Raw genomic sequence first — 57671 nt, forward strand, 5'->3', positions numbered from 1 at the left:
TGATGGTGAAGTGCAGTCCCGTGCTGAGCGCCATGCTAAGTGCCATGCTCCCTCCTGGAATCATCAACTGTTAATGAGAAACAGTGATAATAACGAGCCAGGAGCCAAGCACAACCCCTTGGAGGCACGTGTCAGCGATGTCTTACAACAATGTAAGCGATATCGTACAAAATTTTAAGAAATGGCTTACAGGAAGAGGGGTTGCACATATAGCGGAAATGATATGGGCGCGAAGAACATGGCTTGTGTTGCCATTTCAGGGGTGTCGATAGAAGTTTCTCCTCTCTCCATGCATGATGGCTGTAGCTCATGAAGCAAGAGGACTATCAACGTTTCGGCATGGTCGCCACAAAACCCCATGGCATCAGACTCTGCATACGTGATTCATCTGGCTTCCAGCCCTAACCACCGGGCTGACGCCCCACGGTGAGTTTGGTAAGGTTACCGCCTTGAATGGACACAACAAAGGTTTCCACTATGGCCCACGCTGCCCATTGGGTACCACTCAACCGTGAATGCCATGGCGGTTTGATGTGGCAGCGTTTTACTGCCTATCACTTTGCCCGGCACACCAGTTACGCTGCCTTGGCAGATGCCGAAATGCGCCATGCGGCGGCCTGTTTTCCTATTGCTTTTATACCAGCCCTCGAAGGTTGGCAGGCTGTTGCGCTACTGGGGTTAAGTGACGCCCATAACCTGATAGTGGATAGCCAGGGGCGCTGGCGGGCCGCCTATGTGCCCTCGGCGTTACGCAGTCATCCATTCGGCCTGCACCGTGAACACCCCGGCAAATTGTGTATTGATCAGCATTCACCCTGTGTTGTTGAGCGCCTGGATGCCGAACCTTTCTTCAATCAAAACGGTGAGTTGGCTAGTTTCCCTCGCCAGGTACTGCTTTTTTTGCAGCAGCGGGAAAGCGGCTGCCAGCGGGTCGCTCAACAACTGGATGCCCTGGTCAACGCCAAGCTGCTCACCCCCTGGCATCCAGAGGTTTATCAGGGCAGTACACCACTGTATCAAATCGACGAACGCGCCTGGAAGATGCTATCCGCCAAACAAGTGGGGCTTTTCTGGCAATTGGGTGCCGTTCCTTTGGTGTACGCTCAGCTGCAATCTCAACAGCAGCTTGGTGTTCTTCATGCTTATCAACAGCGGCAAGCGGCACCACCGGCGCCATCCGAGACAACTTCCAGCCCTCTTGCAGAGTGGCAGGAAGCCTTGAGCAGTGAAGAGCGCTATCAGTGGCCGGATCCCTCTTAATTGGGTGCCAAGCACCAACGTTATTCAGGAAAGTGAATGTTTTTTAAAGTTGATACGTTGCCCCGCAAACGGTTGGTGCTATGTAGCGTAGGTGCTGCACTTTTACTGATAAGCCCGCTATTGGCGGCACAACAGCCATCGGTAGACCCTTTTACAGTGGCAACACCGCTGCCACCTTCCTCCCTGGAAGGTCCTGCTTTCTCGGCTGACCTCAAGCAGCTACTTGATACCTTCCGCTGGCAATCTGGTCAGGTAATGGGGGAAACGCAGGCGTTAACCACGCTACGCGATAAAATCCAGCATGCACTGGCGCAACAGCCACGTATCCTGGCCCAGCGCTCACGCGAGCGTGAGTCCGTGCTGCAAATAGACGAAGTACGTGCCGTACGCCGCCCCCAGGTGAATGCGGGGTTTGAGTATCGCAATGACTTGCAGCGCACCGAGGCGCTACCCGACCGTGGGTCACGCGTGGATGCCGTGGTCACCCTTAGCCAGTTGCTGATGGATTTTGGCGCCAGCGGTGAGCGGGTACGTGCCGCCGACCTAAGTGCCGAGGCGGCGTTTTGGCAGTCCCAGTCCAGTATCGAAGACGAAGTACTTTACGCTCTGAATGCCTACCTGGATGTCGCCCGCCTGACCGCCCAGCGTCAGTTGGCCGAACACAACCTACAGCAGCACCAGCGCATTTTTGAAGATGTTAGCCTGCGCCGTGAAGCAGGCGCTGGCTCCAGGGCCGATGTACTGCGCGCCCAAAGCCGGCTCAGCGATGCCGAATCCCGGCTGGTTTCTCTTGAAGGTGAGCTTGCCCGCGCTATTAATATCTACCAGGAAGCGTTTTTCACCACCCCCGATACACTCGCCCTGCCCCAGGGAGGCACACTGTTAAGCGAGACCAGTGCCGACCAGTTGCTGCATGACGCCCTGGCCAGAAACACCGCTCTACGCAGCCAGACTCTGGTAAGCCAGGCCAGCGAAGCCGAAGCCCAGGCCACACGCAATGCCCGCTTACCCCGCTTGAGTGTTGCCGTGGAAGGCCGCCAATACGATGTTAATGACTTCAACGAGTCGGACAACGATGTCGCGCTGCTGTTTAACATGGATTACACCCCCTATAGCGGTGGTGCGACCTCGGCGCGTATCTCCCAGGCGGTCGAGCGCCAGCAGCAGAGTCTGTTTGAACAGCAGGCTCTACGCCGGGAGCTGGAGCGGGAAGTACGCTCTGCCTACACCGACACCCGCACTCGCCGGGCAGAGCTGGAAGCGCAGACAGCAACACTCGCGGCAGAGGAAGAAGCACTACTGGCCTATCGTGATCAGTTCGCCATTGGCAGAAGCAGCATTAACGATCTGCTGGACGCCCAGCGAGACCTGTTCCAGGCTGCTCTGGAGCTGGTCAACCGCCGCGTGCGCTGGGAGCAGTCCAGCTTTCAGCAGCTTGCGGTAACCGGGCAGTTGCTGGATGTGATGGAGATTCACCTTGAACGCCACTAACTCCAGTACTAACTCCAGTACAAACTCCAGTACAAACGCCAGCACTAACTCCCGCGCAGACGCCCTTGAGCAGTGCTTAACCTTTGTGGCCGCCCAACTGGAACTGCCGGTATCCGCAGCGGCGGTACGTGCCCACCGGGTAGGTACAGATACCCCGCTCACCCCTGACGGCTTTATGGATGCCGCCGAACGCCATGGCATGGTGGCCGCTTTGGGCGAGCATGAGCTGGCTACACTGGGAAACTCTCTGCTGCCCGCCGTTGCCTTGCTTAAAAACGGCCGTGCCGTGGTGATCATTGAACGCATTAATGAGGAGCGCTTTGCACTGTTTGACCCGGCACTCGGCAAACAACCGGTGGAAACCCCGCTAAGTGCTCTGGAGCCAGAGTACATTGGCCACCTGATAGCCGTGCGTGCTCGCTACCGCCCGGTAACACTCAACAGTGAACCGGCCATTCAGGGCGGACACTGGTTCTGGAGCGCGCTCTCCTCAAACCGTTGGGTATATACCCAAGTGGTCATAGCTGCCGCGCTCACCAACTTTCTGGGTCTGGCTACCTCGCTGTTTATTATGGTGGTCTACGACCGGGTATTACCTAATGAGGCGATTGAATCGCTGGTGGCACTCACCATTGGCGTCAGTATCGCCCTACTGTTCGATTTTGCGGTCAAAACCCTGCGCCAGCTGTTTATTGAACGGGCAGGCCAGAAAGCCGACCTGCGCATGGGAAGGCATATTTTCGACCATGTGCTCAATCTGCAAATGAGCGCCAAACGCGGCAGCACCGGTGGATTTGCCAACACCCTGCGGGAGTTCGAGTCGTTACGCGATTTCTTTGCCTCGGCGTCGCTGGTAGCCATCGTCGACCTGCCCTTTATCCTGCTGTTTATCGGCGTGATCTATCTGATTGGCGGGCCACTGTTTATAGTGCCGTTGATTGCTGTGCCGCTGGTATTGGTGATGGGTATTGCCGTACAGCCGTTTCTTAAGCGCCTTTCCGGCCAGGCCTTCGAAGAGAGCCGCTCCAAACAGGGGGTGCTGATTGAGGCGGTGGCGGGGCTTGAAACCATCAAAGCCAGTGGTGCCGCGCCAATGATACGCCAGCGCTGGGAAGAGAGCGTGCAGCAGCAGTCCAACGTGGGCCGCAAAGGGCGTGCCATTCAGCAGTTTGCCCTTAATGCCACGGCGTTCGCCCAGCAGGCTGCCCAGGTCAGTATTGTGGTGTACGGAGTGTTTCTGGTGGGCGATGGCATCATTTCCATGGGTGCCATGATTGCTTGCGTCATTCTTACCGGGCGGGCGCTCGCACCGTTGGCGCAGTTGGCCCAAACCATGACCCGCATTAACCAGGCACGCACCTCCTACCGTGCCCTCGACCAACTGATGAATATGCCTTCGGAACGGCCTGCGGGCCGCCACTACCTAAGCCGCCCTACACTGGATGGCAAAATTCGCTTGCAGGGGGTCGCTTTCCGCTACCCGGAACAAACATCAGCGGCGCTGGACAATATCAACCTGACCATCGAATCCGGTGAAAAGGTTGCTTTGCTGGGCCGCGTAGGCTCTGGCAAAAGCACCCTGGCGCGGCTGCTGCTGGGCATTTACCCTCCCGAAAAGGGTGCCGTATTGGTGGATGACACCGATATTCGCCAAATTGATCCGGCAGATTTACGCCATAACATCGGCAGCGTGTTGCAGGAAGCCTGGCTGTTTTCCGGCACCGTGCGCCAGAACATTGCGATTGGTGCCCACCACCCTACTGATGAGCAGGTTCTACAGGCGGCCAGGCTGGCGGGCGCCCATGACTTCATTGCACGCCACCCTAAAGGCTACGACATGCCTATTGGTGAGCGCGGCGAAGGGCTTTCCGGAGGCCAGCGCCAGCTCATCTGTCTGGCCCGTGCATTACTGGGCACACCGCCCATTCTGCTGATGGATGAACCCACCAGTGCGATGGACATCCAAACCGAAAAGGAAGTGATTGCACGGCTAAAAGCGGCCAGCCAATCGCAAACCCTGGTAGTGGTGACCCACCGCACCAGCCTGCTGGAGCTGGTCGACCGGGTGGTGATTCTCGACCAGGGCAGGATTATTGCCGATGGCCCCAAAACCCAGGTGATGCGTCCTGTTGAGGCAGCTCCCCATCGTACGCGTGAAGGATCAACACCGTGAGCCGCCCTGATACCCAGTTGGATTTTGAACACTTCGTTCGCCATGGCCGCGCCAAGCGCCCGATTGCCAGCAGTTTGCTGCTCTTCACTATTATTGGCTTTCTGCTGATTGGCTTTATTTGGGCCTACCTGACGGAAGTGGATGAAGTGACCCGCGGCCAAGGGAAAGTGGTTCCCTCGCGCAGCTTACAGGTAGTGGAAAGCCTTGAAGGTGGCGTGGTCACTGAAATCAACGTGCGCCGGGGGGATATGGTGGAACAAGGCGATACGTTGATGGTACTCAGCGGCGGCACACTGGAAGGCGATTACGAAGAGAGCCTGCAACGCCTGCGCTCTTTGCAATTGCGCTTACAGCGCCTGGAGGCGGAGATCAACCAGACACCACTGGAGCTGGACGAAGCACTCAGCCAGGGCGCTCCCACTGTCGCCACCAGCGAAACCCGCCTGTTCCACGGGCGCCAAATGGAGCTTAACGCCGAGCTACAGGTGTTGGAACAGCAGGGTTACCAGCGCCACCAGGAAAAAGCTGAACTGGAAGCCGCGCTGAATACCGCCCGTGCGGGTGTGCGGTTGGCGGAGCGGGAACTGGCGATCATTCAGCCACTGGCGCAGCGCGGCATTGAACCGGAAACCTCGCTTTTGCGGGTACGCCAATCGCTCAATGAGCTGCGCGGTGAAGTGGCCCGCCAGCAAAGCGCGGTGGCCCGAGCCGAATCATCCATTGCGGAAATAGAAGACCGCAAGATTGCTGCCCGCAATGCCTTCGAAGCCGATGCACTGGCCCAGCTTGCGGAAGCCACCTCCCAAGTGGCCGAGTTGGAGAAAACCCTGCCGGGCCGGGCTGATCAGGTGGCACGTACCACCATTCGCTCGCCAGTGACGGGCGTGGTCAATCAGGTACATATCAGTACCGTCGGCGGTGTCGCAGGCTCTGGCGAGCCATTGGTGGAAGTGGTACCCGCAGACGACGCGCTGCTGGTGGAAGCGCATATTCGCCCTTCGGATATCGCCTTTCTCTACCCAGGTCAGCCGGTGAAGGTAAAACTCACTGCCTATGATTTTGCCCGCTACGGCGGCCTGGACGGCGAACTGGTCACTATTGCGGCGGATGCCGTACAAATGCCGGAAAGCGGCGAACTGATGTACCCCGTGGAGGTGCGCACCGAAGGCTATCTCTATGATGCTGACAATCAACCATTAACGATTATCCCCGGCATGGTGGCCGAGATCGATATTCTCAGCGGCAAGCGCAGTGTGCTGGACTACCTGCTGGAGCCGGTTGTGAAAGTACGCGACCGTGCCCTGCGGGATTAAAACCCCGCAGGGATTCACCAACGGCCCCTGACGCCAGCGGGTCGTTCGCGCTATACTTGGCACCATTTTTCTGCAAGCCGTGAGCCGACTCCCCCATGGAAAAGACCTACCAACCCGAACAGATCGAAACCCGCTGGTACGAGCGCTGGGAAGCCGACAACCGCTTCGCCCCCACTGGCCGCGGCAAGCCGTTTTCGATCATGATTCCGCCCCCCAATGTGACCGGCAGCCTGCACATGGGTCACGCGTTCCAGGACACCATTATGGATACCCTGACGCGCTGGAAGCGGATGCAGGGTAACAACACCCTGTGGCAGGTAGGCACCGACCACGCCGGTATCGCCACCCAAATGCTGGTAGAGCGTAAAATTGCCGCAGAAGAGGGCAAAACCCGCCACGACCTCGGCCGTGATGCGTTTATCGACAAAGTATGGGAGTGGAAGGAAGAGTCCGGCGGCCACATTACCCGCCAGTTGCGGCGCATGGGTGCCAGTGTGGATTGGAGTCGCGAACGCTTCACCATGGACGAGGGCTTCTACAAAGCGGTTCAGGAAGTGTTCGTACGCCTGCATGAAGAGAAACTGATTTATCGTGGCAAGCGTCTGGTGAACTGGGACCCCACCCTGCATACCGCCATTTCCGACCTGGAAGTGGAAAACAGAGAGCAGCAGGGTAGCTTCTGGCACTTCCGCTACCCGCTGGCGGATGGTGTTAAAACTGCCGATGGCAAAGATTACGTGGTTGTGGCCACCACCCGTCCAGAAACCCTGTTGGGCGATACCGGTGTCGCGGTAAACCCGGAAGATGGGCGTTACGCGTCACTGGTCGGTAAATTTATTGAGCTACCACTGGTGGGCCGCCGCATTCCTATCGTGGCCGACGAGCATGCCGATATGGAGAAAGGCTCCGGTTGTGTGAAGATCACCCCGGCCCACGACTTTAACGATTACGAAGTCGGCAAGCGCCACAACCATCTGCTGATCAACGTATTCACCAAGGATGCCACCATCCTGGAACGCGCCGAAATCTTCGACCTGAAAGGCCAGCCGCAGCCCGACGAAGACACCACCCTGCCCACCAAGTACGCAGGGCTGGACCGTTTCGAAGCACGCAAGCAAATCGTTGCTGACATGGACGCGCTGGGCCTGCTTGAGCAGGAGGAGAGCGTCAACAATACCCTGCCCTATGGCGACCGCTCCGGTGATGTGATTGAGCCGCTGCTGACCGACCAGTGGTTCGTGGCGGTAGAAACCCTGGCAAAACCTGCGATTGAAGCAGTAGCAAACGGCAGTATCCAGTTCGTACCCAGGAATTACGAAAATATGTACTTCGCCTGGATGCGCGACCTGCAGGACTGGTGTATTTCCCGCCAGCTATGGTGGGGCCATCGTATTCCCGCCTGGTACGACGTGGAAGGCAATGTATACGTGGCCCGCAGCGAAGAGGAAGCCCGCGAGAATCATGGCCTGGGTGCTGACGTGGCGCTAACCCAGGATGAAGACGTGCTGGATACCTGGTTCAGCTCGGGCCTATGGACCTTTGGCACCCTGGGCTGGCCGGAGCAAACCCCAGAGCTGGAAACCTTCCACCCCTCCAGTGTGCTGGTAACCGGCTTTGATATCATCTTCTTCTGGGTCGCCCGGATGATCATGATGACCCTCAAGTTCACCGGCGAAGTACCGTTCAAAACCGTCTATGTGCATGGGCTGGTACGCGATGGACAGGGCCAGAAAATGTCCAAATCCAAGGGCAACGTGCTGGACCCCATCGACCTGATCGACGGTATCAGCCTGGAGGCACTACTGGAAAAACGCACCGGCAACATGATGCAGCCGCAAAAAGCCAAAGCCATTGCCAAGGCCACCCGCGACGAATTCAAGGACGGTATAGAAGCCCACGGTACTGATGCACTGCGTTTCACCTTCCTCTCCCAGGCCACCACCGGGCGCGATATCAAGTTCGACATGAACCGCCTGGATGGCTACCGCAACTTCTGCAACAAGCTGTGGAACGCCTCCCGCTATGTGCTGATGAACGCCGAAGGCGAAGATTGCGGCACCGGTGGTGAAGAGGTTGAACTCTCGCTGGCCGACCGCTGGATTATTTCCCAACTGCAGAAAACCGAAGCCCAGATCACCAGAGCGATGGACGAATACCGCTTCGATCACGCCTCCCAGGCGCTGTACGAGTTCGTATGGAACGAGTACTGCGACTGGTACCTGGAGCTATCCAAGCCTGTGCTATGGGACGTGCATGCCACTCTGGAGGCAAAGCGTGGCACCCGCCGCACCCTGGTGCGTGTACTGGAAGCCATTCTGCGTCTGGCCCACCCGATGATGCCCTATATATCGGAAGAGATTTGGCAACGGGTTTCCCCTCTGGCAGGTACCTATATGGGCGAAGGCGCCTCCATCATGCATCAGGCATGGCCAGAAGCCGACGAAAGCAAAATCGACGAGCAGGCCACCCGGGATATCGAATGGCTGAAAGGTGTGATTATCGCAGTGCGTAACATCCGTGCCGAGATGAATATTGCCCCCGGTAAACCGTTGGACGTACTACTCACCAAAGGCCAGCCGGAAGACGCTGAGCGCCTGGAGAGCAACCGCCGCTTCCTGGCCAAGCTGGCCAAGCTGGAGAGCGCGACATGGCTTGCCAATCCAGACGATGCACCTCTCTCGGCCACGCAGCTTGTCGGCGATATGGAAGTGCTGGTACCCATGGCCGACCTGATTGACAAGGACGCTGAACTTGCCCGCCTGGCAAAAGAGATCGAGAAGCAGGATAAGCTCATCGGCGGCATTGAGAAGAAGCTCGGCAACGACGGTTTTATCGCCAAAGCCCCGGTCGCTGTGGTGGAAAAAGAGCGCAGTAAACTGGCGGAATTCCAAGCCGCCAAACAGCTTCTGGAAGAGCAACAGGCGAAGATTGCAGCGTTATAAGGCTTAACTAAAGTAACTGAAACAAAAACGGCGCCCCGCGGTGCCGTTTTTGGTTTTGGGCCAACCAACTGGTATCGACTGGCTCAACGTCGGCCGATACCGCATAATTAAAGCGCCTTTTTGAACGGGAGGTTCATATGCATACACTGATGATGCTTACTGCTGGCCTGACTCTTTTTGCCATTCTGGCCTTTGCAGCCAGGCTCATACCCGCTTTCCGCCCACACTACTTCGCCGCCTTTGTTGCACTCTGGCTACTCGCTTCTGGTATTAACATGTGGGTTGGCGTGGTTCATGCGGGTTACTCCTTCATGTTTGAATTGCCGTTCTTTTTGATTGTTTTCCTGGTTCCCGTCATCATTGCGCGCCTGATCAAGATCAAGTGCCTCTGATCACCAACAGGCCTTGCCCAGGTGCAGAGCGCCTAAACCTGATGGTACCTCCCCAATCTCATAACTGATCAGCCACCTCTACGCGTTTTTGCTCCCGCGGCTCTCTCACATGCGAAAGAGTGCCCGCAAGCCCAGGCAGGTACAGGCATTATTGAAGCGCCACTTTAATTATTCCAGGGGACAAGTCGCTGCCAGGGTACCTCATGAAGGCGTTAATTTATTTTGTGGTGCCATCCACCGAGGGATAGGCTTTCGCAAACGTCTCCATCACTTCACGCACCACTTTCCGTTGAGCTGCTGGTAAGCTGCGATATAACGAAAGTACCTGACGCTCCTCGCTAGTGGCAGAAACATCCCAAGCGGCTGTTGGCTCACTGACACTATAAATAGCGGCCCCTCCATAACGTAAATAATGGGGGTCAACAGACAGCCACCGTGCCAACACCTGCAACTTATCCTGGTTTGGGATCGAATCACCACGCAACCAGCGCCTTACGGCCTGGAAGGTAATCGGCTTTCCCCAGTAGCGCAGATTGAACTCGCGTTCCAGCACTGATGGTCGTACATCGTATCCTGCCGCTTGCATGGCAGCCTTTAATCGCTCGGCGAACATGATTTTTTCATTCATGCCACCAATGTGAATAGATTGTTCAATAATAGTTGAATAACGGTTCACCTTTTGTTTGAATCATTAATTCAATTTCGAGTTTTCGCACTGCACCAGTCCCTGACAGTGATGGTGCGAGCGAAGACACTGCGCTTGAGGAGTCATTCAGGATGAGTGGCACAGTTGCTTCACCGATCCAGGATCTAGACAACCTTTATCACGCACTGGCGGTGTTGTGTGCCGCGACAACGCCTGTCAGGCTTTTCGAGCACTTGGCACAAACGCTTCATGGTTTAACGGAAAATAAGCCGGTAGCCCTTTTTCGGCGGCTGGGCACCGGCGAGCTCCGTTTGACATACTGCTTCCCTACTGCCGATACAGTGGCACCTTACAAGGACATACTGTCGATCCGATCCTTCGAGGAACTGAGCAGTTCAGAGCTACAATATTATGAATTAAAAGGGGAACATGGGATATGGGGCTATGTAGGGCACCCACACTCCCTCTATCAAGGTTCGATGCAGTGGGCCAATCTGCTGGTGGATATTGCCGCACAACGGTTACGCTTATTGAAAGCGGAACGCATGGTCAAGTGCCAGTTGCGCCTGAAAACACGACGCAAACTACTCTCCAGGGATATCAAACACTTCACCACCATTGAGCACATACTGCAGCAACATGGCGACAGTTGGTGCGATATCTTTCAGGCCAGCGGCATTGCCGTGGCTTATCAGGGCAACCTGCACTACTTTGGCGAATGTCCTTCCAAACCCTCGCTTTGTCAACAGCTGCGACTGTTGCGCCAGCCCCTTTGTCAGGATGAAACCACCGAATTGACTGGCCACTGCCAGGGTGGTCTGGCGGCTCCGCTAAGTCTGACGACTTCCCACTTGGGCTGGCTGCTGCTTTTCCGCCAGCAGCCCCTTATTCCATCCCCGGAGGCTCATAGCGACATTCAGGATTCATTAAGTTACTGGATGCCCCTTGAAGCCTCCATGATCGTTGGATTGGCAGATGATCTGGCAGTGGCTATTACTGCACTGGAAGTCGTGCATCTAAACCGACAATTAATCAAGACCAACCAACGCCTTGAAGGACTAGCCCATACCGACCCATTAACCAAATGCTGGAACCGCTACTACACCGAGCTTGTTATTGAGGACCTGAGCCAGTCTGACATCCCGTTTGCCTTAATGATGTTTGATATCGACGACTTTAAGCGTGTTAACGATACCTATGGGCATGGGGTAGGCGATGATATTTTGCGCAACATTGCCTATTTGGTGCAAAAAACACTTCGCACTGACGACCACCTGGGCCGTTGGGGTGGCGAAGAGTTCATTGTGATCACCAGAGGGCTCGGCCACGATACCAGCCTCCAATTGGCGAACCGGCTTTGCCGCACGGTTGAGAAACATATATTCCCCAGTGCCAACAGAGTGACTATCAGTATTGGCCTTACCCTTGCTCATCCCAATGACCAGCCCCATCCGTTACTAAAAAGGGTCGATCGGGCCATGTATCTGGCTAAAGCAGCAGGCAAAAACCAGGTGGTAATATGCGAATAGCGTGCTGCTTGCCAGTAGTAGCGGGCGTACAGCCCGTTAAGGGGCGCTATCAGCGACATTTAGTTCGCTTAGTTCGCTTAGTTCGCTTTGCGCCAGCCGCCCAACACCCGGCTATCCGGGCCAAAGAACACCAGTCGGTCGTGGTCAATCAGATAACGGTAGGCGGTATCCAGCATATCCGTTACCCGCTTGGCATCCTCCATGTTCGGGCAGGCCATACGTGTTGAGGCCAGTTCGCTAAACTCGATCCGCTGACTCTCGCCCAGGTTGACCTTGCCGGTAAACCGGTTACAGCCATCATAGCCGCTTACCTTGCCATCCTGCGTTATTTCGAAGAAAGGGGTTTCAGGCATTGATAGCCGCTCATTGGTGCCCACCAGCAACAGATTCCACCGCTGCTCCACGATGGGGCCAGATAAGGTGGAGCCCCGTGGGGCATCAGGGTGCTCTTGCTGAGGTGTACTGCTACAGGCGCTTAACCATAGTGCAGCGGCAAGCCCTAGAAACGTATATCCGAATTTCACATTCACCTTGCTATCTTCCTTATCCCAAAAATTACCAGCTTCCACTGTTTTCCATGGATGCCCATGGCTCCTGGGGTGGCAGTGCCTCCCCCTTCTGTAGCAACTCAACAGAAACGCCATCGGGGGATTTTACAAACGCCATATGACCATCCCGTGGGGGACGATTGATGGTGACACCGTTATCCTGCAGTTTTTGGCAAAGCGCATAGATGTCATCAACACGGTACGCCAGATGGCCAAAGTTGCGCCCTCCTGTATACGCTTCAGGGTCCCAATTATAAGTCAACTCAAGTTCAGGGGCGGTTAAACGCTCGGAGCGCTGTTCATCATCGGGTGCTGCGAGAAAAACCAGGGTAAAGCGGCCTTTCTCGTTCTCTTTGCGGCGCACCTCTTTCAGCCCCAATAAGTCGCAATAAAAGTGTAGCGACGCATCCAGGTCACTTACCCGCACCATGGTGTGTAAAAACTGCATGTAGCTCTCCCTTCATCGTTGCGTACTACTGGGTATATTCACTGAAGATATCAGGCCCGCTATCAGTATCAGTCCAGCTTAGTACAGCGTAATCATCCACACGCCCCGTTTCCATTCCAGGCGAACCATGAGGCATCCCCGGTACGGCTAACCCCACCACCTCCGGTCTCTCATCCAACAAACGCTGAATATCCGATGCCGGCACATGGCCTTCAATCACATACCCGTCAACAATAGCAGTGTGGCATGAAGCCAGTGCAGGAGGCACCCCATTGGATGCTTTAAACGCCCGTAGATCATCTCTGCGGTGGTGGTTGACGGTAAAGCCCTCCTCTTCAAGGTGGTCTACCCAGGCGCCACAACAGCCGCAGTTAGGGTCACTATGAACTTCGATACCAGATGCCGCTAATGCGTTTAGCGAAACAATGGCAAGAAGACTTCCACTCAACAGCTTAGTTAGACAGTGATGTAACATTGCAACACCTCCCTTACAAGTCTGTATAATCATACCTTAATTGCTTTGAATGCTGGGGTCACCCCAAGGAGAAGGTAGTGGATTCGATCACACAAGCGGCCTTAGGGGCGGCTGTGGGGGGCGCAATACTCGGTCGACGACTGGGCCGAAAAGCAGTACTGATAGGAGCACTTCTCGGCACACTGCCAGACCTGGACGTAGCCATTGATTACGGCGATGCCGTGGCCAATGTGACCGAACACCGAGGCTTTAGCCATTCGTTGTTTGTGCTGACAGGTTTTGCCACCCTATTGGCACTGCTTTGTCACCGCTTTGCTCCTGCCCGTGATATTACACTGGGGCGATGGTGGTGCTTTTTTACCCTCGCACTGATCACCCATCCCTTACTCGACTCTCTGACCACCTATGGCACTCAACTTTTCTGGCCACTCGATGTTCCACCATCGGCATGGCCGATTGTCTTCATTATCGACCCTTTTTATACCCTTCCGCTATTGATGGGCGTCATCATAGCGGTGATCTCCCAACGGATGCGCAAGTACTGCGCGCTGGGGCTGGCGGTTTCCAGTGTTTATTTACTGCTGGCCGCTGGGGCAAAGTGGAGCGTCGAGCAGCGGCTTACCCCAACACTTGCACAGCAGGGGTTGGAAGAGGCCCCGGTACTGATACAACCCACCCCCTTCAATATCGTGCTGTGGCGGGCGACAGTTATCGGCGAAGAGCGCTATTACGAAAGCCTGATTAGCGTGTTTGATGGTCAACGCTCCCCCATCCTGGAGCCGCTACTGCGTAATGAAGCGCTGGAAGCAGCAGCGCTGGCCAGCTCCCGTGGCCAGCGACTAGCGTGGTTTACCGGGCCATTTCTGCGCTACGAAACACAGCCAATCAATGGTAGGGAAACACTGATTGCCACGGATATCCGGTTGGGGTTTCCCGGCTTTCATCCCTTTAGCTTCACCCTTGCCACCTGGGAGGACAGTGACTGGGTACCTGTTGAGACAAGCGAGCTGATAGGAAACACCCGGGAGCTTCGCCTATCCACACTATCCAGCCTGGCGGCACGGGCCACCGGGGATATGCTGGCACTCTGCGCTAGAGACTTTGTGCCCCCCCAGTGGCGTGTAGAGCCTTTTCTTTATCGCTGCTAAAGCAGTGACCGTTACGGAGCAATACCCTGACCACACCCACTGTACTGCTGGCCACCGTAGGTGAGCGTTACACGGGCAGGGAAGGGTTCTCCGCTCATGTCGTCAAAGCAGGCACCCGCCTCAATGCGTACCCGAAAGAATGGCTCCATCTGGGCATTTTCCAACACCACACGCCCCGCCTGGTTATCCATCACGCTGACCATATAGGGAAACGTATGGCTCTCCTGGCCGTAGTTTAACTGCAAGGTTAAGCTGGGCTCGTCATGAGCAAGCGCCACTGACCAGCCGGGCTCGTTCCCGCGACCTAAAAACATCACCCCTGGCTGCTCAGCCCGCGTCATACCGCGGCGCTGCTCGGCAAGCTGGCACTGGAGCTGTCCACGAGGTGTTTCAACCAATGCCTGCTCACCCCGGTTCCAAAAGCTGATATCCCCCTCCTGGTAACGGGCACCGCTGGCGACGACCGCCTGAGGCAGGCGCCAGGCCCCATGTAGTGACCATAACCGAAGATCGTTGGCATTCGTGGCGGTCACCAGATGCTGACTAGCTGGCTGGCAGTTCCAGCCCTGAAAATACTCAGCACTCCCCGGAAACAGTGCCGAAGGCAGCAACGGGGCGCTGCTGTGCACGGTCATTTTTCCGGGCTCAGTAGACGATGAAGGTGCCGTGGTAGTGGCGCAGCCGGTCACCGTGGCCGTGATGGCTAACAGTGCGGCGGCCATGAACGGCTTGCTGCGTAGGTGGGTCATCAAATAACGCTCCCTGTAGCTATTATTGGACAAAAGGCCAGAGCAGTCTTAACGGCGTTTAAAGGCATTCAAGTCCTGTGGGTCGAAGGTGTCAACCTGCTCTGGCAAGCCTAACGCTTCACGCTTTATTTTCACCTCCATTTTCTCGGCCAGGCGTTCGGCATCATCGTCGGTAGTGCGCCCATTCAACTCTGCCAATTGGCTCATGCCCTGGTGATAAAACGTTAAGATATCCAGCGCCACCCGGTTATCCTCCTCCACCCCCCTGCGTAATGGCTGCAAGTAGCCACTCACCTGGGAAAGGTGATGCTTAAGCTGCCATACGTAACGCATCTCGGTCATCCAGGGGCGATCACGTAGCACTGCAAACATGGCGCTGGTGGCTAACAGGCCAAGCAGTACCCCGAGGGCGTTAAGCCATAGGCTACTACCAAACGTGGCGGTTAACAGCATTGAAAACAGCAGCCCGAAAACGATCAGTTGTCCTGCCATGGCAACGCTGATCATGCGCGCTTTGCGTCGGTAGGTATCCGGATTGTGCTGCTCAAGGGTAAAAACCATGGCCAACCTCGCAATCAAAGTGAATGCCTTATGATACGGTGCTGGCCAGGGCAAACAAGGGGCGTCCAACAGCGAAGGGCACCTAACCGCTTAGTTGGTCGGCCGCGCTCTTCAGTAGCCGCTCGGTGGTTTCCCAGCTGATGCAAGCATCCGTCACCGATACGCCGTAACGCATGGCATTGGGTGTTAGCGCCTGCTTGCCTTCAAACAGGTGGCTCTCCAGCATTAGCGCAACCAGGTTGGCATCGCCAGCTTTGCGCTGTGCCAACACATCCAACATAACGCCGCTTTGCCGGCGGTGATCTTTACGCGCATTGGCATGGCTGCAGTCCACCATCAGCCGTGGGTTCTGGCCCGCTTCCCGCAGCGTGTTCACCGCAGCACGTACCTGGTGGGCCTGATAGTTGGGCTCACCGTGGCCGCCACGCAACACCACATGGGTGTGTGGATTACCGGCGGTTTGCTGCATCACCGGCCTGCCGTCACTATCCATAGCAAAGCGTTGGTGCGAGTGAGCTGCCGCCTGCATGGCATCAATGGCGACCTGCACATCACCGCTGGTGGCGTTCTTAAAGCCCACGGCGGCGGCCAGATCACTGGCCAGCTCACGATGAAGCTGCGACTCGGTAGTACGTGCTCCAATGGCAACCCAGCTCAATAAATCGTCCACATAGGGCGCCAGCATGGGTTGCAGCAACTCAGTGGCAACCGGCAAGCCACGTGCCGCCACAGCGTGCATTAGCTCACGTGAAAGGGTAATCCCTTTTGGCATATCGCCACTACCATCCAGGTTCGGGTCGTAGGCAAGGCCTTTCCACCCCACGGTGGTACGCGGCTTCTCCACATACACTCGCATGACCGGGAGTATCTGCTCGCTGACCTCTTCGCTCAGGGCGGCCAACCGGTCGGCATACTCAAGCGCAGCGTCTGGATCATGAATGGAGCAAGGGCCAACAACGACCAACAGCCGTTGATCCTGACCATTGAGAATACGCTGAACAGCCTGACGCTGCTGGGTGATTTGTTCACCCAACGCATGGTTGACGCTGATCCTGCGGCGCAGTTCCACAGGCAAGGGCAGCGGTTGCGAGATGGCTGCCGGGTGGTTTGTCATTAACGAAGTGACATTGGTGGCGGTGACGCAAACAGGGCTGACATGGGCATTCATTGGGTTAACTCTCCGAATCTATATGACATCGCGTGACTAACTTGCCACCCAAGCAGGCACGGTCGGAGGTGGCAGCTTGCACCAACCGCGCGTCGCTAAATCGCCAGCCATAGCCATACTCCAGATAACGGGTAGCAGTGGCGAGCGAGTTAACGAGAGAGATTGCGCGATACATCATGGTGCAGCTCCTTGATGAAATTGCTATGAAACGTGGTAACGGTAATGTAGTAACACGACTTAATACGAAAGAAGCCTCGATTGGGTTACCCAACCGAGGCTTCTTTGCATGCGGCAGGCAACCTGGTCGGTGTGCCTGCTGGCGCGACGTTAGCGGTCGGCCATGGGCACACCATAGCTAAACCAATACCCTACATAAGCAAAGACAGCTGCATAAACGCCCGCGCACGCGCTAACCATCCCTTGTGGGCTGGGTTGAACATTGAGTGTGCGTGAGCATGTATGCATTGCTTAATCCTTAACAAAAGTCCTTACAAGCGAAAAGCCAATTCTTGCCAACAGGGTCAAACACAGGGCTTACAAAGCGTATTGGCTTTATCCTGCCTGCACTCAGGCAAAATGGCAACTATCAGCCACTAAACGCTTGTATCCAACCAATGGTGCCGGGCAGTGCGCTCATGCTTACCAACACTATCAGGCCAAGCACAATGGCAAGCAAGCCTGATTCATCTTTAAAATCGTCGTCATGGTGGGCCATACAGCCTCCTTTCTTTTATAGGTATCAGGGGAAACAACCTAGCGACCGTCCTTAATGTGGCCGATTATCTTAGTGGGCACGCGGTGCGTAGGCAAATACATCTGAAAACATACGCTCCATGGCAACACCCTGGCGTTCAAGCACATCAACGCAGGCATACACCATGCCTGGCGAACCGGAAAGGTAAATATCGCAGTCACTCGGCCTTAGCGGTGCATGCTCCAGTGCTTTCTCCAGTACCAGATCAACACGGCCCTGATAATGGGTGATACGCTCCCCCTGGGCGAGTGGCTCGGTTAAGGGAAACTCAGTAACGGCTTGAAAGGATACGTTAGCGTATCGCTGGGCCCACTGGGTTGCCAGGCTTTCAGCGTAAAGGTCACGGTGTTCACGGGTGGCCCACCACAGTGAAATCGCCCGCCCAGGCTGGTCGCGTAATGACGCTTCAACAACCGCTTTCATTTGCGCAAAGCCCGTACCTGCGGCAACCAGTAGCAGCGGCCGCTCACTTTTCGGATCCAGTACGCAGTCACCGCTTGGCAAACGCACAGTGAGTTGGTTAGCCACCTGAAGCAACTCGCGCAGGCGCACTGAATTACTCCGTTCAGGCCAGTGCTGAACATGCAGCTCAATAATGCCATCACCACGCTCAGCGCTGGCAATGGAAAACGGCACCCAGGTGCTAGCGTCTAATTTGAGCTCTAAATACTGCCCTGGAGCATGCTGCATGGCTTCCGCGCGCCCTTCTAGCGTCACACCAAATACGTCAGGATTTAAATCCTCTACCGCCGTGACCTGGCAAGTCAACGTTCTTGCGCTCATGAAAGCCTCTTTGTGGAAAATCGTACAACCGGCGCATGGTGGAATCAGCTATGCCGGGATGAGGGCATCGGGATATCGATACCCAGCTCATCCCAACGCTCATCAACGCGGGCTTTCACCGCCTCGTCCATCACTATCGGGGTACCCCACTCACGGTCAGTCTCACCGGGCCACTTATTAGTGGCATCCAGGCCCATTTTGGAGCCTAGCCCTGAAACCGGGGAGGCGAAGTCGAGATAATCAATGGGGGTATTTTCCACCATGACCGTATCCCGCGCCGGATCCATGCGGGTGGTAATGGCCCACATCACGTCTTCCCAGTTACGTGCGTCCACATCGTCATCCAGCACAATCACGAACTTGGTGTACATAAACTGGCGTAAGAAGCTCCAGACGCCCATCATCACGCGCTTGGCGTGCCCTGGATATTGCTTCTTCATGGTAACCACAGCCATCCGGTAAGAGCACCCTTCCGGCGGCAGGTAAAAATCGACGATCTCGGGAAACTGCTTACACAGGATCGGCACAAACACTTCGTTTAATGCGACACCAAGAATGGCCGGCTCATCCGGTGGGCGGCCGGTATACGTGGAGTGGTAAATCGCATCCCGGCGCATGGTCATCCGGGTAACGGTAAAGACAGGAAAATGGTCAACTTCGTTGTAGTACCCGGTGTGGTCGCCAAACGGCCCTTCCGGCGCCATATCGTCAGGATAGATAAAACCTTCCAGGATGATTTCTGCCGAAGCGGGTACTTCAAGATCAGCGTGGTCACACTTCACCAGTTCAGTTCGGGAACCGCGCAGCAGGCCTGCAAAGGCATACTCAGAGAGTGAATCCGGCACGGGGGTCACAGCCCCCAGAATGGTCGCTGGGTCAGCACCCAGCGCTACAGCTACCGGAAAAGGCTCGCCAGGGTGCGCTTTTTGGAATTCAAGAAAATCCAAGGCGCCACCGCGGTGGGAGAGCCAACGCATAATCAGGCGGTTTTTCCCGATCTTTTGCTGACGATAAATCCCCATGTTCTGGCGTTTTTTATGAGGCCCTCTGGTAATGACCAGTGGCCAGGTCACCAGAGGTGCGGCATCGCCGGGCCAGCAGTGCTGGATGGGCAAGCGGCCTAAATCCACCTCATCGTCTTCGTAAACCACATCCTGAACGGGAGCACGCTTGACGATTTTTGGCCCCATACTGAGCACTTGCTTAAAAATCGGCAGCTTGTCCCAGGCATCTTTCAGCCCCTTGGGCGGATCCGGTTCCTTAAGAAAGGCCAGCAGCTTGCCCACTTCACGTAGTGCCTCAACCGAATCCTGCCCCATCCCTAACGCAACCCGTTTTGGTGTTCCAAACAGATTACCCAGGAGTGGCATGTCATGGCCTTTGACGTTTTCAAACAACAGCGCAGGACCACCCGCACGCAGTGTGCGGTCGCAAATTTCGGTGATTTCCAGGTAAGGATCGACTTCAGCTTGGATACGCTTTAGCTCGCCCTGAGCTTCAAGCGCCGCAATAAAATCGCGCAAGTCGTTATACTTCAAAGCATACTCCCCGGCTGGCCAAGACGCCGCTGCGCCTGTTGTCATTAATGCCCAACAGCAAGGTTAGCGTCGTTTCATCGCTTCAAAGAATTCCAGATTCGTCTTGGTGTCCTTCAAACGATCAATCAGGAACTCAGTGGCAGCAGTGTCGTCCATCGGGTTAAGCAGCTTGCGCAGAATCCACATACGCTGCATTTCATCTTCAGACGCCAGCAGGTCTTCACGCCGAGTGCCGCTGCGACGAATATTGATCGCAGGGAACACGCGCTTCTCGGCCAGTTTGCGGTCAAGATGCGCTTCCATGTTACCGGTGCCCTTGAACTCTTCGAAGATAACTTCGTCCATTTTCGAGCCGGTATCCACCAGCGCGGTGGCGATAATCGTCAGGCTACCGCCTTCTTCGATATTACGTGCAGCACCGAAGAAGCGTTTGGGCTTCTCAAGGGCGTGGGCGTCCACACCACCGGTCAGCACCTTGCCGGAACTTGGCACAACAGTGTTGTAAGCACGGGCCAAACGAGTAATAGAGTCCAGCAGGATCACGACGTCTTTCTTGTGCTCCACCAGACGTTTGGCTTTCTCGATCACCATTTCGGCAACCTGAACGTGACGTGCCGGCGGTTCATCGAAGGTGGAGGCAACCACTTCGCCACGCACGGTGCGTGACATTTCGGTCACTTCCTCAGGGCGCTCATCAATCAGTAGCACGATCAAATGGCACTCTGGGTTGTTACGCGTGATGGACGTTGCAATATTCTGCAACATCAGCGTCTTACCCGCTTTAGGTGGTGACACCAGCAGGCCACGCTGGCCCTTACCAATCGGCGCAGTCAGATCAATGATGCGCGCAGTGAGATCTTCGGTAGAGCCGTTACCGATCTCCATGCGCAGGCGATCATCCGGAAACAGCGGCGTTAAGTTCTCAAACAGAATCTTGTGCTTGGCGTTTTCGGGGCGATCAAAGTTGATCTGGCTGACTTTGAGTAGAGCAAAATAGCGCTCCCCCTCTTTCGGGGGGCGAATCTTGCCGGAAATGGAGTCGCCTTTACGCAGATTGAAACGACGAATCTGTGATGGCGATACGTAGATATCATCCGGTCCGGCGAGGTACGAGCTGTCCGCGCTGCGCAGGAAGCCGAAGCCATCCTGGAGAATTTCCAGCACACCGTCGCCATAGATATCCTCGCCACTTTTGGCGTGTTTCTTGAGGATGGCGAAAATGATGTCCTGCTTGCGCGAACGGGCTAAGTTGTCGATACCCATATCGCGGGCGATATCGAGCAGCTCGGGAACGGATTTTTGCTTGAGTTCAGTGAGATTCATCGGTGTGTTAGAAAGTTGCTCATGAAAGCTGGGCGCTAAGCGCCGGGAATAAGACAGGAGGCGTGACCTAAACAATAGGGTTAAGCGCCGAGTGCTGCGTTCAGATCCCAATTAAGGCACGCGCTCTATCATTAATGAGCTGGGCGGAGGTTAATCAAAGGCCTGGGCAAGGTGGCACAATGGATTATGGCTCAGCTTGAGGGTGCGAAACACCTGCTTAATCTGACCAGCGCGAGGAGTGCGCTGCATCAGCGGGTTATCTGACGACTTGGAAATCTGGCCAACGCTATCTGGATATGTACGGCTTTTCAGCCATTAAGCATAAATACCATAAGCGTAAGCACTATAACATAAGTACTAGAGTACAAGTACTATACGCTTCACCCTGAGGCCCAGGGTGACCGGGATGGCACGCCTATTAATAACGCAACAGGCCAACTCGGATCAAGCCAGTAGCCCGATGGTAGTCAAGCCCCGCGATAAACGCAAGCCTTTGGCAATTGACAATAGTCAGAGTGCGCCGCAACCTTGGCATAGCCAATAGGAAGGATAGCTCATGCCCGAGGACATTTCGCTCCCCATCACTGCTGCGAATAATGAAGTTGATCACGGAGAACCCCAACGCTTAGCCGCCATCGACCTTGGTTCAAACAGCTTTCATTTACTGGTGGCCAACTACCAGAATGAGCGCCTTCAGGTGGTAGCCCGAATGGGCGAAAAGGTGCAGTTGGCCGCCGGACTGGATGAACACGGCTACCTGAGCGAAGCCGCCATGCAGCGTGCGCTGGACTGCCTTAGCCGATTCGCCCCCTTCCTGAATGATATTGATGGCGCCAATCTGCGTGTCGTAGGTACCAATGCCTTGCGCGATGCCTACAATAGCCAAACATTTATTGAGCGCGCGGAAGCTCAGCTGGGCCATGCCATCGAAATTATTGCTGGCCGGGAAGAGGCCCGCCTTATCTATCTGGGGGCGGCCCATGCACTGGCAGAAAATGGTCGCCGTCTGATCGTTGATATCGGCGGAGGGTCCACTGAATTTATTATTGGCGAAGTCTTTGAACCCAAAGCGCTTGAAAGCCTGCGCATGGGCTGCGTTACCTTTAGCAGCCGCTTTTTCCCCGATGGGGAACTGAGCGAAAAACGTATGCGCCGGGCAGAACTGGCAGCCCTTTCTGAGCTGGCCAATATCCAGCGCCCCTACCAGCGCCTGGGCTGGGATGACCCGGTTGGCTCCAGTGGGACCATTAAGGCTGCCGCCAGCGTGCTTTATGCCTACGGCGACACCCCCCAAGAGGGCGTGATTACCCGTAGTGGGTTGAAAAAACTCCGCGAGCGCCTGCTCAAGTGCAGGCAGTTGGATAAAGTAGCGCTTGATGGCTTAAAACCTGACCGGGCAAAGGTATTCCCTGCTGGCATTGCGATTCTGAACGCCATCTTCGAAGCATTTGATCTTACCCGGATGCGCTTTGCAGACGGCGCCCTGCGCGAAGGCGTGCTCTACGATATGGCAGGGCGCAACAGCGCCGAAGATACCCGCTCCAAAACACTGGAGATGCTCAAACGGGTTTACGATGTGGATACGCGGCAAGCCGAAAATGTTGCTGATACCGCCGTTCGTCTGTTTGCCAGCGTGAAGAAAGCCTGGGGTCTTACCAAAGACCAGGAGCACTATTTAGTCTGGGCAAGTCATGTGCATGAAATTGGCCTGGCAATTTCCCATAGCCAGTTTCACCGCCACGGCGCCTATTTATTGGAGCATTCGGATCTCGCCGGATTCTCGCGCCCAGAGCAGCACTTACTCGCCTTTTTGGTGCGCGCCCACCGGCGTAAATTCCCGTTAAAGGAGTGGCAGCTTCTGCCCGCGTCACAACAAGCCAGTAGCGCACGGTTGGCCCGTTTGCTGCGGCTAGCGGTTCTGATCAATCATTCGCGCCCTGAAAGCTCTCCCTTGCTGCCTGGAATCAGTGCTGATACCGATACATTGACCCTGACACTACCCGCCAGCGATGAACCAACGCTGCTAAGCACCGACCTTGAGCAGGAGCAGGCTTACATGGACACGGCAGGCTTTAAGTTAAAGCTTGAGCAGGAAAAACCACTCACTAAAAAGACCTAACCAGCAGCGCACTGCAACGGCGTTAACGTTATACCCGCCGCCTGCCACAGGATGGTGGCAGGTGGTTGAATCACCCCCAGGCAGGTCTCTTGATCCATTACCACTATCAGGCGCTCACGCTCCCAGGGCGGCAGCTCACTCTCTTGCAGCAGCCGTTTGAGGTCCCGACGCCCCCGTCCTGGCAGGTTGATTACCTCTCCGCCCTGGCGCCAGCGGAGCAGCACGGGATAAGAAGTGTTTAAGGTGATCTGAAGTGTTCCAAGTGGGGTCGCCAGACCGGGGTGTCCGTCCCACTGAGCCTGCCAGACTGGCAGCGGCACCAGCGGCGCCATTAGATAGAGCCGCTTACGCCACACCCGCGCTTCTGCGCCCTCCCATGCAACCTTGACCTGGGCATCCCGTGAGGCTTCCAATTGCACCAGCAGGCTCTCAAGGCGCTTCTGGGGCGGCGTCGGCAAGCCCTGCTGCTGGCAAAGGGTGCGTACAAGCAAACGTTGACGTGGCAGGCTGCGCTGACTCAGCGCAGCCACATTGATGCAGCCTGGTCCAATTGTCAGGTTTGCCAGCTCATCGGCGGCATACTCAGCCAATAGCTGGTCGGCCTCACCTGCATGTTGGGCGCTCTGCGCCAATGATCGCGATGCACCGGGCCAGCGTGCCTGGAGGAGAGGCATAACGTGATGACGCAGCCGGTTACGGTCAAACGCCACCTCTCTATTGGTTGGGTCTTCGCACCAGTTAATTGCCAACCCATGGGCGGCATCGGCCAGCGTCTGACGGTTAATACTCAGCCATGGGCGCAGCAGCGTAACCCCCTGCCACTCCCGCCGGTAGGGCATACCAGCCAACCCCCGGATACCGCTGCCACGCAACGCAGCCAATAGCAGGGTTTCCGCCTGATCATCCTGGTGCTGGGCCAACCAGAGGGTATCGCCCACCGGCACACAGCGTTTAAACGCATGGTAGCGGGCGCGACGTGCCGCACCTTCAATCCCCTCGCCTTGAGTATCCACCACCACACGCTCGACCACCAGTGGCACACCCAAGCCATCACACAGCATCTTACAGTGCGCCTCAAATACAGCGGCATGTGCCTGTAGGCCGTGGTTGATATGGATAGCCCGCAGCGGTTGGCTTGTCGCCTGACATGCCTGTGCCGCCAACACCAGCAACAGCGTTGAGTCGAGCCCACCGGAGAGCGCCACCCAAACAGTACGCCCCGGCGGGGTCTCCGCCAGGGCGTCACCAAGCAAGCGTAAAAGCAGTTTAGGCGGCTGGTGCGCCATAGCTCATCAAGCGCTTGTAGCGGCGTTCAAGCAGTGCCTCACTATCCAGGCTTTGCAGGCGATCCAGGCTACCGGTTAGCGCTTCTTTCACACGCTCAGCGGTGGTGACCGGATGGCGATGCGCACCACCCAACGGCTCTTTGATCAGTTCATCCACAAAGCCAAGCTCTTTCAGGCGCTCGGCCGTGATGCCCATGGCCTGGGCAGCATCGGAGGCTTTTTCTGCGCTCTTCCACAAAATGGAGGCACACCCTTCCGGGGAAATAACCGAATAGGTGGAGTACTGGAGCATATGCAGCTCGTCGCACACGCCAATCGCCAGGGCTCCACCGGAGCCACCTTCACCTACCACAGTGGAGATAATCGGCGTTTTCAGGCGTGACATGACCGCCAGATTATAGGCAATCGCCTCAGACTGCCCGCGCTCTTCCGCGTCGATACCAGGGTAGGCACCAGGGGTGTCAATAAAGGTCAGGATGGGCATTTTAAAGCGCTCAGCCATTTCCATTAAACGACAGGCCTTACGATACCCTTCCGGGCGCGGCATACCAAAATTACGACGAACTTTCTCTTTTACATCGCGTCCTTTCTGATGGCCAATAACCATCACGGGCTGGTCATCCAGACGGGCAATCCCTCCGACCAGGGCGGCATCATCAGCAAAGTTGCGGTCGCCATGAAGCTCATCGAAGTCGGTAAATACGTGCTCAAGATAGTCCAGCGTATACGGGCGCTGGGGGTGGCGGGATAGTTGGGAAACCTGCCAGGGGGTTAAATCCTTGAAGATCGATTCCGTTAATTTGTGACTCTTCTCCTCCAGCCGGGAGATCTCATCGGAGAGATTGACTTGGCTGTCAGAGCTGACCAAACGCAGCTCCTCAATTTTTGCCTGGAGTTCGGCAATGGGCTGTTCAAAATCGAGATAATTAGGATTCATCGGCTCTGCCTGTAAAAATAAGCCTGGTCGAAACGAGCATGTATGGGTGCCATTATCGCACCCTGACCCTGCCACGCAAGGCAATGCCCGCTCAAATAAATTGTTCAGTCACCAAGAAGTGTTGGCAGACTACCGGCACTTAGCGGTAGCGCAGCTGTACGCCCGCCTGCCCTTGTACATCCCGTAGCGCCAAGAGCAGGTCATCGCTGGGGGCTACTTTCCATTCATCACCAAGCTCCAGCCAACCCACTGCATCCGGGTGGCGATACTGCAAGCGTACGGGCAGCCCCTCTTCATCACGGTAGGGGCTTAGGCTGTCGCGGAGACTTTCCACCAGACGACCGTTAATCTGCCCGGCGTCCAGTGCCAGTTCTACCGCCTGTCCATAACGTATCCGCGCTGTCACCATGGGGGTGACGTCCTTGCCACGCAACCGCAGGCCGCCTGAAAAATCGTCGCTGGACACTTCACCTTCAACAATGATGACCTGATCCGACTCAATCTGACCGCGCAACTGTTCAAATAATTCACCAAACAGCGATGCTTCAATGCGGCCAGTGCGGTCATCCAGGGTGATAAATGCCATGGTATCGCCACGCTTGGACTTCATGGTGCGCATGGCCACCACCAAACCAGCCACACGCTGGGGTTCACGGGAGGGCTTTAAGTCACTGATACGGGTTGAAACGAAGCGTTTAAGCTCACGCTCATACTCATCAATGGGGTGGCCTGTCAGGTAAAGGCCCAGGGTGTCTTTTTCCCCGGACAATCGTTCACGATCGGTCCACTCCCGGTTGTGCCGGTATTCGGTATATACATCAACCTCTTCTTCTTCAGCCGCGAAGGCTTCGCCAAACATATCCAGCATTCCCAGGTTCTGGTTGGCGTGATTTTGGGCAGCGGCTTTAAGCGCATCCTCCATGGCAGCTGCCAGCACTGCCCTGTTGGGGCCGAGGTTATCCAGCGCTCCCGAGCGAATCAGTGCCTCCAGGGTACGCTTGTTCATGCGTTTGGGGTCTATACGCCGACAGAAATCGAAGAGATCCTTAAACGGGCCACCTGCTTCACGGGCCTCCACGATTGCACCAATAGGGCCTTCACCCACGCCACGTATCGCCCCCAGGCCATACACCACCCGGCCATCGGTATCCACGGTGAACTTGTACCCCCCGACATTCACATCAGGCGGGGTAACCGTCAGCTTGAGGTTGCGGCACTCCTCAATTAGCGGCACCACTTTATCCAGGTTATCCATTTCCGTGGACATGACTGCCGCCATAAACGGGCCGGGATAGTGTGCTTTCAGCCACGCTGTCTGGTAGGACACCAGGGCATAGGCAGCCGAGTGGGATTTGTTAAAACCGTAGCCTGCGAACTTCTCCACCAGGTCAAAGATGTTACCGGCAAGATCCTTGTCGATCCCGTTTTCGGCACACCCATCCATAAAGCCTGCCCGCTGCTTGGCCATCTCTTCGGGCTTCTTTTTACCCATGGCGCGGCGCAGCATATCTGCCTGACCCAGCGTATACCCAGCCATTACCTGGGCGATCTGCATGACCTGCTCTTGGTAAAGAATAATGCCGTAGGTTGGCGTCAGCACCGGTTTCAACAGGTCGTGCTGATAATCCGGGTGTGGATAAGAGACTTCGGAGCGGCCATGTTTGCGGTTAATAAAGTCGTCCACCATGCCCGACTGTAGCGGCCCTGGGCGGAACAGCGCCACCAGAGCGATCATGTCGTCAAGGGAGTCTGGCAGCAGGCGCTTGATCAGCTCTTTCATGCCGCGGGATTCCAACTGGAATACCGCGGTGGTTTCCGCCCGCTTGAGCATTTCAAAGGTTTTGCCATCATCCAGCGGGATAGCATCGATATTGAGTGGCCCCTGGCCGTTGGCATCACGCACTTTATCGACCATTTCCAACGCCCAGTCGATAATGGTCAGCGTACGCAGGCCCAGGAAGTCGAACTTCACCAGTCCCGCTTCTTCAATATCGTTTTTATCGAACTGCACCACCAGCCCCGAACCATCTTCGTCGCACAGTAGTGGCGAGAAGTCGGTCAGTTTGGTGGGCGCAATCACCACTCCGCCGGCATGCTTGCCGGTGCCCCGGGTAGTGCCCTCTAGCTTAAGGGCCATCTCCCAGATCTCTTCGGCCTCTTCATCGCTTTCAATAAACTCTTTCAGAGCCGGTTCCTGCTCAATGGCTTTCGCGAGGGTCATACCCACTTCAAACGGGATCAGCTTGGAGAGCTTATCCCCTAACGAGTATGGCTTACCCTGGGCACGGGCCACATCACGCACAACCGCTTTGGCTGCCATGGTGCCAAACGTTACAATCTGGGACACGGCGTTGCGCCCATACCGGTCTGCCACATACTCAATAACGCGGTCCCGCTTCTCCATACAGAAATCGACGTCGAAGTCGGGCATGGAGACACGCTCTGGGTTAAGAAAGCGCTCAAACAGCAGGTCGTAGCCAATGGGATCGAGATCGGTGATTTTTTGTGCGTAGGCTACCAGCGACCCCGCCCCCGAGCCTCGCCCTGGCCCTACGGGCACATCGTTATCCTTGGCCCACTGGATAAAGTCCATAACGATGAGGAAGTAGCCGGGAAACCCCATCTGAATGATAACGTTCAGTTCGAACTCAAGCCGGTCACGGTAGCGCTGCTCAATCTCACGATAGGCGTCACTGCCCCGCGGGTACTGCTCGGCAGGGAACAGAAAATCGAGACGCTCGGTCAGCCCATCGTGGGAAACCTTGCGGAAGAATTCATCCTGGGTCATGCCTTCGGGAATTTCGAACTCCGGCAGGAAGATTTCCCCCAGGCGCACATTGACACTACAGCGCTCAGCAATCATCACGCTGTTCTCAAGTGCTTCGGGAATATCAGCAAATAGCGCCGCCATTTCCTCGGGGCTTTTCAGATACTGCTCTTCGGTATAGCGGCGTTCCCGCCGTGGGTCGGCCAAGGTTTTGCCCTCGCCAATCGCGACGCGGGTTTCGTGGGCCCAGAAGTCCTCTCTTTCCAGAAAGCGCACATCGTTGGTGGCAACCACCGGGGTATTGGTATCCATCGCCAATTGAACGCTGGCGTGCACACAGGCCTCTTCCATAGCCCGACCAGTACGGATCAGTTCCAGATAAAAGCGGTCGGGAAAAGCACTCTGCCACTCTTCCAGCAGCACCCGCGCTTCGCGTTCATGGTCGGTAAGCAAGTGACGCCCAATATCACCCTCTCGCCCCCCGGACAGCGCAATCAAGCCTTCGCTTTGATCCAAGATCCACTGTTTATCAAGAATGGCGCGCCCCTGACGCTGCCCATCACTCCACCCCCTGGAAATGAGTTCGGTGAGATTGCGGTACCCGACATCATTCATTGCCAACAGTGTAATGCGATAGGGGTGCGATTCATCGTGGGCATTATGCAGCCACAGGTCGCTGCCGATGATCGGTTTCAGGCCGGCACCCTGAGCGGCTTTGTAAAACTTCACCAGACCAAACAGGTTGGTTTCATCAGTTAACGCAAGCGCCGGCATCCCGCGCTCAGCGGTGGTACTGACCAGCGGCTTGAGTTTAACCAAGCCATCGACCAGGGAGTATTCACTGTGCAAACGTAGATGAACGAACGGAACCGTCATGGGACTCTCAGAAACGCTAGGTAAATGGAATAAAAAGCTTACAGCAGTGCCAGTTGACGCTGCACTGGCGCGAAACTGCGGCGATGTTCAGCTAGTGGCCCGTGGGCGGCCAGCGCCGCCAGATGCTCTTTCGTTGGGTAGCCTTTATGGCGTGCGAAGCCATACTCAGGATAGCGCATATCCAGTGCTACCATCTGTGCATCACGAGCCACCTTGGCCAGAATCGAGGCCGCGGCAATAGCGGGGTGCCGGGCATCCCCTTTTACCACCGCTTGCCCTGGCAGGCGGTGTCCTGGCAGGCGATTGCCATCCACCAGCAAATATTCAGCCGCCAGCGCCAGCCCATCAATGGCACGGCGCATGGCAAGATGCGTGGCATGATAAATATTAAGTTGATCCACCTCGGCAGCACTTGCCTCGGCAACAGTAAACGCCAACGCACGCTCCCGAATCAACACATCTAATGCTTCTCGCTTGCGGGCGGTGAGTTTTTTCGAATCCGTTAGCCCTTCAATGGGGCGGGTTGGGTCAAGAATGACCGCGGCGGCCACCACGCTACCAATAAGAGGGCCACGGCCTACTTCATCCACCCCGGCCAAACGCTCGCCAGTGTATTCGATCACCAGCGGCGGGAACTCGGCCATTTTACCGGCCATCAGTTTCCCCCTCCTGACTATCCAGTGGCTGACCTGCCACCAGCGCATCAATGGTCCTGGCAGCACGTGAGCTGGCATTGCGCTGCAATGTTGCGTGCATAGCGGTAAAGCGCTCCTCAAGGGCGTGGCGCGCGGTATCATCCATCAATAGCTGGCTGAGTTGTTCCGTAATAGCGTCAGGTGTGGCGGCCTCCTGAATCAGTTCAGGCACCAGTTCTTCCTGAGCGATCAGGTTAGGCAGTGAAATCCATGCTGTTTTCACCAGCCGTTTGGCCAGCCAATGCGTGACGGGAGCCATTTTATACGCCACCAACATTCCCCGGTGGCAAAGCATGGCCTCCAGAGCCGCTGTCCCCGAGGCAAGTAGTACAGCATCGCTGGCCACCATGGCCTCACGGGCCTGACCATCCAGTAGGGTAACACGCTCACCCAATGCCGGATAACGTTCCAGTAACTGATGGATCTCTGTACGGCGCTGCGGGGTGGCGGCGGGGATAACGATATGAAGAGAGGCGTGGCGCTGGCAGAGCAACTCGGCAGCGCTTAAAAAAGTATCGCCCAAAAAGCGTATCTCATTGCCTCTTGAGCCAGGCAATAACGCCAACACCAACGCCTGGGGAGGTAAACCCAGCGCTTGGCGGGTTCCCTGGCGATCGTTAACCAGCGGCAGCTCATCCGCCAGGGGGTGACCAACAAAGGCAACCGGCACCTGATGACAGTGATAAAAATCAGCCTCAAAGGGGAGCAGTGTGAGCATACCATTGACCGCCTTCGCGATCTTATTAACACGCCCCTGCCGCCACGCCCATACCGATGGACTAACATAATGGGCGGTTTTGATACCGACATCCCGCAGCTGCTTTTCGAGGCCGATATTGAAGTCGGGCGCATCAATGCCAATCATGATATCGGGCCGCCAGGCAATGGCTTCCTGGCGCAACGTTCGCCGTACCCGAATCAGTTCCGGCAGATGTTTAATCACTTCCACCAGTCCCATAACCGCCAGCGTTTCCAGGGGAAAGCGGCTTTGCAGACCCAGTGCTTCCATACGTGGCCCGCCTATACCGCGAAACTCAACACCGGGATGGCGAACACTTAGCTCCCGCATCAGACCGGCCCCCAGGATATCGCCGGAAAGCTCGCCTGCCACAAGGTATACACGCTGCAAAGTCATGGTAGCTTTTGGGTATGGGTAAGAGGTGTTTGAGTTTGCCGCTTTTGCATGCTTTGCTTACACAACGCGTAAGCCAACATGACTAGCGCACAATACCGCGGGTAGAACGTGCTATGGAATCGGCAAAGAAGGTAACTTCCGGCACATCAAAGCGGCTGCGCATTTCCTCAATCGCCTGTTCCACCGTTAGCCCCTGCCGATACACCAGTTTATAGGCCGTGCTCAACGCATTAATGGCATCGCGGCTGAAACCTCGGCGTTTCAAACCAACCAGGTTCAGTCCACGTGCTTCTGCCGGATTTCCGTTAATCATGACGTAGGCTGGGGTGTCTTTGGTGATAATGGAGCCCCCCCCCGCCATGGCGTGATCACCAAAGTGACAGAACTGGTGCACCGCCGACAACCCGCCCAGAATGGCAAAATTGCCCAGGGTGACATGACCAGCCAGGGTGACCTGATTGGCCAGTATACAGTCGTTTCCGATCACACAGTCATGGCCCACGTGGACATAAGCCATAAAGAGATTGCGTGAGCCAATGGTCGTCTCGCTGCGGTCCTGAACGGTACCACGATGAAGCGTTACCCCTTCGCGGATAACGTTATCGTCACCCATCACCAACCGGGTGGGCTCGCCCGCGTATTTTTTATCCTGGCACTCTTCACCTACCGAGGCGAACTGAAAGATGCGCGTACGCTCTCCCAGAACAGTGGGGCCTTTCACCACCACATGGGGGCCTATCACCGAGCCAGCGCCAATGGTGACATCAGGTCCAATAACGCTAAAAGGGCCAACCTCAACGTCGTCAGCAAGCTGCGCTGAAGGGTCAACCAGTGCAGTAGGATGTATCAAGCCACCTTCCTCTCAGCACAAATAATTTCCGCCTCACACGCCAGTTCACCATCCACTGTCGCGCGGCAGGCAAACTTCCAGATTCCACGCTTCCCACGAATAACATTCGCTTCCAGTACCAGTTGGTCGCCTGGCATAACGGGACGCTTGAAGCGAACATTATCGCTTCCCACCAGATAGTAGACATAACCATCAGCAGGAAGCTTATTAACGGTTTTAAAGCCTAAAATACCACATGCCTGCGCCAAGGCTTCAACGACAAGCACACCGGGCATAATGGGGTGGTGGGGGAAGTGACCATTAAAAAACGGCTCGTTGATACTGACATTTTTAAACGCAACGATGGATTCGCCCACGGTTAACTGCGTCACACGGTCCACCAGCAAAAACGGGTAGCGGTGCGGCAAGTATTCGCGAATTTCGTTAATATCCATAACCATCGTAACGACCTCTAAAATGACAAAAGGCCTGAGTGATATCAGGCACGCACCAGCACTCCTGCTGGCTAAAAGGCAGTGGATTATAACCTGCTGCGATCAAGCCTCAAGCCACTGCCTCAGAAATTCACTTGTCCATTACGCATCACGCTGGTTTTTTTCTAACCGCGACAGACGCTTGGCAATATCATCCAACTGCTTAAAACGTACCGCGTTTTTACGCCACTGAGTATTATGCATGGCACCAGTGCCCGAGGAGTAAACCCCTGGCTCATGAATCGAATTGGTCACCAGACTCATTCCTGTTACCTGCACGCCATCGCAGATGGTGAGGTGGCCGGAAAGCCCTACACCACCACCGAGCATGCAGTGTTTGCCGACTGTCGTGGAACCGGCAATACCCACACACCCCGCCAGCGCACTATGATCACCAATGGTCACGTTATGGGCGATTTGCACCTGACTGTCGATTTTTACGTCGTTGCCAATCACCGTATCACCCAGTGCGCCCCGATCAATACTGGAGCAGCTGCCGACTTCGACGTCATCACCCAGCACCACACCACCCAGTTGGGCGATTTTATGCCAACCTGCCCCATCGTGGGCAAAGCCAAAACCATCGCCTCCAATCACGCACCCACTTTGCAGGATCGCTCGCTTACCAATCACGACCCCATGGCAGACCGTCACATTGGCATGCAACCGGGTACCTTCGCCGATCACACTATCCGCTCCAACAAAACTGCCAGCCCCTACAACAACACGATCCCCCAGGACCACACCGGCTTCGATCACCGCATGGGCCTGAATGGACACGCCTTCACCAATAGTGACATCACTGGCTACCACTGCCGCCGGGTGTACACCAGGAACATCCCTTGCAGGGAGTGGATCAAACAGCTGAGACAACTTGGCGTACCCCAAATAGGGGTTATCCATCTCAAGGCGGGGAACCGGGCAGTTTTTACCGTGCTCAGGGTGCAGCAATACTGCTGCCGCCTTGGTCGCAGTCAGGTCTTTCAGGTAAGCGCGATTGGCTAGAAACGCAACTTGGTCTGGCGTGGCCTTCTTAAGCGTTGCCAAGCCACGAATTGGTTGGTTGGCGTCGCCCTCGAATGCAACATCCAGGTGGCGAGCGATATCCGCAAGGGTGAGGTGATGAGAAACGTGCGTCATGGGAGCCCAGGGAAGCATTGGTACGGGCAAGCCCGCACCAGCAATCATTAAATTAATTCAGTGAATCGAAAATCTGTGTGACCTCATTGGTCACGTTTGGCAGATCTGTCGACGAGTGCAGCACGCCCTGGGGCTCCACCAATACATCAATATTATGACGCTCCAGCACCTGCTCGACGGCGCGTTCAAGCTTGGACTCCGCGCTTTCAAGGAACTGCTGCTCTGATGTCTGCTGCGCTTGTAATACTTCACGGCGCAATTGCTCAAAGCGGCTGCCTTTCTCCTGTAGCTCGGCAATGAGCGAGTCCCGCTGGGACTGGGACATCGTCTCGCCTTCACGCTGCAAACGCTCCTGCAACTGCTGTAACTCGCCACCCAGCGCCTGAGCCTCACGCTGCTGGCTACCAATCTGGCCTTCCAACTGGCTTAGCGAGGACTGGGCAGCCTGGGTATTCATCAAAGCGGCGCGCCAATCAAGCACCGCGACTTCGGCCGCATGGGCAGGCAGCGCCAACGCACCGAACAAACACACAGCTGCGGTCAATTTACGCATCGTGTTAACTCCTTTTCATTAGGCAGCGACATACTTAAACATGCCGCTTCACCATATTAGAACGTTTGACCCAGCGAGAACTGGAAGAACTGAGTGTCATCGCCACTTTCATCATTAAGTGGCTCGGCAATGCTGAAGGTTAGCGGACCGACCGGTGTCAGCCAGGATAGCCCCACCCCAACACTGTAACGCAGATCGCCAAGGTCAACGCCAGAGCTACACTGCTGGCGCCCTGCATCCTCTTCCATCACGTCATAACATGAGCTCAGGAAAGTATTACCGGCATCCAGGAAGAGCGATGTCTGCAATGAACGCTGGTTTTCAACAAACGGCAGCGGGAAGAGCACTTCAGCACTACCCTGGACGAGGATGTTACCCCCCATCGTACGGTCACGCCCACCTTCACGGGCAGGTGTCGTACGCTGCCCCAACGTATTTGAGGTGAAACCACGCACCGAGCCTAAACCACCCGCATAGAAGTTTTCATAGAAGGGGTAAGGGTCGTTGGTACCCAGTGTGTCAGCGTAGCCAAGGTTACCGCTGAATTTAAGTGCCCAGGTTTGATCATCGTTAATGGGGTAGAGTTGCTGTGCACGCGCCTGCAGCTTGTAGTACTCGGCGTCACTACCCGGCACTCCCGTTTCCAGCGAGAGACGCTGGTAATTACCTGCCGTAGGCATAATCCCACGGTTGAGGTTATTGCGTGTCCAACTCGCCGTTAATTTCAGACTTTGCGCATCCGCCCCCTGATCTTCCACATAGCGGCGAATTTCCGATGCCGTATCGTAGTAGGTTTTCACCGTCAAATCTTCAACACTGGCACCAAAGTTAAGCCGTGAAAGTTCGCTGATCGGATAACCAAAATTAATACCTGCACCGTAAGCATCCGTCGAGAACGTGGAGATATCCGAGTCAGCGTAATCAGTCTCACGGTAGTACAGATTATACCCCCGTGAGATACCGTCCAGGGTCCAGTAGGGATCGGTAAAGGCGAAGTTGACACTGGTAAAGGTATCACTACGCTGGGCGCCGATATTGACGCGATTGCCGGTGCCCAGGAAGTTGTTCTGGGCCAGACCTACCCCGTAAATCACCCCGGCACTCTGCGAAAAGCCGACGCTGGCAGACACTGAACCTGAAGGCTGTTCTTCCACGTTATAGGTGACATCAAGCATATCAGGCTGGCCGGGAACCGGCTGGGTATCGACTTCCACTTCGCTAAAGAAACCAAGACGCTCCAGGCGCTGGCGCGACTGGGCAATGGAGTCGGTAGAGGCGGGCGCGCCCTCTAACTGGATCATTTCACGGCGCAACACTTCATCCTGCGTCGTGGTATTACCGTAGAACTCAATACGCCGAACGTAGGTGCGCTGACCGGGATCAACGGCAATCACCAGATCAACCGTCTCGCCGTCACTGTCCATTTCCGGTATACCCTGCACGTCAGCAAAGGCGAACCCTTCGGCTCCCAGGCGCTGACGCAGTGCTTCGGTAGAGGCATTTACCTGTCCCCGTGAGAACGTATCGCCACTGCTGATTTCCAACAGCTGGCGGGCTTCGCCTTCGCTAAGCTGTAAATCACCCACAAAGCGAATATCACCAACACGATACTGGTTGCCTTCATCCACATTCAGGGTAACGAAAATTTCTGACTTATCTGGCCCGATGGACACCTGGGTAGACGCTACATCGAAGTTCACGTAGCCACGATCCAGATAGAAAGAGCGCAGACGTTCAATATCACCGGCCAAGGCTTCACGGGAATATTCATCCCGGGAGAACCAGCCAAAAAAACGGCCAGGGCGGTCATTCAACTCAAAGACGGAACGCAGCGTGTCATCATCAAACGCTTCGTTACCCACAATGTTGATTTGACGGATCTTTGCCACTTCACCTTCGTTAATATCGATATTGACCTGAACCCGGCTCTCATCGATCTCTTCAACCTGTACATCAATACCCGCGCTATAGCGCCCCTCGGACTGGTAGACACCTTCCAGTTCACGCCGGATCTCTTCCAGCGTCGAGAGCTGCAGGACCTGGCCTTCGGATAGCCCCGACTGGCGCAGTCCATTACGCAGGTCATCTTCAGAGAGCCGCTGATTACCGGTGATGTTCAGGCGTGCAATGGTTGGCCGCTCTACCACCTGGATAATCAGAACATCGCCTTCCCGTGCCAGGGAGACATCCTCGAACAGGCCAGTAGCGAACAGGTCACGTGCAGCAGCTGTCAGCTGCTGTTCACTGACGCGGTCATTCGCACTGACGGGAAACGCATTAAAGACCGAGGCGGCGGATACCCGCTGTAGTCCTTCCACACGAATGTCCGAAACATCAAAGGATTGTGCTTGGGCGCCGCTGGCGCCTGCCAGCAAAAGTGCCGCCATTCCAAGGGTCTTGATTTTCATGCAGTCAGTTCGCTCGCGTTGGTCTGCCCATCGTTCCAGACAGGCACCATATACATTTGTGCAGGCAGATGACAAGGCATCCTGCGCGCTACACGCGTCATTACCACAGGCGCATCAGATCAAAATAGAGGGCCATCAACATCAGGGTGCCCACCATGGCAAGCCCGATGCGTAACCCTACCGCTTGAGTTTGCTCTGAGACTGGCCGTCCACGCACCACCTCTATAAAATAATAAAGCAGGTGCCCACCATCGAGCACGGGAATTGGCAGCAGATTGAGCACACCAAGGCTGATGGAAAGATACGCTAGAAAGCCAACGAATACTTCCATTCCAGCGCGGGCCGAGTCGCCGGAAATCTGTGCGATCGTGATCGGCCCGGACAGATTAGAGGGCGAAATCAGCCCCACTATCATTTTGCGGATCGCGTCCACCGTAAGCAGTATCATTTCCCCCGTACGGGAAAGTGCCTGCCCAACGGCTTCGATAGGACCATAGCGAATTTCTCGCTGAAGCTCTTCAGGCCATGACACCTGCTGCGCACCGGCTCCAATGTACCCAACCTGGGCACCACTCTCCAGTGTATTGCTACCGGGAGTGAGTGACAGCGTACCCTGCCCGTCGCCGCGCTGATAGCGGATCTCCAAGGTTTGACCTGCGCTTTCCCGAATCATGGCGACAAACTGCATCCAGTCGTCAACCGGTTCGCCATCAATCGCCAGGATACGATCTCCCGCCTCAAGGCCGGCCTGAGACGCCGCCTGCCCTTCTATAATTTGCCCCAGCACTGCCGGTACATCAGGACGCCAAGGGATAATACCCAAACTCTCCAGCGGTTGCGGAGGGTCCTGTCGCACTAAATAATTACTGACCGGTAGCTGGTACTCCCGGGGAGTGCCTGAACCCTCGGGCAGCGCTTCAACGGCAAGCTCGCCATTGAAGCCAATGATGGATACCAGTTTAAGATTAATCTCTTCCCATGAGCGCATGGTATCGCCCTGGATGGAGGTAATTTCATCCCCCCGGGAAAGCCCTGCCTCCGCCGCAGGAGAGTCGGGCATAATGTCCCCAACAATAGGTGCCACTGTCGTGGTGCCTGCCACAAACAGCGCCCAGTAGGCCACGATTGCCAGCAGAAAGTTGGCAATCGGGCCCGCTGCCACAATCGCAATCCGCTGCCATACTGTTTTACGATTAAACGCCTGATCCAGTTGCTCTACGGGCACAGGTGCTTCACGCTCATCCAGCATTTTCACATAGCCGCCCAGCGGAATAGCCGCAACGGCGAACTCTGTGCCATGCCTATCGACAGTGGACCAGAGCGGTTTGCCAAACCCTACCGAGAAGCGCAGCACCTTGACTCCACAACGTCGCGCCACCCAAAAATGGCCAAATTCGTGAAAGGTCACCAGCAACCCAAGCACCACGATGACCGCTAGAATATTTTGTATCAGGCCCACACTTCACTCCTTTACACGCAGCTCAGCGAATGGCTGATGCTTACGCGCCCCTCAAGTTTTAACGCAGTATCCTGGCGGCAGCCTGCTCCCTTGCCCATTGATCTGCCACTAATATCTGCTCAATTGTATCGGCATCGCCAGTAAAAGGCAGGCTCAGCACCTCCGCCACTACCGCGGCAATAGCGCTAAAACCAAGCCGCCCATTTAGGAAAGCATCGACCGCAACCTCATTGGCCGCATTCAGAATGGCGGGGGCCGCGCCGCCTTTCAGCATCGATTCCCGGGCCAGACGCAGACAGGGAAACCGCTCTTCATCGGGCGCTTCAAAATCGAGCCGGGCCACCTGGAACAGGTCAAGAACCTCAACACCGGCATCAATACGCTCGGGCCACGCCAACCCATACGCAATGGGAGTGCGCATATCAGGGTTACCTAACTGTGCAAGCACGGAGCCGTCGTCATAGGCCACCATGGAGTGGATCACGCTTTGTGGATGCACAACCACTTGAATTTGATCAGGGGTGGCATCGAATAGCCAACACGCCTCAATCAACTCCAGCCCCTTATTCATCAGAGTGGCACTATCTACCGAGATTTTGCGCCCCATCGACCAATTAGGATGGGCACACGCCTGCTCCGGCGTCACCTTGGCAATTTCCGACGCGCTCCAGTTACGAAACGGCCCACCAGACGCCGTCAACAGCAGTTGGCGAACACCATACTGTGTAAGACCACCGCGATGCTGAGCAGGTAGACACTGGTAAATGGCATTATGTTCAGAATCGATCGGCAATAGTGTTGCCCCGGCGTTGGCAACGGCATCCATAAACAGTGCACCGCTCATCACCAACGCTTCTTTATTGGCCAGCAATACACGCTTACCTGCCTCCGCCGCTGCCAGGGTGGGTAGCAGCCCCGCTGCACCGACAATGGCTGCCATTACCGTATCGACACACGCTTCCCGAGCCACCTGGCAAAGCGCGTCAGGGCCAGACAATACCTCAGTAGCAACCCCGGCGCTGGACAATGCGTTTTGTAGCCACTCTGCATCCCGCGGGTCGTCCAATACTGCCACGTTTGGCCTATGCGTTTCACATTGTGCCAATAGCGCCTCTTTCGACGTTTGGGCGGTCAGGGCATACACATGATAGCGGTCAGGATGGAGGGCGATCACATCCAGTGTGCTTTTACCTATTGAACCCGTAGAGCCGAGTACCGTCACGCGCTGGGGAAACCACTGCCTCATGATAGTGGCGCCTGTACCAGCAGCACCTGCAAATAGAGCAGGGCAAAGATGGGTATCGCCGCCGTCAGACTGTCGATACGATCCAGCACCCCACCATGGCCTGGCAACAGCTGGCTTGAATCCTTAATATTGCGATGGCGTTTCAGCATACTTTCCAGCAGGTCGCCAAGCACTGAAACCAGGGTGACCAGGGCCGTAATCACGATAAGCGCGACACCGCCCGCGAAGCCCAGTGGTTGCCAAATCGCAAATACCAGTGCCAAGAGCGAGGTGGCTATCAGCCCCCCTATCACACCTTCCCAGGATTTACCCGGACTTACCCGTGGCGCCAGCTTACGCTTACCCCACTGCCTCCCGGCAAAATAGGCACCAATATCAGCGCACCACACCAGTAACAGCACAAAGAGCAGCCACACGACACCACTATCACGCAGTATATTGAACCCTACCCAGCAAGGTAGCAGCACCCACAGCCCCATGAGCAGACGCCGGGGTGTCGCCTGCCACTGCTGGCTGGCGTCAGGGTAACGGCTAACCCAATAGAGATTAACCAGCCATCCGGCTGCTGCCAGCCATAGTGGCCAAATAGCAAAGACAGCGCCACTCAACCACATCAGCACCATTAATAGCGCTATCGCGGCCACTAATTGCAGGCGGGCGTTCTGGCGGGTCACCCCGGCCAGATTGGTCCACTCCCATGCACCCAGCAGCACAATACATGCCGTGAATAGCGCAAATGCGCTACCTTGTAGTCCGAACAGACCGATTAGCGTCAGGGGGGCCAACCAGGCTGCGGTAATAATCCGCTGTTTAAGCACCTTGTGCCTCTATTTGTTCGTCGGTCATGCCGAAGCGTCGGCGGCGATGACAAAAATCGTCCAGTGCCTTATCAAACGCCACTGCGTCAAAATCAGGCCATAGCAAGGGGGAGAAATGCAGTTCAGCGTAGGCCAGTTGCCACAACATAAAGTTGGATAGGCGCTGCTCTCCACTAGTGCGGATACACAAGTCCACCGGCGGTATCTGGTGAGTATTCATTGCGGTATCAAAGCATGCTTCATCAATATCAGCAGCAGCCAGTTCGCCAGTTGCCACCTGCTCAGCCAGCTGTCTTGCCGCGCGCACAATATCCCATTGACCACCGTAATTGGCAGCAATCACAAGGTGCATACCGGTATTGGTAACGGTCAGCGCCTCTGCGCGCTGGATATGCTTCTGGATGGCATGCGAGAACCCGCGCTGTTCACCAATAATGGATAGGCGAATATTACGCTCATTCAGCTTTTTGACTTCGCGTTTAAGCGCCATCAAAAAAAGCTCCATCAGCGCGTTCACTTCTGCCACAGGACGCTTCCAGTTTTCACTGGAAAACGCGAACAGGCTTAAGGTTTTTACGCCACGCTCGGCAGCGCGCTGAATGACCGTTCTCACGGCTTCAACACCAGCGCGATGCCCGCGCACGCCGGAAAGCCCACGAGCACGTGCCCAGCGGTTGTTGCCATCCATAATGATCGCAACATGCAACGGCAACACCTCCTCGGATGGAGAGGGCGTCGCGCAGCCCGGCTGCTGTTCAGGAAGCTGCGGTGACGTCATGGGGTCTCGCACCAAAGATCAGTCATAATAAAGCCAAGCGATGGCCCACGGGCAGCTGGTCGCTGCCCGTGGCTGGATGAAAGACAGGTGGTTATACCTGCATGAGGTCCTGCTCTTTTGCGGCAAGTGCCTTATCGATCTCAGCAATGTATTTGTCGGTCAGCTTCTGGATTTCGTCCTCCCCTTGACGCTGATCGTCTTCGGTAATTTCTTTATCCTTCAGTAGGGATTTGAAATCACCATTGGCGTCGCGACGCACGTTGCGTACGGCGACACGGGCCGTTTCTGCTTCACTGCGTGCTTGTTTGATATACCCCTTCCGCGTCTCTTCGGTCAGCATGGGCATCGGTACGCGAATAACGCTACCGGCACTGGATGGGTTGAGACCCAGATCAGACGTCATGATGGCTTTTTCAATCTTCGCCACCATGCCCTGCTCCCAGGGAGCCACCGCCAGCGTACGCGCATCTTCGACGTTCACAGAGGCCACTTGGTTCAGCGGCACCTGGCCACCGTAATACTCAACGGTAACCGCATCCAGAATACTGGGATGAGCACGCCCTGTGCGAATCTTGTTGAAGTTGCTGTGCAGCGCCTCGACACTTTTTTTCATGCGAGACTCTGCATCTTTTTTGATGTCATTGATCACGTTGTTACCCTCTGTCTATCAGCGTGCCTTCCTTGCCCCCTACCACCAAATTCAGCAGGGCACCAGGCTTGTTCATATCGAATACCCGCACCGGCATATTATGGTCACGTACCAGGCAGATAGCGGTCAAATCCATCACGCCCAGCTTTTGCTCGAGAGCGTCATCATAGGAGAGCTGGTCATACTTCACGGCGTCAGGATATTTTACCGGGTCCTTATTGTACACGCCGTCTACCTTCGTGGCTTTGATCACGACATCCACATCCACTTCGATGCCACGCAGGCAGGCAGCCGAGTCGGTCGTAAAGAAAGGATTCCCCGTACCTGCCGAAAACAGCACCACATCGCCGGATGTTAAATAGCGGATGGCAGTGCGGCGGTCATAGTGCTCAACCACACCACTCATGGGAATCGCTGACATCACCCGCGAGCGAATGTTAGAACGCTCCAGGGCATCGCGCATGGCCAAGGCATTCATCACTGTTGCCAGCATTCCCATGTGGTCACCCGTTACCCGATCCATGCCGGCTTCATTTAACGCCGCGCCACGAAACAGGTTCCCCCCCCCAATCACAATGCCTACCTGAACGCCGATACCAACCAGTTGGCCTATTTCCAGCGCCATACGATCCAGCACTTTCGGGTCGATACCAAAATCGTGCTCGCCCATCAGCGCTTCACCAGAGAGCTTTAGCAAAATACGTTTGTATTTTGATTTCGACTTCTCAACTTTATTGGACACAGCAGCGGGACTAGCATCTTGAATATCGCGTGACATGGCATCTCTCCTGAGGCAGACCTGAACACAGGTGGGCGAGGCAACCCCAAATTAGCAGGGGCCGGATACACGAAGGCGTGCGCTCGCGCGCACGCCATCTTCTTACTGGAACCTCTGACCTTAGCGACGGCCAGCCTGTTCCATGACTTCCTTGGCAAAGTCGACTTCTTCTTTCTCAATGCCTTCGCCCACTTCAAAGCGAGTGAAGCTCACCACTTCACCACCTGCCGCTTTGACATACTCAGCAACGGACTGGTTCGGATCTTTAACAAACGGCTGCTCAGTCAGGCTGTTCTCGGCCAGATACTTCTTCAGGCGACCTTGAACCATTTTTTCAGCGATCTGCTCTGGCTTACCCGCCATATCCGGCTGTGCCAGAATGATCGCTTTCTCTTTGTCCAGTTGCTCCTGGGGCATATCCGCCGGAAGAGCAACTGCCGGGTTGATGGCGGCCACGTGCATGGCAACGTCTTTGGCAACGTCGCCATTAGCCCCTTTCAATACGGTCAGTACGCCAATGCGGCCACCGTGAACGTATTCTCCCACCAGGCCACCTTCAACCGCGTTGACAATCACGGCACGACGCACACCGATGTTCTCACCGATTTTCTGCACAAGCTGCTCACGGGCAGACTCAAGATCGCCCGCCATAACAGCGGCAACGTCTTCGCTTTTCGCAGCGAAGAACGCATCAGCAATCTTGCTGGTGAAAGCGATAAAGTTGTCATCACGAGCAACGAAGTCGGTCTCGGAGTTGATTTCGACCATGACGCCATAGCTGCCATCGTCGGCAACGCGAGTAACAACGGCGCCTTCTGCAGCGGTACGGCCTGCTTTCTTCGCGGCTTTTAGACCAGAGCTTTTACGCAGGTTTTCAATTGCAACTTCGATATCACCGTCGGCTTCGGTGAGTGCTTTTTTACACTCCATCATGCCAAGACCGGTACGTTCGCGCAGTTCCTTAACCTGAGAGGCGCTGATAGCTGCCATGAGAATTTACCTCGGAAATGGTTCTAGCTGAGAGTTAAACGCGCTACACAGTATAAGCAAGGTAGATGACCATTTGCGTATGGCCATTATCGCATACATCATGCAGAGCGCTTGCCGGTATCCAGTGTCCGGCGTGGTCGGCCCGCCCGGGCTCGCCCAAAGCGGGAAAAGGGGGCATAAGGCCCCCTCTATAACTCGATGCGGCTCACCTGCCCGCCGCACCCACTGCAACCGTTACTCGGCAGCAGCGTTGGTTTCGGCGGAAGCGGCCTCTTCGGTCACTTCGACGAACTCATCCGGACGACCTTCTTTCGCACGGCTACACGCATCGGCAATTGCCTTCACGTAGATCTGGATAGCGCGGATGGAGTCATCGTTACCCGGGATCACGTAGTCAACGCCATCCGGGTTAGAGTTGGTATCTACCACACCAATGACCGGGATACCCAGTTTATTGGCTTCGTTGATCGCGATGCGCTCATGATCAACGTCGATAACGAACAGTGCGTCCGGCAGGCCGCCCATGTTCTTGATACCGCCGATAGAACGCTCAAGCTTCTCTTGCTCGCGCGTCGCCATCAAGACTTCTTTCTTGGTCAGCTTCTCGAAAGTACCGTCTTCACGCATTACTTCCAGATCGCGCAGACGCTTGATGGACTGACGAATGGTCTTGAAGTTGGTCAGCATGCCGCCCAACCAGCGATGGTTGACGAACGGCTGACCAACGCGATTTGCTTCTTCTTTAATAATCTTGCTAGCGCTGCGCTTGGTGCCAACAAACAAAATCTTGTTGTTGGATGCCGCCATCTTCTCGATTACGTCGATCGCTTCATTCAGCGCCGGCAGGGTGTGCTCGAGGTTGATGATATGAATCTTGTTGCGCGCGCCGAAGATGTATTTGCCCATCTTCGGATTCCAGTACTTGGTTTGGTGACCGAAGTGAGCACCTGCTTTAAGCAGGTCACGCATATTAACGTGAGACATGGTAAAACTCCTGAAACTCGGGTTAGGCCTCCACGCACCCCATGGATCCGACCGATGACATCGTTAAACGTTGCCAGCGGCACCCGGGACCATGTGCCGGTGCATGTGTGTTTTCAAGGCTTGCTGTTTAACAACACAGTGGCTGTGTTGCGATCCAATTGCCTTTCCGCAGATGACCGACCAGCTAAAGAAGCTTGGATGGCGATTGCAGGAAAGCGCGCGGCTTTATACCATAGATCATTGCCAAGATGAAGTCACACTGGATGTAGCGGTCTTAATTTACCGCTCATCACTTACCCAGAAGCCACATCGAGAATTCATGAACGTTCCCATTAAGACGCCTTCTGAAATCGAGAAAATGCGCGAAGCCGGACGTCAAGCCGCCAGCGTCATCGAAATGATCACCCCCCACATCAGCGCAGGAGTCAGTACTGGTGAAATTGACCGCCTGTGCCATGAGTACATCGTCAACGAACTGGGTTCCACGCCAGCACCACTGAATTATCACGGCTTTCCCAAGGCGACCTGCACCTCCATCAACCATGTGGTATGCCACGGGATTCCTGATGATGCCAAAAAGCTTAAAAACGGCGACATTATGAACCTGGACATCACCGTGCGAACCACCGATGGTTACCATGGCGATTCCAGTGTCATGTTCGTGATTGGCGAGACCATCCAGGGTGAACGCCTGTCCCGCATTACCCAAGAGTGCCTGTATAAAAGTATTGCCCTGGTAAAACCCGGTGTACGCCTTTCTGAACTGGCACGCGTTATTCAGCGGCATGCCGAATCCCATGGCTATTCGGTAGTGCGTGATTTCTGTGGCCACGGCATCGGCGCTGACTTTCATGAAGAGCCGCAGTTTTTGCACTATGACGGTTATGCACCAGATGCCGATATCCACCTGGAAGCGGGGATGTGCTTTACCATCGAGCCAATGATCAACGTGGGCGGCTATAAAACCAAGGTACTCCGCGATGGCTGGACCGCGGTCACCAAGGACCGCAGCCTCTCGGCCCAGTGGGAGCATACACTGCTCGTTACAGAAACCGGCGTTGAAGTGCTGACGGCACGCAGCGACGAAGACTTTAGTTTTCTTAACCACTGATGTTACTCCACCACTACCGGTTCGAGCCGGATACCACGCTGTTTGACCTCGCTGCGTTTCGTACCGAGCTGGCAGGTTCACGCTCCCCTGTCGCCCCCTTCAAGGCAGCGCTACGGGACATCCAGGCTCGCCTGGATGAGCGGTTTCGCTCCGGCGCCGATATACGCGATCTGGTACGCGGGCGGGCATGGTATTTAGATCAGTTACTTGCGATTGCCTGGGCACAGCATGACTGGCCCGATGACGGCGTTGCTCTGGTAGCGGTGGGTGGCTATGGCCGTGGAGAACTACACCCCTACTCCGATATCGATCTGCTGTTACTGCTGGAGCACGACGATGATATCCCTTACCGGGAACCACTCACCGCCTTTATCACCTTTTTATGGGATATCGGGCTGGAGATTGGTCACAGTGTTCGTTCACTCAACGACTGCGAGCGGGAAGCCGAGGCCGATGTAACGGTGATTACCAATTTATTGGAATCACGGCTGATCGCAGGCCCAGAGTCGCTGCGCGAACAAATGCGCCAGCGGCTAAACGCAGAGCACCTATGGCCCGCCGACCGTTTTTTTGAAGCCAAGTGGCAGGAGCAGATTGCCCGCCACTACCGCTACAACAACTCGGAATACCACCTGGAGCCGAACTTAAAAAGTTCGCCCGGCGGCCTGCGTGATATTCAGATGATTGGCTGGGTGGCCAAACGCCACTTCGGTACGGAACAGTACGCCGATATCGTCGCCAATGGTTTTATGAACGACGCAGAACTGCGCATTCTTAGCCAGGGCCAGGCCTTTTTATGGCAGGTGCGTTATGCCCTGCACATGCTGACTGGCCGAGCCGAAGACCGCCTGCTGTTTGATCATCAGCGCACCATCGCCGATATGTTTGGCTTCAGAGACACTCCAGAACGCTTGGCGGTTGAGCAGTTCATGAAGCGTTATTACCGGCATGTTACCGCCCTGGCCGGGCTTAACGACATGCTGTTACAGCACTTTGATGAAGTGATTTTACGTGGTAAAGAAGCGCTGGAAACCGTCATGCTCAATGAGCGCTTTGAAACCAAAGGGGGCTATATCCAGGTGCGTTCGCGTAATTTGTTCCGCGAATGCCCGGCGGCCATGCTGGAGCTGTTTCTGCTGATGGCCAAGCACCCTGAAATAGAGGGTGTCCGCGCCGACACCATTCGCCTGATTCGTGACCATCGCCACCAAATCGATGACCACTATCGGGAAGACCCGCGCCACCAACGGCTGTTTATGGCCATTATGCGCGCCCCTGGCAATGTTCCCCGCCAGCTACGGCGCATGAACCGCTACGGCATCCTCGGCAAGTACCTGCCTGAATTTGGTCGCGCGGTAGGGTTGATGCAGCACGACCTGTTCCATATCTACACCGTTGATGCGCACACGCTGCGGTTGCTGAAATTTCTGCACGGCTTCCGCAAGCCGGAAGCAAAAGATGACTTCCCGGTGGCGGCAGTGTTAATGCAGCAACTGCCCAAGTTGGATTTACTGTGGATTGCCGGCCTGTTTCACGATGTTGGCAAGGGCCGGGGCGGCGACCACTCTGAAATTGGCGCACGGGATGTCACGCAGTTCTGCAAACGCCACCATGTCTCTCAGCACGATACCAATCTGGTAAGCTGGCTGGTAGAGCACCACCTGCTGATGTCCATGACCGCGCAAAAGCGCGATATCAGCGACCCTGACGTCATCAGAGACTTCGCCCTGGTGGTTCGCGACGAAACCCGCCTGGACTACCTCTATGTGCTTACCGTCGCCGATATAAACGCCACTAACCCAACCCTGTGGAATGGCTGGCGGGCCTCGCTTTTGCGTCAATTGCACGCCGAAACCAAGCGGGCGTTACGACGTGGCTTAAATAACCCACCCGACCGGGATGACTGGGTACGGGAAACCCGCACAGAAGCCAGGTCACTGCTGCAAACCATTGGCGTGGACCGCAACCAGATAGATCAGTTGTGGGAATCCCTGGGCGAGGATTACTTCCTCCAGTACGCCCCAAGCGAGATTGTCTGGCAAACCCAAGGCATTCTTGCCCATCAGCCATCACCGCTACCACTGGTACTGATCAGCGCACCGACGGCAGATATGACAGAAGGTGGCACCAAGGTGTTTATTCACACCCGTTCGGTTGATGACCTGTTCGCGGCTACTGCCGCCGCCATGGAACAGCTCGGCTTATCCATCCACGATGCACGCATTGCCACGTCCCGCAATAACTGGACGCTGAACACCTTTATTGTGCTCGACAGCCAGGGCCAGCCTATTCGTGACCCGGCACGCATTGAAGAAATGCGCCGGCATCTGGTAGAAGAGCTGGATGACCCGGACGACTACCCCGAGATTGTCACCCGTCACACGCCGCGCCAGCTCAAACACTTCAAGGTACCAACGGAAGTGGTGATTGAGCAGGACCCCGCCAACGAGCGCACGTTGCTGGAGCTTACCGCCCCTGACCGCCCCGGCCTGCTGGCTCGTGTCGGACGTATTTTTATGGAGCAGGATATTGCGCTGTCGGCAGCCAAAATCGCGACGCTGGGCGAACGGGTTGAGGATGTTTTCTTTATCACCACCAAAGCGGGTGAACCGCTCACCGACCTGGAGCGCCAGCAACAGCTCCGTGAACGACTCATCGAAGTGCTGGGTGTATAGGCGCTCAATACGCCACGTCCTGGTGGTGAATTTGAGGTACCACCCGGGCTTGCCTATAATCGGCGGCTTAGTTTGCCGCTTTACGGCCATCCAGCACCCGCCCATAGGCTATCAACGGACACGCAATGAACCCTGACCTTAACGCCCTGCATCCCTATCCGTTTGAAAAGCTGGCCGCGCTTAAAGCATCACTCACACCACCGGCAGAGCTGACGCACATCCCCTTGACGATTGGCGAGCCCCAACATGCACCCTATGCAGCGGCGTTGGACGCCTTGGTAGCCCATCAGTTGGAGATGGCACGCTACCCTGCCACCAATGGCCTGCCGACCCTGCGAGAAGCCATTGCTGGCTGGGCAAGCCAGCGCTTTCAATTAAAGGGGCTGGATGCTGAGCGTCAGGTGATTCCGGTTAACGGCACACGCGAAGCCCTGTTTGCCTTTGTACAGGCAGCACTGGACCGAAGCCGCCCGGCGAAAGTGGCCATACCTAATCCGTTCTATCAGATTTATGAGGGCGCCACTTTATTGGCAGGTGGTGAACCGCTCTATCTGGACTGCACTGCCGAGAATGGCTTTCGACCCGACTTCTCAGCAGTAAACGCCGATACCTGGCGCGATGTGCAGATCGTGTTTATCTGTTCCCCAGGCAACCCCACCGGTGCAGTCACGCCACTTGACGAATTTAAGCAGCTGATTGCGCTGGCCGACGAGCATGATTTTATTATCGCCTCCGATGAGTGTTACTCAGAACTCTACCTGGATGAAAGCTCACCGCCTCCCGGCCTGTTACAAGCCTGTGCCGAGCTTGGCCGTGACGATTACCAGCGCTGCGTGGTGTTCCATTCGTTATCCAAACGCTCAAACCTGCCGGGCTTGCGCTCTGGCTTTGTCGCAGGCGATGCGAACCTGCTGGTTCCCTTCAAACGTTACCGCACCTACCACGGTTGTGCGATGTCCCTACCGGTGCAGCACGCTTCTATCGCCGCCTGGCAGGATGAAGCCCATGTGCGCGCCAACCGGGAGGCTTACCGGGAGAAATTTAGTGCCGTGACGGACGTACTGGCGCCGGTGATGGACTTTCCCACTCCTGAGGCCAGCTTTTACCTCTGGCCTGCTGTCCCAGGCGGTGATGATATTGCCTTTACCCTGAGGTTGTTTACCGAACAGCACGTGAGCGTGCTGCCCGGCAGCCTGATGGGCCGCCCAGGCCAGGATGGATACAACCCAGGAGCTGGTCGGCTACGCTTAGCCTTAGTGGCGGAACTTGCGCCTACGCTGGAAGCCGCCAAGCGCCTACGCCAACTGGTCGAGCGCGGTTAACACCTCGCCCAACGCTCATTTTAGGAGGCTGTATGTTGACGCTTTATATCATCAACACCTGTGACACCTGTCGTAAAGCGCGTAAGGCGCTTGAAGAGAAAGGTATTCCCTTCAAGACCCATGACCTGCGCAAAGATGGCCTTTCGGCCAGCCTGCTAGAACACATCCTTGAGCGGGTGCCCCTGCTGGAGGCATTTAATAAACGCAGCACGACATGGCGCAACCTCCCTACAGAGGCAAAAGAAAACCTGGATGCCACCAGTGCCCGGGCGCTTTTATTGGAGAACCCAACGCTCCTTAAACGGCCACTCCTGGAAGTCGACAATGAGACCATGCTGGTAGGCTTTCGCGATGGTGATTACGACAAGCTAAGCGGTTCCTAAGGAGCCCAGAGGTTTCTTAATCGACACCCTTCACTTTTATTAACTTCTAACACCTCAAAGGATGACGCGTTATGCTGAGCTTCGCGCTTGGAATCGGTACTCAAAACACCCAGGGCGACTGGCTGGAAATCTACTATCCGGCACCGCTGCTGAACCCGGCAGAAAGCCTGGTAGCCGCGGCCAAAGAAGCGCTTGAGGCGCCCACCGGCAATACAGCCGTTAGCTTCCTCCCCGAAGACTGCACACGCCTGGCCAAAGCGCTGGAAGCAGCAGGCCACTCTGAGCAGGCAGAGCTTGCCGAGTCCTTGGCGGCCAGCCAACGCCCGCTGGTGGCGATGTTTCTGGACAGCGACCAGGCGCCGCAAACCGCTCCTGAGGTGTACCTGAAGCTTCACCTGCTTTCCCATCGCTTGGTGAAGCCCCATGGGCTTGACCTGACCGGCATGTTCGGCCTGCTGCGTAACATCGCCTGGACCAACGAAGGCGCCATTGATATTGAAGAGCTGCCCGCCCGGCGTCTCAAGGCACGCCTTGCGGGCCGTACGCTGTCGGTGGACTGTGTGGATAAATTCCCCAAAATGACCGATTACGTTGTCCCTACCGGCATTCGTATCGGTGATACTGCCCGCGTACGCCTGGGCGCCTACCTGGGTGAAGGCACCACGGTCATGCATGAAGGTTTCGTTAACTTCAACGCGGGTACCGAAGGTCCCGGCATGATTGAAGGCCGCATTTCCGCAGGTGTTATGGTGGGCAAAGGCTCCGACCTGGGCGGCGGTTGCTCCACCATGGGAACACTTTCCGGCGGCGGCAACATCATCATCAAGGTAGGTGAAGGCTGCCTGATTGGCGCCAATGCCGGTATCGGCATTCCGCTGGGCGACCGCTGCACGGTGGAAGCGGGCCTCTATATCACCGCTGGTTCCAAGGTCACGGTGCTCGATGACCAGGGTCAGGAAGTCGACACCGTGGCCGCCCGTGAACTGGCAGGCCAGGATGATTTACTGCTGCGCCGTAACTCGCAAAATGGCCGCATTGAGTGTTTGACCAATAAAAGTGCCATTGCACTGAACGAGGCACTGCATGCCCATAACTGAGCCTGACACTCTGTCGCCCACGTTGCAGCTCGCCTTTGAGCTGCTGCGCCGCCCGTCGGTAACGCCGGACGACGAAGGCTGCCAGGAACTGATGATCGAGCGCTTAGCGGCGCTCGATTTTCATATCGAACGACTACCGTTTGGTGATGTGAAAAACTTCTGGGCAATACGTGGCCACCATGGCCCCGTACTGGCATTTGCCGGCCATACCGATGTGGTGCCCAGTGGGCCGCACACCAACTGGGACTTCCCCCCTTTTGAGCCCTGTATTGATAACCACGGTATGCTTTGCGGACGTGGCGCGGCAGATATGAAGGGCAGTCTGGCGGCCATGCTCACCGCTGTAGAGCGATTTGTGGCAGCCAACCCAGAGCACGATGGACGCATTGCCTTTCTCATTACGTCCGATGAGGAGGGGCCTGCAGTAGACGGCACCCGTGCGGTGGTAGAGCACCTGCGCGAGCGCAATGAGCGCCTGGATTACTGTATCGTCGGCGAGCCTTCCTCCACTGCCCGGCTAGGGGATATGATTAAGAATGGGCGACGTGGATCACTGGGCGGCGTGTTGCATATTAAAGGGGTACAGGGCCATGTGGCTTACCCACATCTGGCACGCAACCCAATTCACCAGGCCATGCCTGCTCTGGATAAGCTGGTCAGCGAGCACTGGGACGCGGGTAACGATTTTTTCCCCGCCACCAGTTTTCAGATTTCCAACTTTCGAGCGGGAACCGGCGCTACCAATGTGATTCCCGGCGACGTGGAAGTGGTGTTCAACTTCCGCTACTCAACGGAAGTTACCCATGAAACACTGCAAGCCCGTACCGAAGCGATTCTGGACCAGCATGGTCTTGAGTATCACATCGACTGGACACTGAACGGCGAGCCGTTTTTGACCGCCGAAGGCAAACTGGTCGACGCTGCCATTCGCGGCGTTGAAGCCGTTACTGGTGAACGCCCCGCTCTTTCGACCAGTGGCGGCACATCGGATGGCCGGTTTATTGCCACCCTGGGCGCTCAGGTAGTAGAACTCGGCCCGCTTAACGACACCATTCATAAAGCTAATGAGCGGGTGCGTGCCAACGACCTGGACGAGTTAAGCCGGATTTATGAGGCAACCCTCCAAGCACTGCTAACCACCAACGAGGTAAGCGTATGATGGAACGGTTCCCGGATATTGAAGTGTACCTGGCACAGGTGACGCTTGACGACATCAACGCCTGGTTGCAGGGCGCACTGAACGCGCCTCCTCTTAGCCCCGCGGGTAAAGGCAAATGGAAAACCCGTGGCCAGCACCAGGGAGAAAGTGTTCCGGTACTACTGGTGGATAATGCCGCTGACGGTTTCGCAAGCCTGTGGTTCGATAGCCACCACACTCCCTGGCACACCGACCAGGAATGTGCCCAGCATGCCGCTGAAGCACTGCAAACGGAAGTCCGCTGCTCGTTGGGTGGCTGGCATCCTGGCGATGATCCTGACCGCTTCTGGCAGGTACTGCCAGGAGGGCAGGAAAAGGCGATTGAGTGGCCCGACTCCGGTCGCTAAGCATTATTCGGAAGCCCTTTTGGCAACCCCAAATGCACAAGACCCCGCCTTGGCGGGGTCTTGTGTTTTCAGCCTTCTGATATAAGCCGGTTACTCAATAATGCTCACATCATCGGCCTGCAGGCCACGATCATTTTTAATCACGTGGTAACGAACAATCTGGCCTTCGGCCAGCATGCGCGGCCCACGGCCACGGATCGCGCGAAAGTGCACAAATACATCTTCGCCATTATCCCGGGTAATAAAGCCATAACCTTTATTGGTGTTAAACCACTTCACCTCACCCTCTTCGCGGCCATCGTTGGGGTCGATGATATCCTCCTCCTCATCTTCCACCGCTGGCGCTGCTTTAGGCTGACGAGGTGCCGGTTTAACACGCGTAACGTCGGCTTTCACTACCAGAGGCGGAGCCAGGGCAGCAGCGGCCAGCGTGCCAATACACAACATAATAAAACATCCCAGAGCGACGGCAATATACACACCGCCGCCGCCGTTGATGGCAAGCTCAGCTAACCACTGCTCAGCAAGCGGCGCATTTGTTAAATGAACAATCCCTGCCAGAAGAAGCGGCGTGGGGGCGGCAAGTAATACACTGATAAAGAAACAGCGAAAAACAACTTTTGGGTTCATAGATGATAAAAGCTCTCTTGTTGTATGGGTAACAGACGAAGGACAATACTCGGCCTATCAGGCCCATTCCTAACAGTACCGAGCATACTACACAAGGTAACGATGTTATCATGACAAACGATTTATCGCCTGCTGAGCTGACTCAACTTCTTGAATCTTTGGAGAGTCGGTTAGCTTATCAGGAACATTGGCTGGATACGCTCGACCAGGCGGTCGCCCAGCAGGAGCGCCGTTTGGAGAAACTGGAGCAGCTTAGCGCGCTGATGCGCGAAAGGCTGCGTGAACAGCATCAGGCGCTCCAGGCAGGTGATTCCCAGGGCGCCAGCCGTCCCGAAGACGACATACCGCCCCATTATTAACAAGCCTGCTTATGCAACTACCTTCCCAGGGTTAATACTTTCCAACCCAAACGCTTCCGCTACCGCGGGGTAGGTGACCTGACCATCGTATACATTCAGCCCTGGCAGGAAATGTGGGTCATCCCGTAATGCCTGCTGCCAGCCTTTATCGGCCAGGGCCAGTACAAACGGTAGCGTGGCGTTGGTCAGCCCCTGGGTGGATGTGCGTGCCACTGCACCGGGCATGTTGGCTACACAGTAGTGCACAATACCATCGACAATATACGTCGGTTCTGCGTGGGTAGTGGGCTTACTGGTTTCAAAACAGCCACCCTGATCAATGGCCACATCCACCAATACACTGCCGGGCTTCATATCCGCCAGCATGGCACGGGTAATCAGCTTGGGGGCAGCGGCACCCGGAATAAGTACGGCACCGACGATCATATCCGACTCTTTAGCAGCATGTTCCAGTGCATCCGCCGTGGAGTAAACGGTTTTGATGCGCCCCTGATAGCGGTCATCCAGCACTTCCAGGCGGGCAATGGATTTATCCACAATCGTCACTTCCGCCCCCAACCCCAGCGCCATACGGGCTGCATTCTCACCCACTACACCACCACCAATCACGGTTACTTTGCCCGGCGCCACCCCCGGCACCCCCGGTAACAGCACTCCCGAACCACCCTGGGCCTTCTCCAGGCTATGCGCCCCCGCCTGCACCGCCATGCGCCCTGCCACCGTACTCATCGGCGCCAGCAACGGGAGCCCCCCTTGCCCATCGGTAATGGTTTCATAGGCAATACAGGTTGCCCCACTGGTCATTAACCCACGGGTTAGTTGTTCCTCAGCGGCCAGGTGCAGGTAGGTAAACAGTGTGTGACGAGGCGTCAACCGTGCGACCTCTGCCGGCTGTGGCTCCTTTACTTTTAACACCAGTTCGGCGTTTTGCCACAGCAGTTCAACATCTGACTCAATCCGGGCACCGGCGGCCTCATAATCACGGTTACTGTACCCGGCCCCTTCGCCAGCATCGGCCTGCACAGATACCGTGTGGCCTCGGCTCACCAGCTCCCGCGCTCCGGTCGGGGTGAGCGCAACCCGGTACTCATGGTTTTTAATCTCTTTTGGAACGGCGACTTTCATTGATGAACTCTCCTGTTGCAGGCATTAGATAGGCACTGTTAGATTAATTACAGCACAGCTGACGCCAACCATCACCCCAGGGAATAAAAACAAAAAAAACGCCGGTTAAGGCGTTTTTAAGGAGAAAAATCTAGCGATTAAGGGCTTTAGGCGAAAAAATCATCGTTATTCTGCAGCGACAGCGTTCCCGTAGATACGCTGATACTCTTCCGGCAGGCGTTTGGGACGACCGCTCGACAACGCGATACAGGCAAACCGGGTAAGGGCATTCAGCAGCAATCTACCATCGCTCAGACGCTTAAGCTGAAACCGCCGGGTTAGGCTAAAGCGACCATCACACCCAACGATCCAGGTGGCCAGCTGCAATATGTCATCCGCATATGCTGGCGCCAAATAGTCCAGTTCGTGGCGATGCACCACCATGGCACGATCAAGCTCACGGTAACGCTCAATGGATAGCCCCAATGCCTTGGAATGGGCCCAACTGACCTGCTCCACCCAACGCAAGTACTCGCTATTATTCACATGGCGATAGGCATCAATAGCCTCTTCCGTCACATGAATATCGATCACAAAGGGATTCGGCAGTACCCATTCCATATCGCTACTCCCTATGACATTCATCACGCCCGCGCGTGGTTAATCGCGAAACACCCGAACACCCAGCGCCTTAAGATACGAGGTTTCCGGGATCGCCGGGTGCACCGGATGATCAGGCCCCTGGTGCCCCTGAAAAATCACCTGACCGTGGCGGTCCTGGTGGCGCACTGCCCCACGTACCACATCAACCAGTCGCTCAGGTGCCAGATGCATGGAGCAGGATGCCGACAGCAGCAGCCCATCGCGGCCCAGCAGACGCATTGCCTCACGGTTTAGGCGGGCATAGGCACGCTCACCATTGGGGATATCCTTACGCTTTTTGATAAACGCGGGCGGGTCCAGAACAACCACATCGAACTGTTCGCCGTCAGCTTTTAACGCTGCCAACGCTTCGAAGGCATCGCCTTCACCCACTGCCACCTGCTCTTGAACGCCGTTTAGCTCAGCATTGCGGGCCACCTGCTCCAGGGCCGGGCCTGAGGCATCAATGCACAACACCTCGGTTGCCCCACTGGCCGCCGCCTGCACCCCCCAGCCACCGACATAGCTGAATACATCCAGAACCCGCTTACCGGCCACCTGGCTGTTCAACCAGGCGCGATTAACCCGGTGGTCAAAGAACCAGCCGGTTTTCTGACCATCAAGTACTGGTACCGCAAAGCTGACGCCGTTCTCCTCCAGCAACACTTCATCAGGCAAGGCACCTTTTACCACTTCAACGTGAGCTTCCAGGCCTTCCTGACGGCGCCCGCCTGTATCGTTGCGGAACACAATTGCATTGGGTTTAATGACCTTTTCCAGGGCATCAACGATATCTTCCGCCAGCGCCTGCATGCCTGCGGTATTGAGCTGCACCACCACCACATCACCAAACCGGTCAATCACCAACCCAGGCAGCAAATCACCTTCGCCGTGGATCAAGCGGTAAAACGGCTTATCAAACAAACGCTGACGCAGTGCCAGCGCCTGATTAAAGCGGTGTACAAACAGCGAGCGGTCAAGGCGCATTTCCGGGTCGCGAGACATAACCCGCCCACAAATGAGTGAGTGAGGGTTTACATAGGCGACCCCAAGGGTCTTACCGTTAGACGCTTCGACCAATGCAGGCTCGCCCGCCGCAAAGTTTTTTAGCGGCGTTTCTTTGATATCCACTTCGTTGGAGTAGATCCACAGATGGCCGGCTTTCAGGCGGCGATCGGCGTTTTTATTCAGGCGCAGGCGTTGGGTCACAACAATCTCCAAAAGAGCTACCTCACAAGCCCCATAGGCCCTGTAAGCATAGTCGAAACAGTTAACATCACAGGTGGCTGCTAGCGCTGGCACCCTGGGCAAAACACGCTGGCGCGCTGACCAAGCGTAATTCTACGCAGCTCAGTGCCACAGCGCAGGCAGGGCAGCCCGTGGCGCCCATACACATTGAGTTGCTGGGCAAAGTAGCCGGGCTCTCCCTGGCCACTCACAAAATCACGCAGGGTAGTGCCACCCTGAGTAATCGCTGCCGCCAGTACTTCTTTAACCGCAGCAGCCAGTTGCTGATAACGGCCCAGGGAAATACGCCCTGCCGCGCGACGAGGGTCAATACCCGCCATAAACAGCGCTTCGGCAGCGTAGATATTGCCTGCGCCGACCACCACCTGGTTATCCATTATGAAGGGCTTCACCGCGACCCGTTTATTGCGCGACAGCGCATATAGCCATTGCCCATTAAACGCCGCATCCAGCGGCTCCGGGCCAAGATGCTTCAAGCGCTTATCCAGGCTGCCATCCCCCTGCTGCCAGTCGACAAAACCAAACCGCCGTGGATCATGGTAACGCAGCACATGGCCACTGGCGGTGACAACATCCACATGATCGTGTTTTTTCGGCAGGTCACCCACCCTGGCAATACGCAGACTACCCGACATTCCCAGGTGCCACAGTAACGTGGCATCGCCTTCCAGTGTTGTCAGCGGAATCTGCAGGTACTTGGCTCGCCGCGTTAGCGTTCCCACCCGCGCACCCACCAGCCGTTCGACCAGATCATCGGGTACCGGTACGCGCAGGCGCGGCTGACGCACCAGGACTTCAGTGATTTCCTGCCCCTCCAAATAGGGGGCAATGCCACGTCGCGTCGTTTCAACTTCAGGCAATTCGGGCATGATGAAAGCCTATGATGACAGCACGGTGACAACGGCCTTATCGCCTATGCGGTGCTGGCGCATAGGGACATTAACCATCAAGCATGCAAAAACCCGGCTTGGGGCCGGGTTTTTCAACAGGCACTCGCCTGCGGTGAAAGCCAATCATCGTAATCGTGATTACTTGATTTTGGCTTCCTTGTAGATAACGTGCTTACGGACCACCGGGTCGTATTTCTTGAATTCGAACTTATCCGGCGTGTTCCGCTTATTCTTATCAGTGGTGTAGAAGTGGCCTGTACCGGCACTAGACACCAGCTTGATCTTATCGCGCATGGTTTACTCTCCCAAAATGCTTGCTTAGATGGCGTCGCCGCGCTTACGGATGTCAGCCAGAACCGTTTCGATACCTTTCTTGTCGATGATGCGCATTCCTTTAGAGGAGACGCGCAGCTTGACGAAGCGGTTTTCGGATTCAACCCAAAAACGATGGGTGTGCAGGTTCGGCAAGAAACGGCGACGTGT

At 55.9% G+C, this 57671-nt stretch carries 54 protein-coding genes (1 of these 54 running past the window's edge); 17 read left to right on the forward strand and 37 right to left on the reverse strand.

The window, feature by feature from the left end; all coding sequences use genetic code 11:
- The first annotated feature begins 477 nt into the window (after nucleotides 1–477).
- The 6 genes from HP566_RS08460 to HP566_RS08485 all read left to right on the forward strand — a co-directional run bounded on the left by HP566_RS08460 (nucleotide 478) and on the right by HP566_RS08485 (nucleotide 9571).
- Nucleotides 478–1260 carry a SapC family protein gene (locus HP566_RS08460; protein ID WP_249976822.1) on the forward strand — a complete coding sequence of 261 codons (783 nt, stop codon included), beginning with the start codon at nucleotides 478–480 and terminating at the stop codon, nucleotides 1258–1260.
- 36 nt (nucleotides 1261–1296) lie between these two features.
- Nucleotides 1297–2751 (forward strand): TolC family protein, encoded by a 1455-nt coding sequence (locus HP566_RS08465; protein ID WP_249976823.1) that lies wholly within the window; start codon nucleotides 1297–1299, stop codon nucleotides 2749–2751.
- Nucleotides 2738–4924 carry a type I secretion system permease/ATPase gene (locus HP566_RS08470; RefSeq protein ID WP_249976824.1) on the forward strand — a complete coding sequence of 729 codons (2187 nt, stop codon included), beginning with the start codon at nucleotides 2738–2740 and terminating at the stop codon, nucleotides 4922–4924. The genes HP566_RS08465 and HP566_RS08470 overlap by 14 nt, the downstream gene beginning before the upstream one ends.
- Nucleotides 4921–6237: an HlyD family type I secretion periplasmic adaptor subunit gene (locus HP566_RS08475; protein ID WP_249976825.1), complete on the forward strand. Its 1317-nt coding sequence runs from the start codon at nucleotides 4921–4923 to the stop codon at nucleotides 6235–6237. Before HP566_RS08470 ends, HP566_RS08475 begins: the two co-directional genes overlap by 4 nt.
- Nucleotides 6238–6332: 95 nt before the next feature.
- Nucleotides 6333–9179 (forward strand): valine--tRNA ligase, encoded by a 2847-nt coding sequence (locus HP566_RS08480; RefSeq protein ID WP_249976826.1) that lies wholly within the window; start codon nucleotides 6333–6335, stop codon nucleotides 9177–9179.
- A 137-nt stretch (nucleotides 9180–9316) separates the two neighbouring features.
- Entirely contained in the window at nucleotides 9317–9571 is a 255-nt protein-coding gene (locus tag HP566_RS08485) for a hypothetical protein (RefSeq protein ID WP_249976827.1), read from the forward strand.
- 217 nt (nucleotides 9572–9788) lie between these two features.
- Here HP566_RS08485 and HP566_RS08490 read toward each other — a convergent pair whose 3' ends face one another.
- Nucleotides 9789–10247 carry a transcriptional regulator gene (locus HP566_RS08490; protein ID WP_340163070.1) on the reverse strand — a complete coding sequence of 153 codons (459 nt, stop codon included), beginning with the start codon at nucleotides 10245–10247 and terminating at the stop codon, nucleotides 9789–9791.
- A 101-nt stretch (nucleotides 10248–10348) separates the two neighbouring features.
- On the opposite strand from HP566_RS08490, the gene HP566_RS08495 reads away from it, so the two are divergent.
- Nucleotides 10349–11746 carry a GGDEF domain-containing protein gene (locus HP566_RS08495; protein WP_249976828.1) on the forward strand — a complete coding sequence of 466 codons (1398 nt, stop codon included), beginning with the start codon at nucleotides 10349–10351 and terminating at the stop codon, nucleotides 11744–11746.
- Nucleotides 11747–11823: 77 nt separating this feature from the next.
- On the opposite strand, the gene HP566_RS08500 is transcribed toward HP566_RS08495, so the two are convergent.
- From HP566_RS08500 to HP566_RS08510, 3 genes are read right to left on the reverse strand one after another with little or no spacing between them, the layout of a single operon-like run.
- The gene (locus HP566_RS08500; protein WP_249976829.1) at nucleotides 11824–12276 is read right to left on the reverse strand and encodes an META domain-containing protein; all 453 of its coding nucleotides are present in this window, start codon (nucleotides 12274–12276) and stop codon (nucleotides 11824–11826) included.
- 25 nt (nucleotides 12277–12301) lie between these two features.
- Nucleotides 12302–12742: a lactoylglutathione lyase gene (gene gloA, locus HP566_RS08505; RefSeq protein WP_249976830.1), complete on the reverse strand. Its 441-nt coding sequence runs from the start codon at nucleotides 12740–12742 to the stop codon at nucleotides 12302–12304.
- A gap of 25 nt (nucleotides 12743–12767) precedes the next feature.
- A complete protein-coding gene (locus tag HP566_RS08510) occupies nucleotides 12768–13217 on the reverse strand; it encodes a DUF411 domain-containing protein (RefSeq protein ID WP_249976831.1) in 450 nt (149 codons plus the stop codon).
- A 77-nt stretch (nucleotides 13218–13294) separates the two neighbouring features.
- Here HP566_RS08510 and HP566_RS08515 point away from each other — a divergent pair, with 77 nt between their 5' ends.
- A complete protein-coding gene (locus HP566_RS08515; RefSeq protein WP_249976832.1) occupies nucleotides 13295–14365 on the forward strand; it encodes a metal-dependent hydrolase in 1071 nt (356 codons plus the stop codon).
- Nucleotides 14366–14376: 11 nt separating this feature from the next.
- Here the strand turns inward: HP566_RS08515 and HP566_RS08520 are convergent, their stop codons facing one another.
- From HP566_RS08520 to rho, 8 genes are all read right to left on the reverse strand, one after another.
- Nucleotides 14377–15114 carry an MliC family protein gene (locus HP566_RS08520; RefSeq protein ID WP_249976833.1) on the reverse strand — a complete coding sequence of 246 codons (738 nt, stop codon included), beginning with the start codon at nucleotides 15112–15114 and terminating at the stop codon, nucleotides 14377–14379.
- Nucleotides 15115–15162: 48 nt separating this feature from the next.
- On the reverse strand, nucleotides 15163–15675 hold the full coding sequence (locus tag HP566_RS08525; protein WP_249976834.1) for a DUF3087 family protein: 513 nt from the start codon (nucleotides 15673–15675) through the stop codon (nucleotides 15163–15165).
- 82 nt (nucleotides 15676–15757) lie between these two features.
- Complete coding sequence (locus tag HP566_RS08530; protein ID WP_249976835.1) at nucleotides 15758–16843, reverse strand: 3-deoxy-7-phosphoheptulonate synthase; 1086 nt, start codon at nucleotides 16841–16843, stop codon at nucleotides 15758–15760.
- A 4-nt stretch (nucleotides 16844–16847) separates the two neighbouring features.
- A complete protein-coding gene (locus tag HP566_RS08535; RefSeq protein ID WP_249976836.1) occupies nucleotides 16848–17021 on the reverse strand; it encodes a hypothetical protein in 174 nt (57 codons plus the stop codon).
- Nucleotides 17022–17429: 408 nt separating this feature from the next.
- Nucleotides 17430–17558 (reverse strand): hypothetical protein, encoded by a 129-nt coding sequence (locus HP566_RS21595; RefSeq protein ID WP_284041384.1) that lies wholly within the window; start codon nucleotides 17556–17558, stop codon nucleotides 17430–17432.
- Nucleotides 17559–17627: 69 nt separating this feature from the next.
- Nucleotides 17628–18380: an NAD(P)H-flavin reductase gene (locus HP566_RS08540; protein ID WP_249976837.1), complete on the reverse strand. Its 753-nt coding sequence runs from the start codon at nucleotides 18378–18380 to the stop codon at nucleotides 17628–17630.
- 44 nt (nucleotides 18381–18424) lie between these two features.
- Nucleotides 18425–19918 carry a 4-hydroxy-3-polyprenylbenzoate decarboxylase gene (ubiD, locus tag HP566_RS08545; RefSeq protein WP_249976838.1) on the reverse strand — a complete coding sequence of 498 codons (1494 nt, stop codon included), beginning with the start codon at nucleotides 19916–19918 and terminating at the stop codon, nucleotides 18425–18427.
- Nucleotides 19919–19981: 63 nt separating this feature from the next.
- Nucleotides 19982–21241, reverse strand: a complete 1260-nt coding sequence (gene rho / locus HP566_RS08550; protein ID WP_249976839.1) for a transcription termination factor Rho — start codon at nucleotides 21239–21241, stop codon at nucleotides 19982–19984.
- Between the two features lie 556 nt (nucleotides 21242–21797).
- Here rho and ppx point away from each other — a divergent pair.
- The gene (gene ppx / locus HP566_RS08555; protein WP_249976840.1) at nucleotides 21798–23360 is read left to right on the forward strand and encodes an exopolyphosphatase; all 1563 of its coding nucleotides are present in this window, start codon (nucleotides 21798–21800) and stop codon (nucleotides 23358–23360) included.
- Here ppx and tilS read toward each other — a convergent pair.
- The 18 genes from tilS to rpsB all read right to left on the reverse strand — a co-directional run bounded on the left by tilS (nucleotide 23357) and on the right by rpsB (nucleotide 44182).
- On the reverse strand, nucleotides 23357–24646 hold the full coding sequence (tilS, locus tag HP566_RS08560) for a tRNA lysidine(34) synthetase TilS (protein WP_249976841.1): 1290 nt from the start codon (nucleotides 24644–24646) through the stop codon (nucleotides 23357–23359). The genes ppx and tilS overlap by 4 nt on opposite strands.
- Nucleotides 24627–25583, reverse strand: a complete 957-nt coding sequence (gene accA / locus HP566_RS08565) for an acetyl-CoA carboxylase carboxyl transferase subunit alpha (protein ID WP_249976842.1) — start codon at nucleotides 25581–25583, stop codon at nucleotides 24627–24629. Before accA ends, tilS begins: the two co-directional genes overlap by 20 nt.
- Before the next feature lie 139 nt (nucleotides 25584–25722).
- Nucleotides 25723–29226 carry a DNA polymerase III subunit alpha gene (gene dnaE, locus HP566_RS08570; RefSeq protein ID WP_249976843.1) on the reverse strand — a complete coding sequence of 1168 codons (3504 nt, stop codon included), beginning with the start codon at nucleotides 29224–29226 and terminating at the stop codon, nucleotides 25723–25725.
- A 38-nt stretch (nucleotides 29227–29264) separates the two neighbouring features.
- Nucleotides 29265–29882, reverse strand: coding sequence for a ribonuclease HII (gene rnhB / locus HP566_RS08575; RefSeq protein ID WP_249976844.1), 618 nt, complete (start codon nucleotides 29880–29882; stop codon nucleotides 29265–29267).
- Nucleotides 29872–31056 (reverse strand): lipid-A-disaccharide synthase, encoded by a 1185-nt coding sequence (lpxB, locus tag HP566_RS08580; protein WP_249976845.1) that lies wholly within the window; start codon nucleotides 31054–31056, stop codon nucleotides 29872–29874. Before lpxB ends, rnhB begins: the two co-directional genes overlap by 11 nt.
- Before the next feature lie 82 nt (nucleotides 31057–31138).
- Nucleotides 31139–31906, reverse strand: coding sequence for an acyl-ACP--UDP-N-acetylglucosamine O-acyltransferase (gene lpxA / locus HP566_RS08585; protein ID WP_249976846.1), 768 nt, complete (start codon nucleotides 31904–31906; stop codon nucleotides 31139–31141).
- Nucleotides 31903–32346: a 3-hydroxyacyl-ACP dehydratase FabZ gene (fabZ, locus tag HP566_RS08590; RefSeq protein WP_249976847.1), complete on the reverse strand. Its 444-nt coding sequence runs from the start codon at nucleotides 32344–32346 to the stop codon at nucleotides 31903–31905. Before fabZ ends, lpxA begins: the two co-directional genes overlap by 4 nt.
- Nucleotides 32347–32481: 135 nt before the next feature.
- A complete protein-coding gene (gene lpxD, locus HP566_RS08595; protein WP_249976848.1) occupies nucleotides 32482–33519 on the reverse strand; it encodes a UDP-3-O-(3-hydroxymyristoyl)glucosamine N-acyltransferase in 1038 nt (345 codons plus the stop codon).
- A gap of 52 nt (nucleotides 33520–33571) precedes the next feature.
- The gene (locus HP566_RS08600; RefSeq protein WP_249976849.1) at nucleotides 33572–34072 is read right to left on the reverse strand and encodes an OmpH family outer membrane protein; all 501 of its coding nucleotides are present in this window, start codon (nucleotides 34070–34072) and stop codon (nucleotides 33572–33574) included.
- Nucleotides 34073–34128: 56 nt separating this feature from the next.
- A complete protein-coding gene (gene bamA / locus HP566_RS08605) occupies nucleotides 34129–36480 on the reverse strand; it encodes an outer membrane protein assembly factor BamA (RefSeq protein WP_425348179.1) in 2352 nt (783 codons plus the stop codon).
- Nucleotides 36481–36580: 100 nt separating this feature from the next.
- Nucleotides 36581–37939: an RIP metalloprotease RseP gene (gene rseP / locus HP566_RS08610; RefSeq protein WP_249976850.1), complete on the reverse strand. Its 1359-nt coding sequence runs from the start codon at nucleotides 37937–37939 to the stop codon at nucleotides 36581–36583.
- Between the two features lie 58 nt (nucleotides 37940–37997).
- Nucleotides 37998–39185, reverse strand: coding sequence for a 1-deoxy-D-xylulose-5-phosphate reductoisomerase (gene ispC, locus HP566_RS08615; RefSeq protein ID WP_249976851.1), 1188 nt, complete (start codon nucleotides 39183–39185; stop codon nucleotides 37998–38000).
- A complete protein-coding gene (locus tag HP566_RS08620) occupies nucleotides 39182–40003 on the reverse strand; it encodes a phosphatidate cytidylyltransferase (RefSeq protein WP_249976852.1) in 822 nt (273 codons plus the stop codon). Before HP566_RS08620 ends, ispC begins: the two co-directional genes overlap by 4 nt.
- A complete protein-coding gene (uppS, locus tag HP566_RS08625; protein WP_249976853.1) occupies nucleotides 39996–40781 on the reverse strand; it encodes a polyprenyl diphosphate synthase in 786 nt (261 codons plus the stop codon). The genes HP566_RS08620 and uppS overlap by 8 nt, the downstream gene beginning before the upstream one ends.
- Nucleotides 40782–40872: 91 nt before the next feature.
- A complete protein-coding gene (frr, locus tag HP566_RS08630; protein ID WP_249976854.1) occupies nucleotides 40873–41430 on the reverse strand; it encodes a ribosome recycling factor in 558 nt (185 codons plus the stop codon).
- 4 nt (nucleotides 41431–41434) lie between these two features.
- Nucleotides 41435–42208: a UMP kinase gene (gene pyrH / locus HP566_RS08635; protein WP_249976855.1), complete on the reverse strand. Its 774-nt coding sequence runs from the start codon at nucleotides 42206–42208 to the stop codon at nucleotides 41435–41437.
- A 120-nt stretch (nucleotides 42209–42328) separates the two neighbouring features.
- Nucleotides 42329–43198, reverse strand: coding sequence for a translation elongation factor Ts (tsf, locus tag HP566_RS08640; protein WP_249976856.1), 870 nt, complete (start codon nucleotides 43196–43198; stop codon nucleotides 42329–42331).
- 234 nt (nucleotides 43199–43432) lie between these two features.
- Nucleotides 43433–44182, reverse strand: a complete 750-nt coding sequence (gene rpsB, locus HP566_RS08645) for a 30S ribosomal protein S2 (RefSeq protein WP_249976857.1) — start codon at nucleotides 44180–44182, stop codon at nucleotides 43433–43435.
- A gap of 319 nt (nucleotides 44183–44501) precedes the next feature.
- Here rpsB and map point away from each other — a divergent pair, with 319 nt between their 5' ends.
- The 7 genes from map (at nucleotide 44502) to HP566_RS08680 (ending at nucleotide 52315) form a co-directional block, all read left to right on the forward strand.
- The gene (gene map / locus HP566_RS08650) at nucleotides 44502–45293 is read left to right on the forward strand and encodes a type I methionyl aminopeptidase (protein ID WP_249976858.1); all 792 of its coding nucleotides are present in this window, start codon (nucleotides 44502–44504) and stop codon (nucleotides 45291–45293) included.
- Nucleotides 45293–47968, forward strand: a complete 2676-nt coding sequence (locus HP566_RS08655; protein ID WP_249976859.1) for a [protein-PII] uridylyltransferase — start codon at nucleotides 45293–45295, stop codon at nucleotides 47966–47968. Before map ends, HP566_RS08655 begins: the two co-directional genes overlap by 1 nt.
- A gap of 125 nt (nucleotides 47969–48093) precedes the next feature.
- Entirely contained in the window at nucleotides 48094–49290 is a 1197-nt protein-coding gene (gene dapC, locus HP566_RS08660; protein ID WP_249976860.1) for a succinyldiaminopimelate transaminase, read from the forward strand.
- A 32-nt stretch (nucleotides 49291–49322) separates the two neighbouring features.
- Nucleotides 49323–49673 carry a Spx/MgsR family RNA polymerase-binding regulatory protein gene (locus tag HP566_RS08665; RefSeq protein ID WP_249976861.1) on the forward strand — a complete coding sequence of 117 codons (351 nt, stop codon included), beginning with the start codon at nucleotides 49323–49325 and terminating at the stop codon, nucleotides 49671–49673.
- Between the two features lie 71 nt (nucleotides 49674–49744).
- Complete coding sequence (dapD, locus tag HP566_RS08670; RefSeq protein ID WP_249976862.1) at nucleotides 49745–50770, forward strand: 2,3,4,5-tetrahydropyridine-2,6-dicarboxylate N-succinyltransferase; 1026 nt, start codon at nucleotides 49745–49747, stop codon at nucleotides 50768–50770.
- A complete protein-coding gene (gene dapE, locus HP566_RS08675; protein WP_249976863.1) occupies nucleotides 50757–51929 on the forward strand; it encodes a succinyl-diaminopimelate desuccinylase in 1173 nt (390 codons plus the stop codon). Before dapD ends, dapE begins: the two co-directional genes overlap by 14 nt.
- Nucleotides 51926–52315: a hypothetical protein gene (locus tag HP566_RS08680; RefSeq protein WP_249976864.1), complete on the forward strand. Its 390-nt coding sequence runs from the start codon at nucleotides 51926–51928 to the stop codon at nucleotides 52313–52315. The genes dapE and HP566_RS08680 overlap by 4 nt, the downstream gene beginning before the upstream one ends.
- 90 nt (nucleotides 52316–52405) lie before the next feature.
- On the opposite strand, the gene HP566_RS21600 is transcribed toward HP566_RS08680, so the two are convergent.
- The gene (locus tag HP566_RS21600) at nucleotides 52406–52945 is read right to left on the reverse strand and encodes a cold-shock protein (protein WP_284041386.1); all 540 of its coding nucleotides are present in this window, start codon (nucleotides 52943–52945) and stop codon (nucleotides 52406–52408) included.
- Between the two features lie 110 nt (nucleotides 52946–53055).
- On the opposite strand from HP566_RS21600, the gene HP566_RS08690 reads away from it, so the two are divergent.
- The gene (locus HP566_RS08690; RefSeq protein ID WP_249976865.1) at nucleotides 53056–53304 is read left to right on the forward strand and encodes a SlyX family protein; all 249 of its coding nucleotides are present in this window, start codon (nucleotides 53056–53058) and stop codon (nucleotides 53302–53304) included.
- A gap of 9 nt (nucleotides 53305–53313) precedes the next feature.
- Here the strand turns inward: HP566_RS08690 and ald are convergent, their stop codons facing one another.
- The 6 genes from ald to rpmB form a co-directional block, all read right to left on the reverse strand.
- A complete protein-coding gene (ald, locus tag HP566_RS08695; RefSeq protein ID WP_249976866.1) occupies nucleotides 53314–54429 on the reverse strand; it encodes an alanine dehydrogenase in 1116 nt (371 codons plus the stop codon).
- A gap of 165 nt (nucleotides 54430–54594) precedes the next feature.
- Nucleotides 54595–55029 (reverse strand): acyl-CoA thioesterase, encoded by a 435-nt coding sequence (locus tag HP566_RS08700; protein ID WP_249976867.1) that lies wholly within the window; start codon nucleotides 55027–55029, stop codon nucleotides 54595–54597.
- A gap of 39 nt (nucleotides 55030–55068) precedes the next feature.
- Nucleotides 55069–56259 (reverse strand): class I SAM-dependent rRNA methyltransferase, encoded by a 1191-nt coding sequence (locus HP566_RS08705; protein WP_249976868.1) that lies wholly within the window; start codon nucleotides 56257–56259, stop codon nucleotides 55069–55071.
- 80 nt (nucleotides 56260–56339) lie between these two features.
- Nucleotides 56340–57167: a bifunctional DNA-formamidopyrimidine glycosylase/DNA-(apurinic or apyrimidinic site) lyase gene (gene mutM, locus HP566_RS08710; RefSeq protein WP_249976869.1), complete on the reverse strand. Its 828-nt coding sequence runs from the start codon at nucleotides 57165–57167 to the stop codon at nucleotides 56340–56342.
- Between the two features lie 159 nt (nucleotides 57168–57326).
- Complete coding sequence (gene rpmG / locus HP566_RS08715; protein WP_009098622.1) at nucleotides 57327–57482, reverse strand: 50S ribosomal protein L33; 156 nt, start codon at nucleotides 57480–57482, stop codon at nucleotides 57327–57329.
- A 24-nt stretch (nucleotides 57483–57506) separates the two neighbouring features.
- Nucleotides 57507–57671: the 3' portion of a 50S ribosomal protein L28 gene (gene rpmB, locus HP566_RS08720; protein ID WP_038481085.1), read on the reverse strand. Its footprint extends 72 nt past the window's final position; the window shows 165 of its 237 coding nt (coding positions 73–237); its start codon lies beyond the right edge, outside the window; the stop codon is at nucleotides 57507–57509.

This window comes from Vreelandella olivaria (assembly GCF_023507745.1).
Classification (GTDB): domain Bacteria; phylum Pseudomonadota; class Gammaproteobacteria; order Pseudomonadales; family Halomonadaceae; genus Vreelandella; species Vreelandella olivaria_A.

Excerpts from the sequence above, each read along its gene's own strand:
- HP566_RS08460 (WP_249976822.1), top strand. The coding sequence starts at position 478 with ATGGCCCACGCTGCCCATTGGGTACCACTCAACCGTGAATGCCATGGC.
- HP566_RS08465 (WP_249976823.1), top strand. The coding sequence starts at position 1,297 with ATGTTTTTTAAAGTTGATACGTTGCCCCGCAAACGGTTGGTGCTATGT.
- HP566_RS08480 (WP_249976826.1), top strand. The coding sequence starts at position 6,333 with ATGGAAAAGACCTACCAACCCGAACAGATCGAAACCCGCTGGTACGAG.
- HP566_RS08485 (WP_249976827.1), top strand. The coding sequence starts at position 9,317 with ATGCATACACTGATGATGCTTACTGCTGGCCTGACTCTTTTTGCCATT.
- HP566_RS08495 (WP_249976828.1), top strand. The coding sequence starts at position 10,349 with ATGAGTGGCACAGTTGCTTCACCGATCCAGGATCTAGACAACCTTTAT.
- gloA (WP_249976830.1), bottom strand. The coding sequence starts at position 12,742 with ATGCAGTTTTTACACACCATGGTGCGGGTAAGTGACCTGGATGCGTCG.
- HP566_RS08510 (WP_249976831.1), bottom strand. The coding sequence starts at position 13,217 with ATGTTACATCACTGTCTAACTAAGCTGTTGAGTGGAAGTCTTCTTGCC.
- HP566_RS08520 (WP_249976833.1), bottom strand. The coding sequence starts at position 15,114 with ATGACCCACCTACGCAGCAAGCCGTTCATGGCCGCCGCACTGTTAGCC.
- HP566_RS08525 (WP_249976834.1), bottom strand. The coding sequence starts at position 15,675 with ATGGTTTTTACCCTTGAGCAGCACAATCCGGATACCTACCGACGCAAA.
- HP566_RS08530 (WP_249976835.1), bottom strand. The coding sequence starts at position 16,843 with ATGAATGCCCATGTCAGCCCTGTTTGCGTCACCGCCACCAATGTCACT.
- HP566_RS08535 (WP_249976836.1), bottom strand. The coding sequence starts at position 17,021 with ATGATGTATCGCGCAATCTCTCTCGTTAACTCGCTCGCCACTGCTACC.
- HP566_RS21595 (WP_284041384.1), bottom strand. The coding sequence starts at position 17,558 with ATGGCCCACCATGACGACGATTTTAAAGATGAATCAGGCTTGCTTGCC.
- HP566_RS08540 (WP_249976837.1), bottom strand. The coding sequence starts at position 18,380 with ATGAGCGCAAGAACGTTGACTTGCCAGGTCACGGCGGTAGAGGATTTA.
- rho (WP_249976839.1), bottom strand. The coding sequence starts at position 21,241 with ATGAATCTCACTGAACTCAAGCAAAAATCCGTTCCCGAGCTGCTCGAT.
- ppx (WP_249976840.1), top strand. The coding sequence starts at position 21,798 with ATGCCCGAGGACATTTCGCTCCCCATCACTGCTGCGAATAATGAAGTT.
- tilS (WP_249976841.1), bottom strand. The coding sequence starts at position 24,646 with ATGGCGCACCAGCCGCCTAAACTGCTTTTACGCTTGCTTGGTGACGCC.
- accA (WP_249976842.1), bottom strand. The coding sequence starts at position 25,583 with ATGAATCCTAATTATCTCGATTTTGAACAGCCCATTGCCGAACTCCAG.
- dnaE (WP_249976843.1), bottom strand. The coding sequence starts at position 29,226 with ATGACGGTTCCGTTCGTTCATCTACGTTTGCACAGTGAATACTCCCTG.
- rnhB (WP_249976844.1), bottom strand. The coding sequence starts at position 29,882 with ATGGCCGGTAAAATGGCCGAGTTCCCGCCGCTGGTGATCGAATACACT.
- lpxB (WP_249976845.1), bottom strand. The coding sequence starts at position 31,056 with ATGACTTTGCAGCGTGTATACCTTGTGGCAGGCGAGCTTTCCGGCGAT.
- fabZ (WP_249976847.1), bottom strand. The coding sequence starts at position 32,346 with ATGGTTATGGATATTAACGAAATTCGCGAATACTTGCCGCACCGCTAC.
- lpxD (WP_249976848.1), bottom strand. The coding sequence starts at position 33,519 with ATGACGCACGTTTCTCATCACCTCACCCTTGCGGATATCGCTCGCCAC.
- HP566_RS08600 (WP_249976849.1), bottom strand. The coding sequence starts at position 34,072 with ATGCGTAAATTGACCGCAGCTGTGTGTTTGTTCGGTGCGTTGGCGCTG.
- bamA (WP_425348179.1), bottom strand. The coding sequence starts at position 36,480 with ATGAAAATCAAGACCCTTGGAATGGCGGCACTTTTGCTGGCAGGCGCC.
- ispC (WP_249976851.1), bottom strand. The coding sequence starts at position 39,185 with ATGAGGCAGTGGTTTCCCCAGCGCGTGACGGTACTCGGCTCTACGGGT.
- uppS (WP_249976853.1), bottom strand. The coding sequence starts at position 40,781 with ATGACGTCACCGCAGCTTCCTGAACAGCAGCCGGGCTGCGCGACGCCC.
- pyrH (WP_249976855.1), bottom strand. The coding sequence starts at position 42,208 with ATGTCACGCGATATTCAAGATGCTAGTCCCGCTGCTGTGTCCAATAAA.
- tsf (WP_249976856.1), bottom strand. The coding sequence starts at position 43,198 with ATGGCAGCTATCAGCGCCTCTCAGGTTAAGGAACTGCGCGAACGTACC.
- rpsB (WP_249976857.1), bottom strand. The coding sequence starts at position 44,182 with ATGTCTCACGTTAATATGCGTGACCTGCTTAAAGCAGGTGCTCACTTC.
- map (WP_249976858.1), top strand. The coding sequence starts at position 44,502 with ATGAACGTTCCCATTAAGACGCCTTCTGAAATCGAGAAAATGCGCGAA.
- HP566_RS08655 (WP_249976859.1), top strand. The coding sequence starts at position 45,293 with ATGTTACTCCACCACTACCGGTTCGAGCCGGATACCACGCTGTTTGAC.
- dapC (WP_249976860.1), top strand. The coding sequence starts at position 48,094 with ATGAACCCTGACCTTAACGCCCTGCATCCCTATCCGTTTGAAAAGCTG.
- HP566_RS08665 (WP_249976861.1), top strand. The coding sequence starts at position 49,323 with ATGTTGACGCTTTATATCATCAACACCTGTGACACCTGTCGTAAAGCG.
- dapD (WP_249976862.1), top strand. The coding sequence starts at position 49,745 with ATGCTGAGCTTCGCGCTTGGAATCGGTACTCAAAACACCCAGGGCGAC.
- dapE (WP_249976863.1), top strand. The coding sequence starts at position 50,757 with ATGCCCATAACTGAGCCTGACACTCTGTCGCCCACGTTGCAGCTCGCC.
- HP566_RS08680 (WP_249976864.1), top strand. The coding sequence starts at position 51,926 with ATGATGGAACGGTTCCCGGATATTGAAGTGTACCTGGCACAGGTGACG.
- HP566_RS21600 (WP_284041386.1), bottom strand. The coding sequence starts at position 52,945 with ATGAACCCAAAAGTTGTTTTTCGCTGTTTCTTTATCAGTGTATTACTT.
- HP566_RS08690 (WP_249976865.1), top strand. The coding sequence starts at position 53,056 with ATGACAAACGATTTATCGCCTGCTGAGCTGACTCAACTTCTTGAATCT.
- ald (WP_249976866.1), bottom strand. The coding sequence starts at position 54,429 with ATGAAAGTCGCCGTTCCAAAAGAGATTAAAAACCATGAGTACCGGGTT.
- HP566_RS08700 (WP_249976867.1), bottom strand. The coding sequence starts at position 55,029 with ATGGAATGGGTACTGCCGAATCCCTTTGTGATCGATATTCATGTGACG.
- mutM (WP_249976869.1), bottom strand. The coding sequence starts at position 57,167 with ATGCCCGAATTGCCTGAAGTTGAAACGACGCGACGTGGCATTGCCCCC.
- rpmG (WP_009098622.1), bottom strand. The coding sequence starts at position 57,482 with ATGCGCGATAAGATCAAGCTGGTGTCTAGTGCCGGTACAGGCCACTTC.